Source organism: Pseudotabrizicola alkalilacus (assembly GCF_003443995.1).
GTDB lineage: Bacteria > Pseudomonadota > Alphaproteobacteria > Rhodobacterales > Rhodobacteraceae > Pseudotabrizicola > Pseudotabrizicola alkalilacus.
Genome location: NZ_QWEY01000013.1, coordinates 1 through 55,312, shown reverse-complemented (window position 1 = coordinate 55,312; position 55,312 = coordinate 1). Strand labels below are relative to the sequence as shown.

Here is a 55,312-nt window from a genome sequence, read left to right as displayed (position 1 = left end):
TGCTGGGCGCGCTGGGCATCCATTTTGCCTACAAGCTGACCATGGCCCTCGCGTATGAGCGGGCGGCGTTTACCGTGGTCTATCCGGTGGTGCGGGGCACCGGGCCGCTGGCGACCCTTGCCTTTGCGGCGATCTTTCTTGGCGAAGGCTATGGCGCGTTGCAATGGCTGGGGGTGGCGATCCTGTCGGGGTCGATCCTAGCACTGGCGGCGCTGAACCTGCGCGGCGGGGTGGTGGCGCAGGCGGCGCTGCGCGCGGGCCTCGCCTGGGCCTTTGCGGGCGGGCTGTTGGTGGCGGTCTACACCACCTATGATGCCTGGGGCATCCGGCTGACGCCGGATCCGTTCACCTTTCTGGCGTGGTTTTTCCTGATCACCGCCATCGACTTTCCGGTGCTGGTCGCGTACCGCCAGTGGCGCGGGATCGGCGCACCCCTGCCGCCCGCCGGGCCCTTGGTGCTGCGCGGGATGATCGGGGCCTTGGTGGCATTTGTCAGTTTTGGCGGGGTCATGCTGGCGACACGGCTGGGCAAGGTCGGCGAGGTTGCAGCTTTGCGCGAAACCTCTACGGTCTTTGCCGGGCTGATCGGCTGGGCGATTCTGGGCGAAAAGGTCGGCGTGATGCGGGCGCTGTTGATGGCGGGCGTGGCGGGCGGAGCAATCATGGTGCAGGCAGGATAAATGGCAGAGCGCAAGATCAACGGTGTGGTGAAACAGGTGCTGGAGCTGGGGCCGACGGTCGCGTTTTTCCTGATCTATCTGCGGATCAAGGAAGACACCTTTACCATCGCGGGCACCGAATATTCCGGCTTCATCATCTCGGCGCTGGTGTTTGTGCCGATCCTGCTGGCGGCGATGGCGATCTTGTGGTGGCTGACCGGGGCGATCAGCCGGATGCAGGTGTTTACCGCCTTCATGGTGATCTTCTTTGGCGGGCTGACCGCATGGTTCAATGACGAGCGGTTTTTCAAGATGAAGACCAGCATCGTTTACGGCTGTCTGGCGGCCTTGCTGGGCATCGGGTTGCTGCGCGGCCAAAGCTGGCTGGAATATGTCATGGGCGAGGTCTTGCCGATGCGGCGCGAGGGTTGGATGATCCTGACCCGGCGGCTGTGTGCGATGTTCGTGGCACTGGCCTTGGCGAATGAATTCATCTGGCGCACGATGTCGACCGATACCTGGGTCAAGCTGGAGACCTTTGCGATGCCGGCGGCACTGATGCTGTTCCTGTGGTGGCAGATCTTTGCGCTGCAGCGGTTCCTGATCGAACCGGAGGAGGCGGGCGAAAAGGGCGAGTAGCGCTTTTGTCTGCATGGTTGCGCGGGTGGGGGGTGCGGGAGCGCTCCGCGCGGGAGTATTTCCAAAGCAGCAATCCGCAGGCGTGCGGGCTTTGTGACAGCGCGCGCAAGGGCGTTGACCGCTTGCTGTCAAAGGCGTATGCCGCGTTTTGTGGTGCTTTGTTACCGGATTGCGGGCCACGTTAAACATTCCGCTAAAAGGTCTTGGGGTCAGGCCCCGAAACCTTTGCCGGTTTCGGGGTTTTCTTTTTGCCGAGAGGTGACGGCATGTCTGAGACTTGGAACACGCGCACAAAACTGGTGCATGAGGGCAGCCGCCGCAGCCAGTATGGCGAGATGGCCGAGGCGATTTTCCTGACCCAGGGGTTTGTCTATCCGACCGCCGAGGCGGCGGAGGCGCGCTTTGTGCAGGCGGGGGCGGATGAGTTCATCTACGCCCGCTACGGCAACCCGACCACGCGGATGTTCGAAGAGCGGATTGCGGCGCTGGAAGGCACCGAGGATGCCTTTGCCACCGCCAGCGGCATGGCAGCGGTGTCGGGCGCGCTGACGTCGATGCTGCGGGCGGGGGATCATGTGGTGAGCGCGCGGGCGCTGTTTGGCTCGTGTCTCTATGTGCTGGAAGAGGTTCTGGCGCGGTTCGGGGTCAAGGTCACTTTCGTTGACGGCGCCGATCTGGAGCAATGGCGCGCGGCGGTGACGCCGGGGACCAAGGCGGTGTTTTTCGAGTCGATGTCGAACCCGACGCTGGAGCTGGTCGATATCCGTGCCGTGTCAGAGATTGCCCATGCTGCGGGGGCGCTGGTGGTGGTGGACAATGTGTTTGCCACGCCGATCTTTTCGCGCGCAGTTGATCAGGGCGCGGATGTGATCGTCTATTCCACCACCAAGCATATTGACGGGCAGGGCCGGGCTTTGGGCGGGGTAGTCTGCGGCACGCAGGCGTTTGTCCGCAAGGTTCTGGAACCCTACATGAAGCACACCGGCGGCAGCATGTCGCCGTTCACCAGCTGGATCATGCTGAACGGCATGGCGACGCTGGATCTGCGCTGCCGGGCGATGGCGGAGTCGGCCAAGAGCATTGCGCAGGCGTTGCAGGGGCATGACAAGCTGGGGCGGGTGATTTATCCGGGGCTGGACAGCCACCCGCAACACGCGCTGTGCATGGAGCAGATGGGGTCGGGCGGGACTTTGGTGACGTTTGACATTGCGGAGGGCAAGGAGGCGGCGTTCCGCTTTCTGAACGCGCTGGAAATTGCCAAGATTTCCAACAATCTGGGCGATGCCAAGACCATTGCGACCCATCCCGCCACCACCACCCACCAGCGCCTGCCGCAGGATCAGAAGGACAGTCTGGGCATCACGCCGGGGCTGATCCGGCTGTCGGTCGGGCTGGAGGATGCGGGCGATCTGATTGCCGATCTGATGGGCGCGCTGGAGCGCGCCTGAACCTTCTGCGCCCCGAGCCTTGTGCGGCGGGGCGCGGTGATTATATTCGGGGTCCGGTCCCCCATGGGGTGCAAATGTCGCACCCCGCCGCGCCGGGAGACTGATCCGACGCCGGCCTGCCTGCGTATACCTGTTGACATTGACGGTCTGGCGCACGCGCCCGGCCTGAACCGGAAGGACCGATCCCCATGAACATTCATACCCCCGATATCGACCGCAAGCCGAGCCGGGATGAGGCCGAGGCGGCGCTGGCGCTGCTGCGCCAATGGGCGCGCAGCTCTTCGGATGACGAGATTGCGACGCTGGAGCCATCGGTGGGCTATCTGCTGCCGGGGCAGGCCGCCCCTGCGCTGAGCCGCACCTATCCGCAGGATTTCAGCGTGAGTGCGGCCTATAAGGACAGCCTGCCCGACCTGCAGAACGGCCCGGCGAGCCTGATCCGGGGCGAGCGGCAGCGGATTCAGCATGTGGGGATTTCGAACTTCCGCCTGCCGATCCGCTATCAGACCCGCGATGCGGCGCCCGTGCTGCTGGAAACCAGCGTGACCGGGACGGTCAGTCTGGAGGCCGGGAAAAAGGGCATCAACATGAGCCGCATCATGCGGTCCTTCTATGCCCATGCCGGGCGCACCTTTGGCTTTGCGGTGATCGAGGCGGCGCTGGAGGATTACAAGGCCGATCTGGGCAGCTTTGATGCGCGCATCCAGATGCGGTTTTCCTATCCGATGCAGGTGTCGTCGCTGCGCTCGGGTCTGACCGGCTGGCAATATTACGAGGTGGCGTTCGAGCTGGTCGAGGCGGCAGGCGTGCGCAAGAAGCTGGTGCATCTGGATTATGTCTATTCCAGCACTTGCCCGTGCTCGCTTGAGCTGTCGGAACACGCCCGCAACACGCGCGGGCAGCTGGCCACACCGCATTCACAACGTTCGGTCGCGCGGATTTCGGTCGAGGTGCTGGATGACACGCTGACGGTCGAGGATCTGGTCGAGATCGCGCGGGCCGGGGTGGTCACGGAAACGCAGGTGATGGTCAAGCGCGAGGATGAGCAGGCCTTTGCCGAGCTGAACGCGGCCAACCCGATTTTCGTCGAGGATGCGGCGCGGCTGTTCTGCGCGGTGCTGAAACGCGATCCGCGCATCGGCGATTTCCGGGTGCTGGCCAGCCATCAGGAAAGCCTGCACAGCCATGACGCGGTCAGCCTTCTGACCGAGGGGCCGACATTCGCACAGGATAGCCTTGACCCGCGGCTGTTTCAGTCGCTGTTCCATGTTGGCTGAGCCCTGATCGCTGGCAATTGACGGCCCTGTGGGGCAGGCGTAGAAGCCGTGCATCATGGTCGATGCACGGCCCATTGCGAATGTGATCGGCGCGCTGCTGATCTTTCTGGCCACCATGATGTTGGCTCCGGCTGTGGTCGACTATCTGGCAGGTCTGCCGAACTACAGGGATTTTCTGGAATCGGCACTGATCACCGGCGGCGTCGGGCTGGCGATGAAGATCTCGACCCAGAATGCCGACCTCGCCCGGCTGAACACCCGGCAGGCCTATCTGCTGACGGTGATGGTCTGGGCCGGTCTGCCGTTGTTTGCCTGCCTGCCGTTTATGCTGGGCGCGCCGGGGCTGGGGTTCACCGATGGATATTTCGAGGCGGCCTCGGGGCTGACCACCACCGGATCGACCGTGATCGTCGGGCTGGATGCGCTGCCGCCGGGGATGAACCTGTGGCGCGGCATGCTGAACTGGATCGGCGGTCTTGGCATCGCCTTTGTCGCGATGATCTTTCTGCCGGTGATGCGGGTGGGTGGGATGCAGTTTTTCCGCACCGAAGGCTTTGACACGCTGGGCAAGGCGCTGCCGCGTGCGACCGATATCGCGCGGGCGCTGCTGGGGGTCTATGCCGGGCTGACGGCGCTGTGCATTCTGGTCTATCTGGGTCTGGGCATGACCGCGCTGGACGCGGTGGTGAACGGGGCGGCGACGATTGCAACGGGCGGGTTTTCGCCGTCGGATGCGTCGCTGGGCAAGTATCCGGGCGCGGCGGAATATGCGGGGGCGGCCTTCATGCTGCTGGGCAGCTTTCCCTATATCCTTTACGCCCGCATGGCGGTGGGGCAGCGCGGCGCGATGGTCTGGGATGCGCAGGTCTGGGCGCTGCTGCGCTGGACCGGGTATGCCGTGGCCAGCGTGACGCTGTGGCGGCTGCTGACATCGGACATGGCCGCCGAGCAGGTGTTTCGCGAGACGCTGTTCAATCTGGTGTCGATCATCACCGGCACCGGGTTTTTCAGCGGGTCTTTCGCGGCCTGGGGCGGCTATTCGATGGCGGTGGCGTTGATCGTCGGGCTGATCGGCGGCTGTTCTGGGTCATCCTCAGGCGCGCTGTCGGTGTTCCGGGTGCAGGTGGCCTGGGCGGCGGTGCAAAGCCAGATCGCCCGCATCCAGTCGCCAGAGCGTATCGCGCCGGTCCGCTATGCCGGGCGGCGCGTCGAGGATGAGGTGATCAATGCGCTGATGCTCTACGTGACCGGCTATATCCTGATCCTCGGGGTGCTGACGGTGGCGATGTCGCTGGTGGGGGTCGACATGATCTCGGCGCTGTTCGGTATCTGGACCTCGATCGGCAATATTGGCTATGGCTATGGGCCGATGCTGGGCGATACCGGCACCTTCCGGGATTTCCCGGATGCGGCGAAATGGCTGATGACGCTGACGATGCTGCTGGGGCGGCTGGGGTTGCTGGCGGTGCTGGTTGTGGCTTTGCCGTCGTTCTGGCGGGCGTAATGGCCGCTGCCTGATTGACTTGGGCGCGGGCCTTCGCCAAGGCTCGGGCCATGATAGACGTGCGACCCGTGACCTATGTGATCGGCCTTCTGGTGGCAACCATGGGGGTATTCATGCTGTTCCCGCTGGCGCTGGACCATGCGGCGGGAGATCCGAACTGGGGCGCGTTTCTGCAGGCGTCGATCCTGTGTCTGGTGGCGGGTGGTGCGATGGCGCTGGCCTCGGCCAATGGCGCGGGCGGGTCGATGAGCCTGCAACAGATCTTTTTGCTGACCACCGGGGTCTGGGTGGCGATGCCGGCCTTTGGCGCACTGCCGCTGATTCTGGGTGTGCCGGGCCTGTCGGTCACCGATGCGCTGTTCGAGGCGGTGTCGGGCATGACCACCACCGGCACCACGGTGATTGTCGGCATCGACGCGCTGCCGATGGGGGCCAACCTGTGGCGCGGCATTCTGCAATGGCTGGGCGGCCTTGGCATCGTCATCGTGGCGCTGCTGTTCCTGCCGGTGATGAAGGTGGGGGGGATGCAGTTCTTCCGCTCCGAAGGGTTTGACACGCTGGGCAAGGTGCTGCCGCGCGCGCTGGATATCTCGTCGGCGCTGATCCAGATCTATGTCTGGCTGACGGTGGCTTGTGCGATGACCTATTTCGCGCTGGGGATGAGCGGGTTTGACGCGGTGATGCATGCGCTGACCACGGTGTCGACCGGCGGCATGTCCAGTTATGACGCGTCTTTTGGCATGTTTCAGGGACCGCTGGAATATGCGGCGGTGGCCTTCATGATTCTGGGCAGCCTGCCGTTCATCCGCTTTGTGCAGCTGGCGCAGGGGATGTTCGTGCCGATCTGGCGCGACCCGCAGGTGCGCGCCTATCTGCGCTGGAACCTCTATGCAATTCTGGTGGTGGTACTTTATGAGGTCGCGACCCATGGCATGTCTGTCGGTGTGGCGCTGCGCGAATCGGCGTTCAACATCGTCTCGACCTTTTCCGGCACCGGCTATTCTTCGGTCGACCTGTCGGGCTGGGGTCCGTTTCCCTTTGTCATCCTGATCGTGGTCGGTCTGATCGGCGGCTGCACCTCATCGACCGGCTGTTCGGTCAAGGTGTTCCGCTATCTGATCCTGTTCGAGGCGATCAAGGTGCAGATCAAGCGGCTGCACAACCCGTCCTCGGTCAATCCGCTGCGTTACGACGGGCGCACGGTGGGCGCAGATGTGCTGGATTCGGTGATCGTGTTCTTTACGCTGTTCATGCTGACCTTTGGCCTGCTGGCGGTGGGGCTGTCGCTGACCGGGCTGGAGTTCAAGACGGCGGTGACCGCCGCCTGGACCAGCATCGCCAATGTGGGCCCGGTGTTCGGGCGTGAAGTGGGCCCCACCGGCGCGGTGCATGGCTTTCCCGACTCGGCCAAGTGGATGATGATGGCCGGTATGCTGGTGGGCCGGCTGGAGCTGTTGTCGGTCTATGTGCTGTTCATGCGCCGGTTCTGGCAGAACTGACCCCGCGCGTCACCACCCCCGGCTATTTTCTGTCGACAAATATCCCGGGGGGAGGAGCGAAGCGACGGGGGGCTGGCCCCCCTGCAGCGCCTGACCGGTGCGCTCCCCCTGCCGGTATGCGCCTTATTCCCAGCAGCTGACCAGCACGGTCATGCCGGTCGCCTTGCGGGTCAGGTCTTCGGGGGCCATCGCACCATTGGCCTTGGACTCGGTGGTGGCAATGCCCTGACCGTCCAGCATCTGCCGCAGCACGGCACCAGAGGCCGCGAATTCCACGCCTTCGGGCAGCACCCGGGCCGGATCGGTGGCGCGGGGCAACAGCATGCCCAGCACCGCCCCGGTGCCATCCAGCACCGGCCCGCCGACATCGCCGGGCAGGGTGGTGATGCCCAGCCGTTTCACGCCTTGCTCGCCGTTCAGCCCCTGCACATCCTCCAGCAGGCCAAAGGTGATGACTGGGGCGGGCAGCGCATCTTCATAGGAATAGCCCGCAACGGCCACTTCTGACCCGATACGGTCGGTCTGGGTCTGGAACCCGGCAAAGGCGGGCGGGGCGAGCGGGGTTTTCGGGGTCAGCAGGGCAAGGCCGGTGGCCGCGTCGGTAAAGCTGACCGTCGCCTCGGTCACGCCATCCAGCGTGATGCGGCCACATTGCGCCACAGCGGCGGCAGCGGTCAGCACGCGCCCGGTGGGGTCAACATAGAACCCCGAGCGCGACAGGATCGGGCGGCGCAGTTCCAGCCCCGCCAGCAGGCCGCGGCGGGTGGCGTCACTCATCGGCACCATGCCGGGATCAAGGGCGCGGTTGCCGACCGCGCGGAAGCTGGATTGCATCATCCCCAGCACCCGTCCCGCCTGATCGACCTGATCCGGCGACCAGACCAGAATATAGCCTTTGACCAGCCCGGCGCGGGTTTCGGCAAAGGCATAGCTTTGGCGGGTGGCAGAGCTGCCGTTGATCTCGAACGACCGCTCGCCCCGGCTGCGCTCACCATCGGTGGGGATGAGGGTCAGGCTTTGCAGGATGTCATACAGGCCATAAAGCGCGGCCTTGTCGCCCGGTTGTGAGATCAGGATCACCTTCAGCCCGCCCTCTGCCTTGGGCGCGAAATGCACAAAGGGCGGCTCGTAATGGTCAAACTGCACCAGACCAAGCGGCAGGGTGATCTCGATCCCGGATTCGGTTTCGGACACGGTTTCAAAGCCATACTCGGCGATATCGGCCTGCCAGTTGGCGAACAGAGTGGCGCGCTGGCGGCTGGTCAGGATGCCGGTCGGCTCTGCCCCCATCGCGCTCTGCCAGGCGGCCATCGACGTGCGGGTGCCGGGGCCGAACGCACCGTCGATGCCTGCGGTGTAAAAGCCCTCCCATTGCAGGGCGCGTTGCAGGTCTTCGCGTTCTGGGCGGGTCAGCTCTGCTTCGGAGCGGCGGGCTTCGGCCGGGGTTTCCTCAGCCGGTTCGGCAATGACTTCGGGCATGGGTTCGGGTGCGACCTCAACCGTTGCCTCGGGGGCAAGCGGTGTCACCTCGACCGGCGCATCCGGGGCAAGCGGGGTGGCCAGCGGCGCAAGCGGGGCGGCTGGCTGCGCGCCCACAGGCCAGAACCGGGCGCGGAAGTTGGTGCCATCGGTCACATAGCTGTCGCGCGGGATCAGGTTTTCGCGACGCAGGTCGGCCAGCCGCTGCGCGGCCTGTTCCGGGGTATAGGGGCCAAGGGCGATGCCATACCAGCGCGAGCCCAGCTCATAGCCCTCGACATCGGGAAAGGCAGAGGCATAGGCGCTGGCGCGGACCTCGGCCTCGGCCAGGGTCGGCTGGGCTTCGACCTGCACCCAGGATTGTTGTTGTGCGGCAGCCATCCCGGCCCAAAGCATCACCGCCACCGTCCAAAGCCCAAATCCTGCGCGCAGCATTCCGTTCCTTCCGCTTCCCACACTCCGCCACCCGGACGGCACACCTTTGACTCTGGCACGGGGTTTCCCCACAGCACCGGCCCCCGCACCACCGCCTGCGCCAAACAGGCACGCGGCGGCGCATTGACCCTGCCGAGCCTCTTGCCTATGACAGCCGGGCATTTCAAGGGTTTTACGTGCCCAAAGGGGTCACCATCATGTCAGACAGTCAGCGCGCAGGCGCGGAACCGGCGACGATCACGGCACCACGCTCCTTTCAGGAGATTATCCTGCGGTTGCAGTCCTATTGGGCGGCCAAAGGCTGCGCGATCCTGCAACCCTATGACATGGAGGTGGGGGCGGGCACCTTTCACCCGGCCACCACGCTGCGGTCGCTGGGCACAAAGCCCTGGGCTGCGGCTTACGTTCAGCCCTCACGCCGGCCGACCGACGGGCGCTATGGCGAAAACCCGAACCGGTTGCAGCATTATTACCAGTATCAGGTGATCATCAAACCCTCGCCGCCGGACCTGCAGGAGCTGTATCTGGGCTCGTTGCGCGCCATCGGCCTTGACCCCGCCCTGCATGACATCCGCTTTGTCGAGGATGACTGGGAATCCCCCACGCTGGGTGCCTGGGGTCTGGGCTGGGAAGTGTGGTGCGATGGCATGGAGGTGAGCCAGTTCACCTATTTCCAGCAGGTCGGCGGCCATGACTGCCGCCCGGTCAGCGGAGAGCTGACTTACGGGCTGGAACGTCTGGCGATGTATGTGCTGGGCATCGACCATGTGATGACGATGCCGTTCAACGACCCCGCAGCGCCGATCCCGCTGAGCTATGGCGACATCTTCCGCCAGACCGAAGAGGAATACTCGCGCCACAACTTCGACGGCGCCGACACCGCGCAGCTCTTGCGCCATTTCGAGGATGCCGAGGCGGAATGTGACCGTCTGCTGGCCTTTGCCCCCGACGACCCGAAAACCGGCAAGCGCATCATCATGGCGCATCCGGCCTATGACCAGTGCATCAAGGCCAGCCATCTGTTCAACCTGCTTGACGCGCGCGGCGTGATCTCTGTCACCGAGCGGCAGGCCTATATCGGGCGGGTGCGGGCGCTGGCGAAGAAATGCGCCGATGCCTTCCGCCAGACCGAAGCGGGCGCGGATGCGGCCGAGGCGGTGGCATGAACGGCAAGATAGCAGCGGGGGCGATCGTGATATCAGCAATTTTGGCCGGAGTAGGGGTCTGGTATCAGCAGGAATACGCGTTCTACGCGCCGGTCAGCTTCACCCCGGGGCAGGAAATCACCCTGACCACGATTGAATCCGGTCAGCCCGAGCCGATCCTGGCCGAAGGCGTCACCGGCATTGACGCCGACAGCAGCCCGCTGCGGTTCCGCGCCTGTTTCACCACGCCGATGACGCAGGCGATGTTGTCGGAAACCTATGTCGCCTATGACGGCGCTACACCGTTGGTCGCGCCCGGCTGGTTTGACTGCTTTGACGCTGTGGAAATCGGCACCGCGCTGGAGCGGGGCGAGGCGCTTGCCTTTCTGTCGCAAGCGGGCGTTGCCGCCGATATCGACCGTGTGGTCGCCGTCTTTCCCGATGGCCGGGCCTTTGCCTGGCATCAGTTGAACCCCGCTGCCGAGGATTGATCCGATGTCTGATCTGCTGATCGAGCTGTTTTCCGAGGAAATCCCCGCCCGCATGCAGGCCCGCGCTCGCGTTGACCTGCAAAAACTGGTGACCGATGGTCTGGTCGAGGCGGGGCTGACCTATGCCTCTGCCGGGGCGTTTTCGACCCCGCGCCGGTTGACCCTTGCGGTAGAAGGGCTGAGTGCGGAAAGCCGCGCCGTGCGCGAGGAACGCAAGGGGCCGAATGTCTCCGCTCCTCCGGCGGCGGTGGAGGGGTTTTTGCGCTCCACCGGCCTCACGCTGGATCGCTTAGAAAAGCGCGCCGACAAAAAGGGCGAGGTCTACTTTGCGGTGATCGAGAAACCGGGCCGCAAAGCGCCGGAGATTATCGCCGAAGTGCTGGAAGCCACGATCCGCACTTTCCCGTGGCCAAAGTCGATGCGCTGGGGCAACGGGTCTTTGCGCTGGGTGCGGCCGCTGCATTCCATCCTGTGCCTCATGTCCGATGAGGGTGGCGCCGAGGTGGTGCCATTGACCGTTGACGGCATCGTGTCGGGCAACACCACACGCGGCCACCGCTTCCTGTCGCCGGGGGCGTTTTCTGTAACGTCTTTCGAGGATTACGCGGCAAAGCTCAAGCGCGCCCATGTCATTCTGGACTCTGCCGAACGCGAAGCGGCGATCTGGGCCGAGGCGCAGACCCTGGCCTTTGCCGCCGGGATGGAGCTGGTCGAGGACAAGGGCTTGCTCACGGAAGTGGCGGGGCTGGTCGAATGGCCGGTGCCGCTGATGGGCCGCATTGCCGATGATTTCCTTGGCCTGCCTGCGGAAGTCCTGCAGACCTCGATGAAGGAGCATCAGAAGTTCTTTTCCGTCCGCAACCCGAAGACGGGCCGGATCGAGGGGTTTGTGACCGTCGCCAACACCGTCACCGCCGACCATGGCGAGACGATCCTGAAGGGCAACCAGAAGGTTCTGGCCGCCCGGCTGTCGGATGCGAAATTCTTCTGGGAGAATGACCTGCGCGTTGCGAAGGCGGGGATGGGTGAGTGGGAAGAGGGGCTGAAAGCGGTCACCTTCCACAACAAACTTGGTTCACAGGCCGACCGGATTGCCCGCATCGCGGCACTGGCGCGCGAAATCGCGCCGATGGTCGGGGCCGATGCCGATGTGGCGGAACGCGCGGCCAAGCTGGCAAAGCTCGACCTGCGCTCGGCGATGGTCGGCGAGTTCCCCGAATTGCAGGGGCTGATGGGCATGTACTACGCCCGCGAGGCCGGCGAAGTGGACGCGGTGGCGAACGCCGCCCGCGACCACTATTCGCCGCTGGGGCCGTCAGACGCTGTGCCGACCGACCCGGTCTCGGTCGCGGTCGCACTGGCCGACAAGATCGACACGCTGACCGGCTTCTGGGCGATTGACGAGAAACCCACAGGGTCAAAAGACCCGTTTGCGCTGCGTCGCGCGGCGTTGGGGGTGTTGAGGTTGGTGTTGGGGAATGGGGTACGGGGTGGACTCGCCAACATCTTGGGTGCTCAAATACAGCGTAATCTTTGGGATAAATTCCGAAGTGGAGCGCTTGATAGTACCTTTGATCCGGACAGCCCCATCGACATGAATGCCACGCGCGCATCTTTCGAAAGTGAAAGTGGCGCGATCGCAATGGACCTCCTCGCCTTCTTCCACGACCGCCTCAAAGTCTTCCTCAAAGACCAGGGCATCCGTCACGATGTGATCGACGCATGCCTCGCCATGCCCGGCAATGATGACCTGACCCTGCTGGTCAAGCGCGCCACCGCATTGCAGGCCACGCTGCAGACCGAAGACGGGGCCAACCTCGTGCAGGGCTATAAGCGCGCCAGCAACATTCTGACCCAGGCGGAGCAAAAGGACGGCGTGGAATACTCCTTCGGCGCTGACCCGAAATTCGCCGAGACCGATGAGGAACGCGCGCTGTTCGCGGCCCTCGACGCAGCGGAACAGACCATCTCCCCGGCGATGAAGGCCGAGGACTTTGCGCAGGCCATGCAGGCGATGGCCACCTTGCGCGCGCCGATCGACGCCTTTTTCACCGCGACCCAGATCAACTCTGACAACCAGATCGTGCGCCGTAACCGCTTGAACCTGTTGCACCGGATCCGCACCATCTGCCTGTCGGTGGCCGACCTGACCAAACTCGACGGCTGACATTTTCTGTCGACAAATATCCTCAGGGGGTGAGGAGCGAAGCGACGAGGGGGGCGGAAGCCCCCCTTTTCCACATCGGCACGCCGCGCACCCTTGATCCGAGAGGCGCTTGCCTGACCCCGGAATCGGTGTAGTGTCGGCGCAGAAGAAGGAATGCCGCAGTGCAGAAACTTGATGCCGCCACGATTGCCAGCGACCCCATGGTCGCCTTTGCCGAAGTCACGCCGACCGCCCGCATTGACCGGGCGGCGCATGGCTGGCGGGCAAAGTGTCTGCAACGGCTGGTGCGGCTGGAGCTGCCGGTGCCGCAGACCGTGGCGCTGCCGGCGCTGACGGTGCGGGCGATTGCGGCAGGTACGCCGGTGGATTGTGCGGCGATCCTTGCGCATTTCGGCGCGGCCCCGCTGATCTCGGTCCGGCCTTCGCCTGAAAATCCCGATTGGGGCGGGCCTGCGACCGTGCTCAACATCGGGCTGAACGCGGAGCGGCATCGCGAGCTGGCGGCCCGGCATGGCCAGCAGGCGGCGGATGCGATCTATCTGCGCTTTGTGCAATCCTATGCCACCCATGTCGCGCGGCTGGACCCGGATATGTTTGCCGCAACTGCGCCCTCGCCCGAGGCGGTGACGGCGGCGTTGCAGGTCTATGCCACGGAAATGGATGAGGAATTTCCGCAAGACCCGGCGCGGCAGCTCTCGGAAGTGCTGCGCTCGATGGCCCGCGCCTGGGAGGGCACGACGGCGCGGCTCTTGCGGCAGGCCAAGGGCGCGCCGGTGGATGCGCCGCTGGGGCTGGTGGTGCAGGCGATGGCGCAGGGGCTGGGGCAGGGGATTTCCGGCTCGGGCGTGGTGCAGTTTGTCGATCCGGTGACGGGTGAGCCGCAGGTGACCGGCCGCTATCTGGGCCAAGGGCAGGGCCGTGATGCGCTGAAAGCGCCCCAGGCGATGTTTCTGACCCATGATGCGCGCGGCCCCTCGCTGGAGGATATCGCGCCCGGTCTGGTCGCCGATCTGATCCGCCACGGCACCGCTTGCCGGGCGCGCCTGCGTGAGGAAATGCAGATCGAGTTCACCATCGAGGATGGCCGTCTGGCGGTGCTGGATGCGGTGCGGGTTCAACGCTCGGCCCGCGCGGGGCTGCGCATTGCGGTGGCGCTGGCGACCGACGGGGTGATTCCGCGTGAAGAGGCGGTGCTGCGGGTGGAACCGCGCGCCTTGACGGAACTGCTGCACCCGCAGGTCGATCCGCGCGGCACCCGCGATGTGATTGCGCGCGGCATTGCCGCCAGTCCGGGGGCGGCGGTGGGGCGGATCGTGTTTTCCAGCCATGCGGCACAGGCCAGTGCGGCGCGGGGCGAGCCTTGCATTCTGGTGCGGCGCGAGACCGCGCCCGAAGACATCCGCGGCATGCATTCGGCGGCGGGCGTGCTGACCGAACGCGGCGGCGTGACCAGCCATGCGGCGGTGATTGCACGCGGGTTGGGGCTGCCTTGCGTGGTCGGGGCCGATCTTCGCTTAGATGCCAAGAACAAGCGCGTTCAGGCCAATGGCCGCAGCTTTGGCGAAGGCGATGTGATCACGGTCGATGGCACCACCGGGCAGGTGCTGGCCGGTGCGGTCGATATGCTGGCCCCGGCGCTGGACAGCCATTTCCAGACCCTGTTGGGCTGGGCCGATGAGTTCCGCGATATTGGCGTGCGCGCCAATGCCGACACCCCTGCCGATGCCGCCACCGCGCGGCAGTTTGCGGCGCAGGGCATCGGGCTGTGCCGGACCGAGCACATGTTTTTCGAGGAGGATCGTCTGGTCGCGATGCGCGAGATGATCTTTGCCGATACATCGGAGGACCGCGCGGCCTCGCTGGCGCGTCTGCTCCCGATGCAGCGTGCCGATTTTGTGCAACTGTTTGAAATCATGGCCGGGTTGCCGGTCTGCATCCGTCTGTTCGACCCGCCCTTGCATGAATTCCTGCCGCACAGCCGGGAGGGTCTGCGCGAGCTGGCCGAGGCGCTGGACAAGCCGCTGTCAGAGGTGACGCGGCGGGCCGAGGCGCTGACCGAGTTCAACCCGATGCTGGGCATGCGCGGCGTGCGGCTGGGGGTGGTCCTGCCCGAGATCTACGACATGCAGGCGCAGGCGATCTTTGAGGCCACGGTCGAGGTGGCGCGGCGTGGCGCGGCTGTGGTGCCGGAGATCATGATCCCGCTGGTCAGCGCCCGGCGCGAGGTGGAGCTGGTGAAAACCCGCGTTGATGCTGTCGCGGCGGCGGTGCGGGTCAAGGCGGGGCGGGATTTTGCCTATAAACTGGGGGTGATGGTGGAAACCCCGCGCGCCGCGCTGCGTGCGGGCGAGATCGCACAACATGCGGCATTCTTGTCCTTCGGCACCAATGACCTGACCCAGATGACCTATGGCCTGTCGCGCGACGATGCCGGGCGGTTCATGAACACCTATGTGCAGCAGGGCGTGTTCCCCGAAGATCCGTTCCACATTCTGGATGTGGATGGCGTGGGGGAATTGCTGCTTATCGGGGCAGAGCGCGGGCGCAAGACGCGGGCAGATCTGACGGTTTCGATCTGTGGTGAACATGGCGGCAACCCCGAATCAATCGCCTTTTGCCGCAAGGCCGGGTTCGATTATGTGTCCTGTTCACCGTATCGTGTTCCCCTGGCACGGTTGGCGGCGGCCCATCTGGCACTCAAGGATCGTTGTGGATAAACGGAAAAAAGACACAATATCATGTGGCTGCGCGGCTTTCCTCATCTGATCTCTTAAGTTGTGCGCGAAATTCCGCCGATAAGTGACGCGAAAGCGTTGCATTTTTGATACATAGGTAGACTCAACCCCGTTCTCTGCTTTATGCCCGGCGGCTGTTGCACGGTTCCGTGATGTTCACGGGGGCGTGCAGCTTCAGGCAACAGAACGGAACACAAGACAATGCGCTTGCGACAAATCTTGGCCTCGGCTGCGGTGGCAGTCAGTGCCACGGGTGGAGCGGCCTTCGCCGATGTGACGGTGAGCCAGTCCAACAGCCCGGATCTGGGCATGGCTGAACAGATCGCCTCTCTCATGGGGGCAGAACATGCGACGGTGGGCGCGGTGCCGCAGGATCGTCTGGCGGCGCTGGCGACCGGACCGGCAAAGCCGGTGAAGCAGACGGGCGCTGCGGCCAAGTCGGTCGAACCCGCGCAGCCCGTGCTGATCCGCTATGAAGACTCTTTCCTTGCCGCGCAGCCGGCCCCCAAAGGCGATGCGCAATGGCAATGCCTGCAGCAGGCGCTGTATTTCGAGGCGCGCGGCGAAAGCCTGAAAGGCCAGTTCGCCGTGGCCGAGGTGATCCTGAACCGGGTCGAAAGCCGCGAATATCCCAGTTCGGTCTGTGGTGTGGTGCAGCAAGGCGGCGGCGGCGGATGCCAGTTCAGCTATGTCTGCGACGGCAACAGCGATGTGATGCGCGACCGTCAGGCCGCCGACAAAGCCGGCCGGATTGCGGCGATCATGCTGAACGGCGCACCGCGCGGGCTGACCGCCGGGGCCACGCATTTTCACACCCGCGCGGTGAACCCGCGTTGGGCGCACCGCTTTCCGCGCACGGCGGCCATCGGGGCCCATCTGTTCTACCGCCAGCCCGGTGCCTGAGCTGACACCATGTCGCGGGCCTTGCGCCTGATGTCGGCATAGGGCTATCGGATGCGGGGGTAGGGTGTAACCTGCCCCCGATCCTTTTGGGCCATTGGGGGGCCATATGACCAGCGACATCCGCCTCGCCTTTGCCCATCCGGAAGAGCGCAGCCAGGCCTCGGCCAGTGCCGACCCGCGTGACCGGATTTCGCTGCGCGATCATGTGGTCGAGGTGGATATCGGCGCGTTCCAGCAGGAACGCGGCCACAAACAGCGCGTCATGTTCAACGTGGTGGTTGAGGTGGCCCCGGTCAGCGCACCGCTGAATGATGATGTGGACCGGATCCTGTCCTATGACCGGATCACCTGGGCCATCGCGCATGAACTGGCGGCCGAACGGCTGAACCTGCTGGAAACGCTTGCCGAACGGGTGGCAGAGCGGATTCTGGCCGAGCCGCAGGCGATGCGGGCGTTTGTGCGGATCGAAAAGCTGGATATTGGCCCCTACAAGCTGGGGGTCGAGATTGTGCGCAGCCGCGCCGAGGTGCCGCTGCGGGTGGTGGGACAGGACGGGCTGGAATCAGCGGTGCATCCGCTGGTGGTGCATCTGGACAATGCCACACTGGCGACGGGCGATCTGTCAGCGCGGCTGGACGGATTGCTCGCGCGCGGTGCGCCGCTGATCGTGACCGTGGGCCTGCCCGATGGCCCACGCCCGCAGACCGGGCACCGCCCGACGCAGCGCCGGATTGACCTGCTGGCGATCGAGCAAAACGCCTGGACCCTTGCCGCGCGCGACCCGCGCTGTGTGGTGGTGGCGACGCGGACCGAGATCGACTGGGCCATCAAGCGGGGGCAGACCGTGGTCTGGGCCCCGTCAAAGATGGTGCTGGATGCGGTGGACGGCCCGAAATCGGCAGACGCCGTGGCGCTGGCGCTGTGGCTTGCCGAAGAGATGGCGGCACGGGCGCTGGTCGTTCACGGGAATGTTGCACTTCCGGCGGGAAGCCGCGTTCCGGTCGAGCAGGGCTGACCGATGTGCTTGCCAAACCGGCAGTTTGGGGCCTAATCCGGGCGCATGACATACCTTCGCCCGATCCCGCTGCAGGATGCCGCCCGCCCGAGTGATGCCCTGACCCTTGCCGGGGGCTGGTGCCGCTTTACCCATGTGGAAATTCTGGAGCGGGGCCGCGCGCCCGTGGTGCTGCCCGCAGCGGAGGCGCCGCCCAGCCTGCTGTCGCCGCTGCTTTCTCCGCGCGCCGATTTTGCCGGGCTCAGCCTTGATCGGCCTCGGCTCATGGGCATTCTGAACGTCACGCCCGACAGTTTTTCGGATGGCGGTCTGTTTCTGAAGCCCGAGGCCGCGATGATGCAGGCCCGCGCGATGGCGGCACAGGCCGATATTCTGGATGTCGGCGGCGAGAGCACCCGGCCCGGCGCGGTTGAGGTCTCGGTCGAGGAGGAAACCGCGCGCACGGCTCCGGTGATTGCGGCGCTGCGCGCGGCGGGGATCGAGCGGGCGGTGTCGATTGACACGCGCAAGGCGGCGGTGGCACGCGCCGCGTTGAAAGCCGGGGCGGGGATCGTCAATGACGTGACCGCGCTGCAGTTTGATGCGGATATGGCGGGGCTGGTGGCAAATGCTGGGGTGCCGGTGATCCTGATGCATTCGATCCTGACTCCCGACCGGATGCAGGATGCGCCCGAATATGACGATGTGCTGCTCGATGTGTATGACGCGCTGGCCGCCCGCGTGGCCGAGGCCGAGGCGGCGGGCATTGCCCGCGACCGGATCGCGATTGACCCCGGCATCGGCTTTGGCAAGACGCTTCCTCATAACCTTGCGCTGCTGGCGCGGCTGAGCCTGTTTCACAGTCTTGGCCTGCCGGTCCTGCTGGGGGCCAGCCGCAAGCGGTTCATCGGCACGCTGAGCGGCGAAGACGACGCGGCAAAGCGGATGCCGGGCAGCATCGCCGTCGCGCTGGCGGGCGTGGCGCAGGGGGTGCAGATGATCCGCGTGCATGACGTGGCCGAGACGCGGGCGGCGCTGACGCTGTGGCAGGCCGTCACCCAGACAACACCAGACGCAAAACAGGGGGAAAACCCATGACGCGCAAGCTTTTCGGAACCGACGGCGTGCGGGGCCGCGCCAATACCTATCCGATGACCGCCGAAATGGCCTTGAGGCTGGGTGCTGCGGCGGGCCGGTTCTTTCGCCGCGATGGCGGCTCGGCGCACCGGGTGGTCATTGGCAAGGACACCCGGCTGTCGGGCTACATGCTGGAAAACGCGCTGACGGCGGGGCTGACCAGCACCGGCATGAATGTGCTGCTGCTCGGTCCCGTGCCGACCCCGGCGGTCGGTTTTCTGACCCGCAGCATGCGCGCCGATCTGGGGGTGATGATTTCCGCCAGCCACAACCCGCATCAGGACAATGGCATCAAGTTCTTTGGCCCGGACGGGTTCAAACTGTCGGATGAGGCGGAGGCCGAGATCGAGGCGCTGCTGGAGGGCGAGATTCAGCTGGCGCAGGCCGCCAACATCGGCCGCGCCCGGCGGATCGAGGATGGGCGCGGGCGCTATCAGGAATTCGTCAAGACCACCTTTCCCGCCGGGCTGCGGCTGGATGGGCTGAAAGTGGTGATCGACTGCGCCAACGGGGCGGCCTACCGCGCCGCGCCAGAGGTGCTGTGGGAGTTGGGGGCGACGGTGGTGCCGGTGGGTGTCAGCCCGAACGGCACCAATATCAACGACCGCTGCGGCTCCACCCACACCCAGACCGCCGCCGAGGCGGTGGTGGCGCATGGGGCGGATGTGGGGATCTGTCTGGATGGCGACGCCGACCGGGTGATGATCCTGGACGAAGCGGGCCGGGTTGCCGATGGTGATCAGATCATGGCCATGATGGCCTCCCGCTGGGCGATGGATGGCAAGCTGCGCGGCGGGGCGCTGGTGGCCACGGTGATGTCGAACCTTGGGCTGGAGCGGTTTCTGACCGGGCAGGGCATCGGGCTGGAGCGGACGGCGGTGGGCGACCGCTATGTGGTCGAGCGGATGCGGGCCGGCGGCTTCAATCTGGGCGGCGAGCAGTCGGGGCATATCGTGATGACCGACTATGCCACCACCGGCGACGGGCTGATCGCGGGCCTGCAGTTTCTGGCCGAGATGGCCCGCACTGGCCACAAGGCGAGCGCGCTGGTGCGGCAGTTCGACACCGTGCCGCAGATGCTGAAAAACGTGCGCTTTGCGGCGGGCAAGACGCCGCTGGAGCAGGCCTCGGTTCAGGCGGTGATCGCGGCCAATACCGCCCGGATTGCGGGCAAGGGCCGGATTCTGATCCGCAAATCCGGGACCGAGCCGCTGATCCGGGTCATGGCCGAATGCGAGGACGAGGGGATGCTGGTGCAGGTGGTGGATGAGATTGTCGGCGCGGTCGAGGCGGTGGTATAGGGGGCTTCCCCCTGTGTTACACTTGGCAGAGTGCAATATTATCAATGGGTTGACCGTCACCTTTTAGGATATTCTTAACGATTTCCCACAGCGGCCAGTGACAAAGCGGGAGGGGTGGCCATGGCCATGATCACCGAAATTGAGGATTTTTTCACCAAGGGCTGCGGGCGCTGTGCGCGGTTTGGCACTACCGATTGTTCGGCGCTGCTGTGGCGCGCGGGGCTGGAGCAGTTGCGCGCCCTGCTGCGCGGCGCTGGTCTGGTCGAGACGGTGAAATGGGGCCACCCGTGTTATCTGCATGCCGGGCGCAATCTGGCGATTATCGGCGCATTCCGGCAGGATTTCCGGCTGACCTTCTTTCACGCCGCGCTGATGAAAGACCCCGAGGGGGTGCTGGAGCGGCAGGGGGAAAACACCAGACATGCCGATATGATCCGGTTTACCGATGCGGCACAGGTGGCGGCGCTGGCCCCGGTGATCAGTTCCTATGTGGCCGAGGCGATGGGCTATGCTGAGGCGGGTATCGTGCCGCCGAAAGAACAGGCCGGGCTTGACCTGCCGGAGGCGCTGGTCACCGCGCTGGACGCGGACCCCGACTATGCCGAGGCGTTTCATCGCCTGACGCCGGGGCGGCAGCGCAGCTATGCGATTGCGCTGTCTTCGGCCAAGACCGAAGCCACGCGGGTGGCACGGGTGGCAAAGTTCCGCGACAAGGTTCTGGCGGGCAAGGGCGCGACCGAACGTTAAGGGACTGGTGCTTCAGGATTTTTGCGCGCGGCCGGTCTGGCTGACCGCCAGCCCCGCAAGGATCAGCGCGAGGGCAGCGAAAAAGGTGCCGGGCAGGCTTTCACCCAGAAACACCACGCCAAAACCCATTGACCACAGCGGCACCTGATAGTTTGTCAGCGTCATGAAGCCCGACCCCGCGCTGCGGATCACATTTACACGCAGCAGGGCGGCAAAGGCCGTGGGCACCAGCCCGAGGAAGATGATCGCGACACCCGGCACCAAGCCTTGCCATGCGGGCAGGCCTTCGGTCAGCAGCATGGCGGGGATCAGCACGACCGCGCCGACCAGCAGCGTGGCGGCGGCGAGGGCCATCGGATCGACCGGCGGGCAGCGGCGGGTCAGGATCGACGACACCGCATAAGAAAGCGCAGCGGCAAGGCAGGCCAGCCGCGCAAGGGTTGCGGCGTCGCCCTGAACCGCAGCAGGGCCAAGCAGCGCCAGCACCCCGGCAAAGCCGAGGGCAAAGCCGATGGTGCGGCGCCGGGTCAGCGGTTCGTCAGAATAGCGATGGGCGAGGGGCAGCACGAACAGCGGCACCGCAGCCATCGACAGCCCAGCAAAGGCCGAGGGTACCGACTGCTGCCCCCAGGACAGCAGGAAAAACGGCAGCGCAGTGGAGAGCAGGCCAATCGGCACCGCGCTGCGCCAGACGGCGGCGGATGTCGGCAAGTGCCGGCCGGTCAGCCGCAACAGGGCAAGCACCGTCAGCGCGCCAAAGGTGGTGCGGGCGCAGGCAACCGTGACCGGACCATAGCCACGCAGGGCAAAGGCGATGACCATGAATGTGCCGCCCCAGATCAGGCCAAGCGCAAAGATCGACAGCCAGTCGGCGGGGGTGGGCGAGGGCGGATTGGGTGTGGTCATGGGCAGCGGTGTAGCCTGCGGCTCGGGCCGACGCCAGTGGGGCTGTCAGGGGAACCAAAACGGGTGGGCCGCGTTGACGGGGCAGAGCCTTGATTGCCTTGCCTTGACCCCATGCCACGCCGCGGCGCTGCCCGCTGTCTTGCCCGTGGTTGTGGTCTACATTGAAAGGATGACCCCGATGACTGGAGCCCTGATCCCGTTTCTATCGCTGCTGACCATGCTTGCCGTTCTGGTGTTTGCCATGATCAGCAAGGCGCGTGTGGAAGAACGCCGCCACGACCCCAACGCGCCGAAATCGACACTTGCCAAGGATGGCAAATATGGCGGCGTGGCGTTTTTGCTGCCGCTGGCCGAGCGTGAGCGTCGCCGGACGATGCTGCGCTGAGCCGTGTTGGCGCACGCTTTGACCTGACGCGATGGAAAAGGCCGGGGAAAATCCCCGGCCTTTGTGGTGTGTAGGGTGCGCGCTGGCACGCACCTGTCGCTGATCGGGATCAGTTGCGGGCCTTGTCGACCATTTTGCCTTTGGAGATCCAAGGCATCATGGCGCGCAGCTTTTCGCCGACTTTTTCGATCTGGTGTTCGTCGTTGATGCGGCGGGTTGCCTTGAACGACGGCTGGCCGACAGCGTTTTCCTGCATGAAGTCCCGCACGAATTTGCCGGTCTGGATGTCGGTCAGAACCTCTTTCATGCGCTTCTTGGTCTCATCATACGGCAGGATGCGCGGGCCGGAGACGTATTCGCCATACTCTGCCGTGTTCGAGATCGAGTAGTTCATGTTGGCGATGCCGCCTTCATAGATCAGGTCGACGATCAGTTTGACCTCGTGCAGGCACTCGAAATAAGCCATTTCCGGCTCGTATCCGGCTTCGACCAGCGTCTCGAAGCCCATGCGGATCAGTTCGACCAGACCGCCACACAGCACGGCCTGTTCGCCGAACAGGTCGGTTTCGCATTCCTGACGGAAGTTGGTCTCGATGATGCCCGAGCGGCCGCCGCCGATGCCGGAGCAATAGGACAGGCCGATTTCCATCGCCTTGCCGGTCGCGTCATTGTGGACCGCCACGAGGCAGGGCACGCCGCCGCCTTTGGTGTATTCGCCACGCACGGTGTGGCCGGGGCCTTTGGGGGCCATCATGATGATGTCAACGCCGGGTTTCGGCTCGATCAGGCCGAAATGGATGTTCAGACCGTGGGCAAAGGCAATGGCGGCGCCTTCGCGGATGTTGTCGTGGACGTATTTCTTGTAGGTTTCGGCCTGCAGCTCGTCGGGCATGGTGAACATGATTAGGTCGGCCCAGGCGGCGGCTTCGGCGATGCCCATGACTTTCAGGCCTTCGCCTTCGGCTTTCTTGGCGGAGGGCGAGCCTTCGCGGAGCGCGACGACGAGGTTTTTCGCACCCGAGTCGCGCAGGTTCAGCGCGTGGGCATGGCCCTGGCTGCCGTAGCCGAGGATCGCGACTTTTTTGTCTTTGATCAGATTGATGTCGCAGTCACGGTCATAATACACGCGCATGGCGTCTCTCCTTTGATTGATGGGGCGACAATAGCGGGTTTCTGGCGTGAGGCCGTGCATTGTTTGACGCCAGACGAATTTTCTGCGAAAATTCATGCGCTGATCTTGGATATGGTGAATTAATCATGCTTTTGGACGAGGCCGACCGCCGCATCCTGCGCCACTATCTGGCGGAACCTGCGCTGGAGCGGGCGGTGCTGGCCGAGCGCGCCGGAGTGACGCCGGCCACGCTGTGGCGGCGGCTGGAGCGGATGCGGGAGGGCGGGGTGATCAAGGCGGAAGCGGCGGTGATCGACTGGCGCGCGCTGGGGTATGGGGTGGAGGTGTCGTTGCGCTTCACCCTCGACAAGACCAACCCCCGCGCCTTTGACGAATTCATCGCGGCGGCGCGTGAGGTGCCGGAAGTGGTGACGATCGAGACCTTTCTGGGTCGCGTCGATGTGCGCCTGACGGTGATCGCCCGCGACATGGGGCAGTATCAGGAGATCTACCGCCGCCGCATCCTGACCCTGCCGCATATTGCCGAGCTGGAGGCGCTGATGCTGATTGCCACGATCAAGGATGCCGAAGGATTGCCGATATGATGGATCTGGATGATCTGGACCGGGGCATTCTGCGGATTCTGTCGCGCGATGGTATGGTGGGTGCGGGAGAGCTGGGGCGGCTGTTGGGTTTGAGCCAGCCTGCGGCGTGGCGGCGGGTGAAGCGGCTGGAAGAGGCGGGCGTGCTGGCCGGGCGGCGGGTGGAGGTGGACCGCGCGGCACTGGGCTTTGGTGTCACGGTGTTTCTGGGGGTGAAGCTGGCGACGCGCGGCCGGGTGCCGCTGGAAGATTTCGAGCGCGTGGTCAGCGCGATCCCTGAGGTGCAGGTGGTGCAGCATGTGCTGGGCTTGTTCGACTATCGCCTGCGGGTGGTGGCCCGCGACATCGCCGATTTTGAACGGGTGCTGCGGCGGCGGATCATGACCCTGCCCGGCGTGGGCACGGTGGAGGCCAATGTGCTGTTGACCGAAGAGCGCAGGCCGGGGCCGCTCGGCTAGCGGCTGGCCGCCGGGGCTCTGCCCCGGACCCCGGGATATTTCTGGACAGAAAATGGTGGTGGGGGGAGTGCTTTTTGATCGGGGGGGCCTATGCTTGGGGCAAATGGGAGAGAGATTATGGCTGGATTGCTTGCTACGGTGGACCCGGAGGGGTTGGAAGAATTTTCGGTGGTGTTCACCGATCGCAGTCTGAACCACATGTCGGCGCGGTTTCAGGCCGTGATGCGCGATGTGTCAGAGATGCTGCGTGAGGTTTACCACGGCAGCGCCGTGGCGCTGGTGCCGGGCGGCGGCACCTATGCGATGGAGGCGGTGGCGCGGCAGTTCGGGCAGGGCCGCGTGCTGGTGGTGCGCAACGGTTGGTTTTCCTATCGCTGGAGCCAGATTTTTGACGCCGGTGGCTTTGCGCAGGAGGTGAGCGTGGTGATGGCGCGCCAGACCGGCAACGATGCCCGCGCGCCCTATGCCCCGCCGCCTGTCGAGGAAGTGTGCGCGAAGATCCGCGAGACCCGGCCCGAGGCGGTGTTTGCGCCGCATGTCGAAACCAGCGCCGGGATCATCCTGCCAGACGACTACATCCGCGCGGTGGCAGAGGCCGCGCATGAGGTGGGCGCGCTGATGGTGCTCGATTGCATCGCGTCGGGCTGTATCTGGGTGGATATGGAAGCTGTCGGGGTGGATGTGCTGATCTCGGCCCCGCAAAAGGGCTGGTCAGCCTCGCCTTCTGCCGGGGTGGTGGTGATGTCTGCGCGCGCCGAGGCGCGGCTGGCGGAAACCACGTCGAACAGCTTTGCGCTGGATCTGAAAAAGTGGCGGGCGATGATGGCGGCCTATGAGGGCGGCGGCCATGCCTATCATGCCACCATGCCGACCGATGCCATCCTCGGGTTCCGCGATGCGATGGTCGAAACCCGCGAGATGGGCTTTGAGGTGGCGAAAGCGGCGCAATGGGCGCTGGGCGGTGCGGTGCGGGCGCTGCTGGCGGACAAGGGTGTGCGGTCTGTCGCGGCAGAGGGGTTTCAGGCCCCCGGTGTGGTGGTGAGCTATACCGATGACCCGCAGGTGCAGAACGGGGCGAAGTTCCGCGCGCAGGGTCTGCAGATTGCGGCGGGCGTGCCGTTGCAGGTGGGGGAGGGTGAGGCGTTCAAGACCTTCCGCATCGGGCTGTTCGGTCTGGACAAGCTGAAGGACGTGCCGGGCACGGTGGCGCGGCTGGAGCGGGCGGTGGCGGCGGTTCTGTAGCGCCGGGGGCACGATTTTTCTGCGAAAAATCAGCTGTGCGCCGGTTGAGGCGTGGAATTTTCGCAGAAAATTCGGGTCAGCGCAGGCCGAGGCCGGCCTTCATCAGCGTCTTGCGCACCGGGGCGGCGGAGTAAAGCGCATTGAGCGCTGTTGCCCGCAGATCGCGCAAGGGCTGCGCGCTCATCATCGAGGCGCGGTTGAGCGCGTCGATGCCGGTCACCCGGGCCTGTACCTCAAGGTGGCGTTTGCGGTGATAGGCGTCGAGCATCTTTGCCGAACCGATATCGTCGGGCGCGGCCCGGGCCAGATCAAGGAGCACGGTGAGATCGGCGAGGCTCATGTTCAGCCCCTGCGCACCGATCGGCGGCACCACATGCGCGGCCTCGGCCATCAGCGCGCAACGCTCGCCCGCCATCCGTTCGGCAATCTGGGAGATGATCGGCCAGACCGTCAACCGGCTGGCCAGTGTCAGCGGCCCGAGGATCTGGCACGACCGTGTGTTGATCTCGGCCTCGAAATCCGCCACCGGCAGCGCCTGCAACCGGGCAATCTCTGGCCCGGTTTCCATCCAGACCACGGCCGAGCGGGGCAATCCGTCACGGTCGGGCAGCGGCACCAGCGTAAACGGACCACCAGAGCGGTGAATCTCGGTCGAGACATTCTGATGCGGCACCGGATGCGAGACGGCAAAGGCCAGCGCCTTTTGCCCGTAGCGCATGGTTTTCACCGGGATGCCAAGCGCCTGACGCACCACAGAATTGCGCCCGTCTGCCGCGATCACCATGCGCGCGCGGATCTGCGCGCCACCCGTCAGCGTGACCAGCGCCTCGCCGGTGCGGGTCAGCAGCCGGGCAGTGCCGGTGCCGGGGCGGAAATCGACGTTTGGCAGTTCGGCCAGACGCGCCACCATCTCGCGGCGCAGCAGCCAGTTCGGCAGGTTCCAGCCAAAGGGCAGATCACTGAGATCGGCGGCGTCGAAATCCTTGGTCAGACGCGGTTCGGCCACTTCGCCCCCGGCGTCGATGATCCGCATCACCTGCAGGGCGGCGGCATGGGGCTCCAGCCGCGCCCAGAGGCCTGCGGCCTGCAGCACCGGGATCGACGGGTGCAGAAAGGCGGTGGTGCGCAGGTCAGCGCCGTCTTCGGTATCTGATGTAACCGGGGGCGTGGGATCAACGCAGATCACGCTGAACCCGGCTGCGCCAAAGGCGGCGGCGGCGCTCAGCCCGGCGACCCCGCCGCCAGAGATCAGAATATCGGTGCTGGTGCGTGTCATCGGGCTCTCCTGTCCGGGCACAAGATAGCCCCGGCGGCGGCGAAGTCGAAGGGACAAAATGCCCCGATCAGTGCTTTGGCTGCGCGCGGCAGTTTCCGCTCTTTGGCCGCGATCCGCCGTGTCAGACTTTTGGCCGCGACATGCCGGGCCAGCTGATCACCACAAAGAACACAAACATCAGCGGCACCAGCACAAGCGCGGTCAGGGTAAACACCACCGGGCCCCAGAGCAGAAAGCCCAGGATCTCCAGAGTGAGCACCACCACCAGCAGGTAGAACACGTTGTTCACATCCTGCGCGATCTCGCGCGCGATGCGGCCAATCACCGGCGTGCCGTACAACAGACGCTGGCCAAAGGATGGGCGCGTGAAAGAGGGGGTGGTCTGGGTCATCTGCGCATCTCCGGTGTATTGGTCCAGAGATAGGCATCGCGCACGGATCACGCCACGCGCAAAATGACGCATCCGCGACTCAGCTTTCGGTCAGCAGTGCCAGAAAGCCCGACAGATCGGCTGCGTGATGGTGGATATGCGGCGCGGGTTCCGGCTGTGGCGCGATGTGGATCGTGCGCAGCCCCATCGCATGCGGCACCGCCAGATTGCGTGGATCATCCTCGAACATCGCGGCCCGCGCCGGGGTCAAACCGTCAAGGGCAAACACCGTCTCGAACGCCGCCGCCTCGGGTTTGGGCAGGTAGCCCGCGTGCTCGACCCCGTAGACGGCATCAAATAACCCGGCCAATCCGCGCGCCGCCAGCACCTTTTGCGCATAAGGCGCATCGCCATTGGTATAGACGATCCGCCGGCCCGGCAGGGCGGCGATCCGGCGGGCCAGTTGCGGATCGGCCTCCAGCACCGAAAAGTCGATGTCATGCACATCGGCGAGATATCCCACGGGATCAATGGCATGCTCGCGCATCAACCCCGCCAGGGTGGTGCCGTAGAGCTGCCAGTAATGCCCGCGCAGATGGTTGGCGCGGGCCTGATCCACGCCAAGCGCGCGCATCACCCAAGTCGTCATGCGCTGCTCGATCTGGTCGAACAGCCGCATGTGCGGCGGATACAGGGTGTTGTCGAGATCAAACACCCAGGTCTCGACATGGGAAAAGCTGCATCGGTCCATGGTTGAGATTTAGCCCCACAGTCCGCCGCGGGCAAGTCTTCGCATCCCTTGCATTGCTGCTTTTGAAATACTCCCGCCGGAGGCATCCGCCGCCTGATCCGGGTGCGCGGCCATGGCTGCTTGCCAAAGGCTGGCACCGGGCTATAGCTTGCCTGTCACATAGACATAACAAGGACGTGCCGGTGCAGAAGGATGCCTATACGCTGATCCTCGAAGCGATCGAGGCGGGACTCTACAAGCCGGGGGATCGTCTGGTCGAATCGGAACTGGCCGAGCGGCTGGGTGTCAGCCGCACCCCGGTGCGCGAGGCGTTGCAGCGGCTGGAGACACAGGCGATGCTGACGCGCGACGGGCGCAGTCTGATCGTGGCCAGTCTGGACCACAACCAGCTGGCCGAGCTTTATGCGGTGCGCAGCGAGCTGGAGGGGCTGGCCGCAAGGCTGGCGGCGCGGCACGCCACGGATGAGGAAATCCGGGTGCTGCGCGGCATGGTCGAGGATGACAGCCGGTTGCTTTCCGGTGATCCGCGCGCCCTGAGCCGGGCCAACAAGCGGTTTCACCGGCAGATCCATCTGGCCAGCCACAACCGGTTTCTGGTGCAGCAGCTGGATCTTGTGCATCGGTCGATGGCGCTGATGGCGAACACCTCGCTGGCAGCCGAGGGGCGCAGCGAGGTGGCGCTTGCCGAGCATGACCGGATCGTGGCCGCGATCGAGGCGCATGATGGTGAGGCGGCCTATCAGGCGCTGCGCGTGCATATCAGCCGGGCATTCGAGACGCGGCTGCGGGTCGATGCCGGGGAATTGCGGCTGAAGGACTGAGCTTTCTAAGGACTGAGCCTCTCAAAGATTTAGCCTCAGCCGTCGAGCGGGTCGAAATGGCCGTGCGCGGTCTTGTCCCAGTAGAACGGTTTGCGCACCAGCTCCCACCCCGCCTTGTACGAGGCAAGGGCACCCAGCGGGAAATAAAGGTGCATGATCAGCACCCACCAGCGGCTGAACCGGTGGCCTGACAGGTGCAGCGCCGACAGATGAAGCGACAGGTTCACCACTTCGGTCAGCAACAGCACACCGATCAGCCCGATGGTGATCAGCGGCGGCAGGGCGTCGGCAATCGGGTGGGGCAGGCCGAACCATGGCAGCCAGAACGACCACAGCACCGGCACCAGTACGAATTGCGACAGGGTGCAGAGCAGCAGCACCTGAAACCCTGCGAATTTCCACGGCCCCAGCTGCCGCCACAGCAGCACCGGGTCGCGCATATGGGTGGCCCAGGTCATCATATAGCCCTTGAGCCAGCGCGAGCGCTGCTTGATCCAGGGCAGGGTGCGGCAGTTGGCCTCTTCTCCGGTGATGGTGTGAATCAGCTCGGTCCGGTAGCCGTGACGATACAGCCGCATGCCCAGATCGGCGTCTTCGGTGACGTTATGCGCGTCCCATCCGCCCAACTCCTCCAGTGCGGCGCGGCGGAAAAACGGCCTTATGTATCAAACGCACCAACTGAAAACTACACCTAAACGCCTGACTCTGCTAGTCTTTCCGCATGCAAAACACAGTTTCCGGCCTTCTCAAGATGCGCGACGACACCATGGGCGAACTTGTCGCCCTGCGTGAGCGTTCCGCCGAACTCCACAACGATCTGGAAGCCATTGACCGCATCCTGTGCGCCATGGGCTTTGAGGGTGAACTTGAGGGGCGACAGATCAGGCAAAGCCGCTTGGTGATATTCCACCGCAACGAGCTGCGGCAATTCCTCTTGCGTGAGTTGCGCAAGGGCGAACCGCTTTCAAGCCGGGATCTGGCAGAGCGGATATGCGGGGAGGAAGGCAAAGACATACGCGACGTGCGGATGGTGCTGGACGTTACGCGGCGCGTGAGCAAGGCTATGCGGCTGTTGCTGGACCAGAAGGCGGTGAGGGGCGAAAAGGACAGGATGCGACGGTATGTGTGGCGGCTGGCCGGGTGAAGGCCAGCCCACGCAAACCCGATGCCAGCAGCGCTAACCAGCGATATCCTTCTGCTCCGCCTTATCTTGCTGCGCGGCCTCATACTGCATCATGCAGTATTCAAACTCACGATGGTAGTCAGGCAGGAGGTGCCCCAACTTCGGAGTCGGCCTGCCATACATGCAATTAAAGTACTCTGGAGTCCAAGGCCAGATAGCCCTTTGCCCCATGACAAAGCGGGTGTCCTTGCTAAGGCACATGGCGCTCAAATCGGAAGAATTATGGATGTGGAGGTGGGGCCAGCCATAACTTGTTGGCTGGCTGGTGCCGTATGATATTTCACACGAAATAGACCCATCTGCGTCATCCAAGAACACATCGGTCACAATGCAGCGCCGGAGCTTCCACTCATGGGGAGGAGTAGTTTCTGGGTATATTGCCGCCACGATGTCCATCCGGACCGGAGGAACTTTGGTCCATGGCGGCATTTATCTTATCCGAACTGGACGACGCGGCCAGTATCGTTCACGGACCTCAATGTCCGTCCGGCCAAAGCCTTGGCCATACGCTCTTTCACAAGCGCCATCCCCTCTGGGGATACAGTATCATTCACGCCATCTTCGTCTGGCAGGCAGTTCTTAACCGACTTGCCGAACTTAGCGGCTTGGTCATGTTTCTTCTGCGCCATAAATTTCTCCAACTTCATTCATACAGTGCGATCTGGTATGGGTTACCACCTTAGACAACGATTCTGTCGGCTTTGTGTTCCCTTGCGGTGGCACATATCTCGTTTTCTTGCGGCTGTGCCATCGTACGCTGCATTCTCTTTCGCAAGCGTTACTGCGAAAGCCCATTCGAAGCAACGGTTAAAAAGTCGCAGCACGACTAACAGAAACGTTGAGACGCTGCGTCGAGCTTACGTCGCCGCACGTCAAGCCGCCCGCTGCCAGTACCCTTTCCACGCGCGGCTGACAGGGCAACCCATCGCATTCGCCACCAGACCGTGCGCCAGAACGCCGTTGCTTTCGCGGCGCTTGTCTTCCAGCCACGCGGCTTGCGTTGCGTACTGGTGCAGGTAGCGCGGGCTGACGTGGTGGTGCTGGCCCTGCACCATGCGACGCAGGCGCGAGAAGTAGCTTTCAGCCCAGTTGGTGTGCTTGCCGTGGTCGCTGTAAACTTCGCTGTGGTTGACTCGGTCAACTTCCCAACCGGCATGCAGCATGTCCCAGTGCGAGGCTTCATCAGCCGACAGGGTAGCCATGCGGTCAACGTTCTCGTTCACCAGCGCCACGCCTTCGGCTTCTGCCATGGTCACGATAGGCAAGGTGCGGCCAAGACGCTCACGCATCACAACGACAACGCGGCGGCGTCCGTTCTGATGTTCTTTCTTGCGGCGGTCCACGCGGTCAGCCTTTACGTTGGCGGGACGGATATGACCGCCGAAGTAAGCGCCATCAACTTCGACGTGCCCCGTCAGGATTTCGCCCGTGTGGACCTCCAGCGCCATTGCCTCGCGCAGCTTGTGAGCCAGCACGAAAGCGGTCTTGTATTGGCAGTCCAGATCGCGCGAAAGCTGCACCATGGAAACGCCCTTGGCGGCGTTCACGGTGATGATGATCGCGGCCAGCAGGTCAACGAAAGCCATCTTGCGGCTGGCAAAGATCGTGCCGGAAGTCACCGAGAACTGGCGCAGGCAAGCCTTGCACTTGAACTTGCGGCGGGTGGTGATCTTGTAGGTTTCAAAGCAACCGCACTCTGGGCAAACGGCTTCGCCATCAGTTTCCGGCCAGCGCATTTTGCAGAACGTGTCATGGGCCGCAGCTTCACCAGCTTTGTAGATCCCTTTGAGGCTCAGGGTGCGGGCCGCTGCAGAAAGGAGGAAGTGCTGTGCCATTTGTCATCGCCTGCGTTACGTATGTAACGTATATAGTGCGTTGACGTATCGCGCGCAAGGGCATAAGTAACGTATACAGTGCTTTTATTGCCAAGGGTGATGTATGATCGAAAAAACAGACTGGGAAGTCTTCGCCGCAAACATGCTCAAAGCCGAACTCAAGCGTAAAGGCGTGACCTATGCGCAGCTTGCGGACTTGATCGGGGATAAGGAAGTGAATATTCGCAATAAGTTAGCGCGCGGGAAGTTTCCGGCGGCGTTCCTGCTGCAGTGCTTCAGTGCTATCGGGACGCATGAACTAAGGTTCTAATGCTGGATTCGCCACATGAAGTTCTTGTCGTGAGATAGGGATATAGCTTCTTCAAGTTCTCCCCTTTTCAAATACTCACCAAAAACGGCAAGAACCTGAACCAACCCTTGTGGACGCGAGTGCTGCGCGAGGGTAACTATGTGCGGCGGCAAGGAAATTCCAATCTGGTCAAGCAACGCCAAGCACGTCAACGCGCGCGCTCCATATTGTGAGAAAAACTGTGCGCAAGTAACCGCTTCAAAATCTCTATCTGCCTCCCAAGAGTGCATGGAGGTTGTTTCTGCACCCCCGGCGCGTACCTGTTGACGCCTATGGGAATTATCTATCGCTCGCCTCTCCAAGAACCGAAGCATCTCCTGCGCCAAATCAGAGCATTCAGTTCCGGTTTTCTTTATTCGGCTTGGGTCTTTAAGATTTGGACGATCTAAAGGGGCGAGTTGGCGGTAAACAAGAAGCGAAGACGCTGCGCCAAGGACGAACATGGAAGCCAGCCAGAGCCAAAGACTGTTATCGACAACCCAGGCCATCATAGAAGGCCACGCTTTGACGAGCGTATCATCAATGCCTTGTGCCTCAGCCCATTTCTCAACGTTGAGACTTGTGACGATCCAAATCGTCCGACCGACAATTGAGAGAAGAAGAACCCCGGCGAGGCCGACTGTGCCCACGAAGAACTTATCGGCCCAAGTTTTGATTTCTGGCTTCCACATGCGTTAAACGTTGAAGCGATACGCGCGATTCTGGGAGTCATTTCTTTCACATCCACGCGCTTGGTGCGTTTGCTACATAACACCGCGGAAAAACAGCGTGGTGCCGCCCAGCGGGATCGGCAGGCCCAGCCGTTGCAGCCCCGGCAGGACGATGCGGAACCATGTCGCGTATTCGATGGTGAAACAGCGCGACAGCCAGTTGGTGGTGGGGTTGTAGAAATCGAGCATGCCTTGCAGGCAGGCCACATCGGGCCCGCGCTGATAAAACCGCTCCACCACACGGGTGATCTGATCCGGCTCCGGCGCGTCTTCGGCGTCATAGACCCCGATGATCGAGCCCCGGCAATGGTCGATGGCAAAGTTCAGCGCCCGCGGCTTGGTCTTGATCTGGCCATCGGGGACCACGACGATGCGCATCCAGGGCGGCAGATCGGCCCCGGCAAGCGCGTCGCGGGTCAGATGATCCTCGGCCTCGACCACCAGCACGATGTCGAGCAATTCGCGCGGGTAGTCCAGTTTGCCCAGACGGCGCACAAGGCGCGGGGCGATGTCGCTTTCGCCGTAAAGGGCGACGATGACTGAGACGACCGGCATCCGCACGATGATCGGCGGGGCTGGGTCGGGCGGGCGACGCAACGCGGCGGCCAGCCCGGCGGCGGCCTTGAGCAGGGTGGTCAACAGCAGGGTCAGAAAGGTCCAGCCGGTCAGCAGCCACAGCAGGCCCAGCGGCCAGACCAGCACCAGAAGGGCGACAAGACCACCCAGCAGCAGCGCCGGGCCTGTCAGGCCGGCACCGCCCAGCGTGCGGCAGCTTTCGGCATCGGGCACCCGTGTTTCTGCCGCCTGTGCCAACTGCCTGCCGCGCAGGGCCAGCACGGTGTCCTGCACCGCCTGCCGTGAGGTGATGGCCATGGCCACGGGGCCAAACAGCCGGGTCAGGTGGTCGCGGTGGTGCAGAAAATCTTCGGGTTCTGCCGTGGCGATCACGGTCGCGCCGCCTACATCGCGCCACGGCAGCATCGACTTGCGCAGGCAGCCGCTGGCGCCGAGCCGGTCCAGCAGCTGAGTGTCGGGCGGGGTTTTCTCCGGGTCGATGACACAGGTATCCCAATGCGCGGCCAGTGCGGCGTACATCTCATCTGGTGGCAGCGCGGCGCGGGCGAGCAGGATATCGGTGATCCGGCCCCGGCGCTGGGTCTGCAAGGCCAGCGCCTGCACAATCTCGTCGCCCTTGACCAGCCCGTCACGCAGCAGCGCCACACCCAGCGTATCGGCCCGGCTGAGCAGCGGCGCAGCGGGCAGCGCGCCTGCCAAGGGCACGACAACCGGCGCAGAACGGGGGAGCGGTTGAGCGGCGGACATGGAGCCTCGGCTGTTACCGGCCGAGGGTGGCATGAAACTGGTTAATGTGGTGTTAAAGCCGATGCAGCCTCGTGCTGCGGCGCGGGATCACCCGCGCCGGGCAGCGCGGCAGGTCACGCCCGCAGGTCAGGCGGGGCGGCGGGCCTGCATCTCGCGGGCAAATCGCTCGAACAGGTAATAGCTGTCTTGCGGGCCGGGGCTGGCCTCGGGGTGGTATTGCACCGAGAACACCGGCTTGCCGGTCACCGCAATGCCGCAGTTCGAGCCGTCAAACAACGAGACATGGGTTTCATCCACGCCTTTTGGCAGGGTCTGGCTGTCCACGGTAAAGCCGTGGTTCATCGAGGTGATTTCCACCTTGCCGGTGGTCAGATCCTTGACCGGGTGGTTGGCGCCGTGATGGCCGTGGTTCATCTTGACGGTCTTTGCCCCAAGGGCGAGGGCCAGCATCTGGTGGCCAAGGCAGATGCCGAACACTGGAATCTCTTTTGCCAGCACGCCCTGAATCATCGGCACCGCATAGGCCCCGGTGGCCGCCGGATCGCCGGGGCCGTTGGACAGGAACACGCCTTCGGGGTTCAGCGCCAGCACATCCTCGGCGGTGGCAGAGGCGGGCAGGACGGTGACTTCGCAGCCCGCCGAGGCGAGGCAGCGCAGGATATTGCGCTTTGCGCCATAGTCGATGGCGACGACGCGCAGGCCCGCCCCCTCACGCCGCGTATAGCCCTCGGGCCAGGCCCAGCGTTGTTCATCCCAAGCGTAGGATTGGGTGCAGGACACGTCTTTGGCCAGATCAAGGCCGACCAGACCCTTCCACGCGCGGGCGCGGGCGACCAGTGCCTCGATGTCGAAATTGCCGTCGGGGTCATGGGCCAGCGCCACATGCGGCGCGCCCTGCTGGCGGATGGCGCGGGTCAGGCGGCGGGTGTCGATGCCGCCGATGCCGATGCGGCCTTTCTTGAGCAGCCACGCGGTCAACTCACCGGTGGCGCGCCAGTTTGACGGCTCGGTCACATCCCATTTCACCACCATCCCGGCGGCGACGGGTTCGGCGGTTTCGTCATCTTCATCGGTCACGCCGGTATTGCCGATATGGGGGAAGGTGAAGGTGACAACCTGACCCGCATAGCTGGGGTCGGTCATGATTTCCTGATAGCCGGTCATCGCGGTGTTGAACACGAGTTCAGCGACCGTTTCCCCGACCGCGCCGAAGCCATTGCCGTAAAACACCGTGCCATCGGCCAGAGCAAGGCAGGCGGTAGCTTTCTGCTGAGCAGGCATGGCGGCGACTCCTATCAGTAAATTGGGCGGAACCTACGGGGGATAGCGGGCGGGGTCAAGGCTTTGTCACAAATGGAATATGTCAGGATTACAATGGCTTGGCAAAAGCATGGCCAGTTGTCCTCTGGCGCGAACCCCTGTATTATGCGCGCCTTGGTCCCTGATGGAAGGCATCCTCATGTCGCTGCGCGAACGTCTGCAGATTTCTCTGAAAGAAGCGATGAAGGCGAAGGAGGTGGACAGGCTGTCCACCCTGCGGTTGATCAACGCCGCCATCAAGGACCGCGAGATCGCGGTGCGGGGCGAAGGCGGCGAGGTCGAGGTGGGCGAGAGCGATATTCTGGCCATTCTGGGCAAGATGGTGAAGCAACGCCAGGAATCGGCCCGCGCCTATGAAGAGGGCGGGCGGCTGGAACTGGCGGAAAAGGAACTGGCCGAGGTCAAGGTGATCGAGGAATTCCTGCCGCGCCAACTGACCGCCGCCGAGGTCGAGGCCGCTATCGTGGCCGCCGTGGCCGAGGTGGGTGCAGACAGCATCCGTGACATGGGTAAGGTGATGGCGGTGCTCAAGGGCAAATATACCGGCCAGATGGATTTCGGCGCGGTCGGGCCGATGGTCAAGGCGCGGTTGTCCTGAGCTGACGCCAGCCTCCCTCCCCCCTTGTGGGGGAGGGCCGGGGCGGGGGGCGTGCTGGCCAAAGCGCCCCCACCCCCAGCCCCTCCCCACAGAGGGGGAGGGGAGGCGCAGGTTCTGGCTGTGTGGTTTGTGCGACCGCCCCTGATCCGGCCCGCGCGCGCCGGTGCAGCCCATGCCTCCCTCCCCCCTCGTGGGGGAGGGCCGGGGTGGGGGGGCGTGCTGGCCAAAGCGCCCCAGAGGAGGGGGCGGTGATCTTGCCTGTCCCCGCCCCGGCCTCCGGGCACCACCGCGCGGGCGCACCAAAAGTCATGACGTCAGGGGCAATCCTCCCGCTCAGTCCGCCGCGATCAACCGGCCCAGCCGCCGGATGCCTTCGTCAATCGCCGCCTCGTCGGCGCGCGAAAAGCTCAGGCGGATGGTGTTGCCGCCCGAGCCATCGGCAAAGAACGCGCGCCCCGGCACAAAGGCCACCCGCTCGGTCTCCAGCGACCGGGCCAGCAGCGCCGCACCGTCCATGGTTTCGGGCAGGGTGATCCAGACGAACATGCCGCCTTCGGGCCGGGTCCAGCTGACGCCCTTTGGCATCTCGCGCGACAAGGCCGCCAGCATGTGGTCGCGCCGTGCCTTGTAGACCTCACGCAACCCCGCCACATGGCTCTCGAACAGATTGGCGGCGACATCGGCAATCGCCATCTGGTTCAGGGTGCTGGAATGCAGATCGGCGGCCTGTTTCATCAGCACCAGCCGCCCGATCACCGGGCTGGCGGCACAGACCCAGCCCACCCGCAATCCGGGGGCCAGGGTTTTGGAGAACGAGCCGCAATAGATGGTGCGGCAGTCTTCGATGCTGCCCCCGGTCTTGGCCTTGCGCGCGATTTCCAGCGCCAGAATCGGCGGCACAGCCTCGCCGTCAAAGCGCAGGGCCTGATAGGCGGCATCCTCGACGATGGCGGCCCCCAGATCGTCGGCCAGATCCAGCACCCGTTCGCGGTCGGCGCGGGGGATCGTCTCGCCGGTCGGGTTGGCAAAATCGACCGAGAGATAGGCGAATTTCACCCGGCCCCCGGCCTCGGCGGCCTTGGCGGTGTATTCCGCCGCTCCCCGGTTGTCGCGCGGGTCCAGCCGGTCATAGACCGGCTCATAGGCGTTGAAGGCCCCCAAGGCCCCCATATAGGTCGGCCAGTTGACCAGCACGGTATCACCAGTGCCGATCATCAGCTTGCCCAGATAATCCAGCGCCTGCTGCGAGCCCGAGGTGATCAGGATGTTGTCGACGCCGCAGGGGATGCCAAGCCCGGTCATATGCGCGGCCAGCCATTGGCGCAGCGGCAGATAGCCCTCGCTCACCGAATATTGCAGCGCCGCGTCCGCTTTGCCGGGGGCAAGGGCGGCGGTCAGCGCGCCCTGAAACGCGGCGACCGGAAACAGCGCCGGGTCGGGAATGCCGCCGGCAAAGGAGATGATGTCGGGCTGATCCAAGAGCTTGAGCAGTTCGCGGATTTCCGATGCCTTCATCCGCCCCATGCGTGGCGCCAGAACCTGTTCCCATTGCATTGCCGTTTCCTCCCGGTCATTCCTGTGCGGGGCGCTGTCAGCGGCCCGTTTGATGCGCACCCTGCCGCGCCGGTGCAAGCAAGTCAATAATACTGACCCATGACTGCGACATTCGTGCCGCTTGCTCTGTAACAGCATTAAATGCATGCCTAAGGTCACAGCTACAGTCACGCTTGACCTTCGCAAAGGAGCCTTCGATGAAATCCCTGTACGCCGCCGCCCTTGCCCTCTGCGCCGCCCCGGTGTTTGCCGGTGACGCCGCCGTGGGCGAAAAGGAATTTGCCAAATGCAAATCCTGCCATGGCATCACCGCCGCTGACGGCACCACTATCGTCAAGGGCGGCAAAACCGGGCCGGACCTGTTCGGCATTGTGGGCAACCCTGTCGCCTCGGTCGCGGATTTCAAATATGGCGACGGCATTCTGGCTGCAGGCGCCACTGGCGCGGTCTGGGATGAGGCGAGCCTTGCCGCCTATATGACCGATCCTGCCGTGTGGCTGAAAGAAGTGACCGGCGACGCGGCAGCGAAGAGCAAGATGACCTTCAAGCTGCGCGCCAAGGCCGAAGATGTGGCGGCCTATCTGGCCACCCACAACTGAGCGCGGGTTGATTTGCCGCAGATCAGGGGCGCGCCACAACGTCGCGCCCTTTGTCTTGCGCGCCCGCCCCTGGCGGCCGCTTTGGCCGGGCTGAGGGTGCTGGCGGGGGCCAGACCGGAAAATCCGGGGCATTTTTCAACCCCCTGCGACATCTGCACTTGATCCAGATCAAATTCCCCCGTTGCCGCCACCCGTTCTGAAAGCTATTACCAAAGCTGAATATCCGACTCCGCTGGTCGGACGATCGCACATAACAAAAACGGGAGACGCCAATGGCGGACGCAGCCATCCATGGCCACGACCATGATCAGCGAGGGTTCTTTACCCGCTGGTTCATGTCGACCAACCACAAAGACATCGGGATTCTTTACCTGTTCTCCGGCGGTATCGTCGGCCTGATCTCGGTCATCTTCACCGTCTACATGCGGATGGAGCTGATGGAGCCGGGCGTGCAATACATGTGTGCCGAAGGCGCGCGGCTGATTGCCACCACCACCGACCAGTGTACGCCCAACGGCCACCTCTGGAACGTGCTGATCACCGCGCATGGCATCCTGATGATGTTCTTTGTGGTGATCCCGGCGCTGTTCGGGGGATTTGGCAACTACTTCATGCCGCTGCAGATCGGCGCGCCGGATATGGCGTTTCCGCGCCTGAACAACCTCAGTTACTGGCTTTACATCGCAGGTACGGCTCTGGCTGTGGCTTCGGTGCTGACACCTGGCGGCAATGGCCAACTTGGGTCGGGCGTGGGCTGGGTGCTGTACCCGCCGCTCTCGACCAATGAGGGCGGCTATTCGATGGATCTCGCGATCTTCGCGGTTCACCTGTCGGGGGCCTCGTCGATTCTGGGTGCGATCAACATCATCACCACCTTTCTGAACATGCGTGCCCCGGGCATGACCATGCACAAGGTGCCGCTGTTCGCCTGGTCGATCTTTGTCACCGCCTGGCTGATCCTGCTGGCGCTGCCGGTTCTGGCGGGTGCGATCACCATGCTGCTGACCGACCGCAACTTTGGCACCACCTTCTTCCAGCCCGAAGGCGGCGGCGACCCGATCCTGTATCAGCACATCCTGTGGTTCTTTGGCCACCCGGAGGTGTATATCATCGTGCTGCCAGCCTTTGGCATCATCTCTCAGGTCATCGCCACCTTCTCGCGCAAGCCGATCTTTGGCTATCTGCCGATGGTCTATGCGATGGTTGCCATCGGGGTGCTGGGCTTTGTCGTCTGGGCGCACCACATGTACACCGTCGGCATGTCGCTGACGCAGCAGTCGTACTTCATGCTGGCGACCATGGTGATCGCGGTGCCGACCGGCATCAAGATCTTCTCGTGGATCGCGACCATGTGGGGCGGCTCGATCGAGTTCAAGACGCCGATGCTCTGGGCGTTCGGCTTTTTGTTCCTGTTCACCGTCGGTGGTGTGACCGGCATCGTGCTGTCTCAGGCTGGTGTGGACCGGGCCTATCATGACACCTATTACGTCGTGGCCCACTTCCACTATGTGATGAGCCTCGGCGCCGTGTTCGGGATCTTTGCGGGCATCTATTACTGGTTCGGCAAGATGTCGGGCCGGGAATTCCCGGAATGGGCAGGCAAGCTGCACTTCTGGACGATGTTCATCGGCGCTAACCTGACCTTCTTCCCGCAGCACTTCCTGGGCCGTCAGGGCATGCCGCGCCGTTACATCGACTACCCGGAGGCGTTTGCCTACTGGAACTATGTCTCGTCGCTCGGTGCGTTCCTGTCGTTTGCGTCCTTCGTGTTCTTCATCGTCATGATGTTCTATGCGCTGAAATTCGGCCGCCGCGTGACCCAGAACAACTACTGGAACGAATACGCCGACACGCTGGAATGGACCCTGACCTCGCCGCCGCCTGAACACACGTTCGAGCAGCTGCCCAAGCGCGAAGACTGGGACAAACACCCCGCCCACTAAGGCGGATACCACAGCAAAAGGCCCCGGAGCGATCCGGGGCCTTTTTGCATTCAGGCGATCCGGCAAAGGTCAGGATCGCCCGACTTTGACCCCGCGCCCGATCTGCGGGATAGTGTGGCCAGACTGACGCCGCCAAAGGATGCCCCCCGCAATGATCCACCGCCTGCCACTGTTGCTGATTGCCACGCTTGCTGCCTGCGTCCAGCCACCTGCGCCGGATGAGCTGTATATGCCGACCGTAGAGTCAGCGCCGGGATCGACGCTGCACAGCTTTACCATCGACCGGGCGTATACGCTGACCGATACCCGCGAGCTGGCGTTCCGGGATCAGATCGCCGCGGAGGCGCGGCAGCTGTGTGGCTTGGGTGAGTATAGCCTGTATTCCTCGCGTCCCGTGGGGGTGGAGGTGGTGCGGGAGGATTTCCTTTATCGTCAGCATGAGGTGCAGATCACCTGTGACCGTTGATCACAAACGGCCGGGCATGGACATTGCCCCGCGCCGCTCTATTGTCCGGGCCTGAGCAAAAGGACCGCACCGCGCCATGCCCTATCAGTGGCTTCCCCCCGACCTGACCGACAGCGATACCCGGCATCTGCGGCTTTGGCCTTATCGGTCGCTGCCGCGTCAGGGGTTTGTCTGGTTCATCGGCGGCACTTCGGCGCTGATCACCCTGCCGCTGCTGGCGGTGCTGGGCTCGCCGGTGCTGTGGGGGCTGTTGCCGTTTCTGGTGCTGGCGGTGGCCGGGGTCTGGTGGGCGTTGCAGCGGAGTTACCGTGACGCCGAGATTGTCGAAGACCTGACCCTGACGCCGGGGCTTGTTACGCTGACCCGGCAGGGTCCGCGCAAGGCCCATGCCGAATGGCAGGCCAATCCGCATTGGGTGCGGGTCGAGATGCATAAGGTCGGCGGGCCGGTGCCACAGTACCTGACCCTGCACGGCGGCCCGCGCCCGGTCGAGATCGGGTCTTTTCTGTCAGAGGACGAGCGGGTGAGCCTGTCGGCAGAGCTGCGCGCGGCACTGGCCCTGCACAAGGGCTGACCGCTGCCCTTTGGCGGGGCAGGGGGGCGGGGCAGGAGGCGTGGCGTCAGTGTGGCGTCACGCCGCGCAGGCGTTCGGACCGGCGGCGCAGAATTTCCAGCGTGGCCAGCATCCCAATCGAGATCACCACCAGAATCGTCGCCACCGACAGGATCGCTGGGCTGATCTGTTCGCGGATGCCGTTCCACATCTGGCGCGGGATGGTCTGCTGGTCATGCGCGGCGACGAACAGCACCACCACCACCTCGTCAAACGAGGTGACAAAGGCAAACAGCGCGCCCGAGATCACGCCCGGCAGGATCAGCGGCATGGTGACCTTGAAAAACGTGGTGGTCGGCGGCGCGCCAAGGCTGGCCGCCGCCCGGTTCAGCGACTGGTCAAAGCCGATCAGCGTGGCGGTGACGGTGATGATGACAAAGGGAATGCCAAGCGTGGCATGGGCCAGTACAACGCCCAGATAGCTGCCGGTCAGCCGCCCGCAGTGCTGCGCAAGGCCGGTCCAGTTCAGCAGCGCGCAGGGGCTGGAGTAGAAAAAGAACAGCCCCGTCGCGGTGATGATGATCGGAACGATCATCGGTGAGATCAGGATCGCCATGATCAGGCGGCGATTGGGCATCTCGGGCCGCGACAGGCCCAAAGCGGCGATGGTGCCCAGCACCGTGGCCACGATGGTCGAGAAAAACCCGATGATCACCGAATTCTTGGCCGCATTGACCCAGGCGCTGTTCTGCCAGACCAGCGACCACCACGCCGCATCGCGCGGCACATCGGTGGGAACCGAAGGTTGCGTCAGCAACAGGTCGTACCAGCGCAAGGAATAGCCGGTCGGATCAAAGGCCAGCATCTTTTCGGTAAAGGTAAAGTAGGGCTCGGCGTTGAACGACAGTGGTATGACGATCAGGATCGGCGCGATCAGGAACAGAAAGATCAGCGCGCAGATCACCAGTCTGGTGTAATACCAGACCCGCTCCAACGGGGATGCGTAGACGGGAAGGGACATTCAGGTCACCCGAGCTTGAGGTTGTCGATGCCGACCAGCCGGTCGTAGATCCAGTAGAGCACCAGAACCGCGCCCAGCAACAGGGCGGCAAGGGCCGACGCGAGGGACCAGTTCAGGCTGCTTTGCATGTGGAAGGCGATGAGGTTGGAGATCAGCTGACCGCTTGCCCCGCCGACCAGAGCGGGCGTGATGTAATAGCCGACCGCCAGAATGAAGACCAAGAGCGACCCGGCACCTACCCCCGGCAGGGTTTGCGGCAGGTAGACGCGGCGGAACGCGGTCCAGCTGGTGGCGCCCAGCGAGCGCGCGGCGCGCACATAAGAGGGCGGGATCGGGCGCATCACCGAATACAGCGGCAGGATCATGAAGGGCAGCAGGATATGCGTCATCGCAATGATCGTGCCCATCTGGTTGTAGATCATCTGAATCCGCCCATCCTCGCTGATGATCCCCAGGGCCACCATGGTGTTGTTCACCACGCCCTGTTGTTGCAGCAAGACCATCCAGCTGGTGGTGCGCACCAGAAGCGAGGTCCAGAACGGCAGCAGCACCAGAATCATCAGCAGGTTGGACCATTTCATCGGCAGGGTGGCCAGCAGATGCGCAATCGGAAAGCCCAGCAGAAAGCAGGTGAAGGTGATCAGCCCGGCCAGCAGGAAAGTCTTGACGAACAGGCTGACATAGATCTGCCGTTCCTCGGGCATGGGCACGATCTTGCCGTTCACATCGCGCGTCATGTCGATCGCGGCGAGGAAAAAGTTGGCGCTATAGGCATCAGACACTTGCCGCATGGTGCCCCACAGGTTGGGGTCGGCCCATTTTTCATCTGCCGCCAGCAGCGCATCGCGATAGGGCGGCTCGAACCGCGCCGCTCCGCGCGCGGTCGAGGTGAACAGCGACCGGGTGCCAGACATCTCGTAATTGACGCGGGTGCCGACCACGCCGACGCTGCGCGCGGCGGCGGCGTCTTTCAGATCCAGCGCCAGCGCCTCCCATGCGGCGTCGTCCGGTTCGGTGCCGGGCGGGGTTTCGGCAAACCATGCCGTCATGCGCGGCATGTTGGCAGAAAACCCGTCGTTGTAGATCGCCTGATGCATCAGCTGCCCGATGGGCACGATAAAGGTGATGACGATAAAGGCCAGCAGCGGCAGAACCAGCAGGAACGCCCGCCGCTTGGCGCGCTTTTGCGCGGTGGCCAGCGCCGATTTCAGCGGGCGGCCGTCGCTGGTGGTCAACAGACCCCCGGCAGGTGCAGACATGTCAGCCATCAGAAAACCCCCTTTGCAACGGATCGGGGCGGCGGTTGTGCCGCCGCCCCGCGCCTGATCAGATCAGTTCGACGCCAGCCAGGCGTTGAAACGTTCGTTCAGCTCGGTGTCGCGGTCGACCCAGAACTCATACGAGGAGGGCAGCGCATTGGTCAGGTTTTCGGCGGCGGTGGGCATGAAGGGGCCCATCTCGGTCTTGCCATCCATGAACAGGCCGACCAGCGGGCCCGAGGAATGGCGCGCCGGGCCATAGGCGATCCACTTGGCCTGATCGGCCAGCGCCTGGGTGGTGGTGGCATAGGTCAGGAACTGCTTGGCCGCTTCCATGTTGGGCGCACCCTTGGGGATCGCATAGCCGTCATATTCATAGACCTGACCGTCAAACACCTGCTTGAACGGCTTGCCCTCGGTCACTGCCGCCGCAAAGAAGCGACCGTTGTACCCGGTGGTCATCGCGACCTCGCCATCGGCCAGCAGTTGCGGAGGCTGGGCGCCCGCTTCCCACCAGATCATGTCGTTCTTGATGGTGCTCAGCTTGGCAAAGGCGCGGTCCACACCCTCCGGCGTTTCCAGAATGCCGTAAACCTCGTCTGCGGGCACGCCATCGGCCATAAGGGCCATCTCGAGATTGACCTTTGCGCCTTTGCGCATGCCGCGCTTGCCCGGATATTTCGCGGTGTCAAAGAAATCCGCGATGGTGGTCGGCGGGTCCGTGGGGAACTTGCTTTCGTCAAAGGCGTAAAGCGTCGAGAACACGATGGTGGCGACATAGCAGTCGGTCACGGCGCCGGGCAGGAAATCATCCATTGCGGGCGTCCCGTCGGCACCGGGGGCCAGGATGGCAGGGTCCAGCACTTCCAGCAGACCTTCATCACACAGGCGCACGGCATCGGCATATTCCAGATCGACCACGTCTACGGTGACGTTACCCGCTTCGACCTGTGCCTTGATCGGAGCGGCCGGGTTGTCGGCATCGACGTTGACGACGGTGATCCCGGTCTCGGCGGTAAAGGGTTTGTGGTAGGCTTCGATCTGGCTGGTGGCATAAGCGCCACCCCAGGACATGACGGCGATTTCCTGCGCCGAAGCGGCAAAGCCAAGGCCCGAAAGGGCGGTGGACAGGACAAGAAGTTTCTTCATTGGCAAGCTCCCATATTGGTTATCGGTGGTTCTTTTGTCCGCTGTGTGCGGCACTCCCCTTGTGGCCGGGGAATTGGTCAGATCGGGTCGAGCGCACGGGCATCCTGCGGATGCCAGCCGACCTTTATCTGCTCGCCGGGGCTCAGACGGGTCTGCCCCTGCGTATTGCGGCATTTCATCACGAAGTCATCCGACCCCGCGACCCGCAGCCGGGTGCGCAGGATGTCGCCCATATAGATGACCTCCAGCACTTCGGCCCCGATCATGTGCGCGCCGGGCGGCATCATTCCGGTCTTGAATTCCACCCGTTCTGGCCGGATCGAAACCAGCGTCTGCTGCCCTTTCTGGGTGACGTTGACGGGGGTTGCGTCGATCAGCTCGCCGGTGGCCAGCCGCACCAGTGCCTTGTCACCCGACAGCTCTTCGAGTGTGCCGGGCAGCTTGTTGTTCTCGCCGATAAAGCCCGCCACAAAGCTGTTGTCGGGGCGTTCATACAGATCGGCGGGCGGGGCAAGCTGCTGGATGCGGCCATCGTTGAACACGGCAATGCGGTCCGACATGGTCAGCGCTTCGCCCTGATCATGGGTGACATAGACCACGGTGATGCCAAGGCTTTCGTGCAGGTGCTTGATTTCAAACTGCATATGTTCGCGCAGCTGTTTGTCCAGCGCGCCAAGTGGTTCATCCATCAAGACCAGCTTCGGGTCAAACACCAGCGCGCGCGCAAGGGCGATCCGCTGTTGCTGGCCACCGGACAGCTGGGCCGGGCGCCGGTTGGCAAAAGCCCCCATCTGCACCATGTCCAGCGCGCGCGCCACCTTGGCCTCGCGGTCGGATTTGCCCATGCCGCGCACTTCGAGCGGAAAGGACAGGTTTTCGCCCACCGTCATATGCGGAAACAGCGCGTAATTCTGGAACACCATGCCGATGCCGCGCTTGTGCGGCGGCACCATGTTGATGTTGGTGCCATCAAGCCGGATCTCGCCATTGGTGGCGGTCTCGAACCCGGCCAGCATCATCAGGCAGGTGGTCTTGCCCGACCCCGAAGGCCCGAGCATGGTCAGAAACTCCCCCTTGGCGATGTTAAGGTTAAGATCTTTGACGACAAGGCTCACGCCGTCATAGCTTTTCTGTACCCGGTCAAAGGCAACAAAGGCGTCGTTGTGGCTTTCGCTCACCGCGCTGGTCTCCCCATGTGGTCCGGCAGATTTTCTGCACTCGTTAGGATGACTAAAGCCAATGCGGCCCTGCATTGCAACTGGCTTGTCACAATTTAAGGCATGGCATGGCGAATGCGGGAAAATCAGTCATATTGCGCCGCTTTCGCCGTCTGTTGCGGCAGTTGGCGGGCGGAAGCCGGGCGAATTGCCTGCACTTTGGCCGTTCGGGGCCGCGGAAGGCGACGGCGCGGCGCGCAAGGGGGCAAAACGCCAGAAGGCGCCCGGTTCAGGGGCGCCTTCTGATGGAATTCCAGGTCGTGGTGCGGATGAAAAGACTCGAACTTTCACTCCGGTTAAGGAACAGCGACCTCAACGCTGCGCGTCTACCAATTCCGCCACATCCGCAGACACGACCTGGATGGCGGGCTTTTAGCGAAGCCGCGCGGCGAAGGAAAGGGGGATTCTACGCCCCCCGATGCTTTCTCTGATGCGCCCGGTCCACCGTGTGAAAACCGCCGCCAGTCTCAGTTGCCCAGCAGCAGAAACGGCAGCTTTGCCGCCGACATCACCACCCGCGCACCGGCCGAGTCTGCTGCCGGGGCGGTCGGGGTTGCGTCGGCCTGTGCCACAGATTGTGGTGCGACGGGTGCGGCAGCCGGGGCCGCCTCGGGCACCACCGCAAACTGCGGCAGGGTTGCAGGCACCACCGGCACCAGCGCATCGGCGCGGCCTGCTGCGGTATAAGCCGCCTTGCGGATCACTGCGCCCCGGTCACCCAGACCGGGCGCAAACACCGCCTGACCCTGGCCGATGGCGGTCAGCCCCATGTCATACCAGTCCAGCGCCAGCTCGGGCCGGACGGTGGCACCGTAACCCTGGCTCAGGTGATGGCCCAGCAGTTCGGCATAGCCCTGCTCGCCCAACGCGGTCAGCAGCAGCGCTGATCCCACCGCCACATCCATCGCATCGGTGGTATAGCCGACGCCAAGGCAGACCTTGGCCGTGCCCGACAATTGTGCCGGTGACATGCCCGAGCCAAGGATAAAGCCCTGCACCCCGCTGAGCACCGCATCGCGGGGTTTCAGCGACAGCCCGGCCACATGCTCGGCCAGCACCGGGCCAAAGCCCGCGCATTGCTCGGCGATCTGGGTGGGGGTGAATCCTGCAACCTTGCCTGCCAGTTCTTCCCCTGTGGCCATGGCATAGGTCCGCGCCAGACAGAACTGTTCCCCCAGCGCAAAGCCGGGGTCGGTCATGCTGGCCTCGGTCACATAGCCGCCGTTGGTGTTGGTCATCAGGCTGATCTTGTTGCAATGGCTGGCCAGCGAGACCTGCGTGTTGCCTGCGCCCATGAAACTGGGCAGGGCGGGTGCTGCGGCCATCGCCACCGGTGGGGCCTCGGGCATCAGCGCGGGCAGGGCCGGGGCCGCTGCCATCACGCCAGCCGAAGGGGCGACGGGTGCGGCGGGGACAGCCGCCATTGCGGGTGGAATGCCCGCCATCTCGTCGCGCTGCATCAGCAGCAAGCCTTTCATCCCCATCGGATGCGTCGCTGCCGCCTGCGCCACCACCGGCCCGCCCGCAATCGCGCGGTGATAGGCGGTGACCAGCACCGTGCGTTCGTAATCGGTCAGCTGCCCGCTGGGCGGATAGCCCAGCGTGGCCTGATAGCTGGAGATCGCCGCGCGGCTTTTGGGACCGATGGAGCCGTCGGGCGTGCCGACCGGGTAGCCAAAGTGATTGAGCGCGGTCTGCACCTCGCGGTTGGCCTCGCGCTGCGCGCTGGAAATTCCCGGCTGGGTCGATTTGGTTGACCGACGCTGCGTGGTGGCCTGGCGCTTTTGCTGGTCGCGGGCGATGGCATGGCCGAGAATGCCGCCGATCAGCGCGCCCGCAATCGCATCGCCCGCATCGGCGTGAACCGGCTCTGCCGGGGTCAGGCCCAGCCCTGCGATAATCCCGACGGTTGCAATTGCTTTGAACTTCATCACATCTCTCCCCAAATGGCAGACTCACTTTCAATTGGCGAAAAGGCTATCACGATCCCGCGAGCTGCCTAGTCCTCTTTTCCTTACCCACAGGCCCCCCATGCCCGAATGGCTGAACCTTCCCGGTCTTTCCCCCTATGCCGAAACGCTGGCCGCGATGGAGTCGCGGGCCGAGGCCATCGCGCGCGGCGAGGCGCCCGAGGCGATCTGGCTGCTGGAACATCCACCGCTCTATACCGCTGGCACCAGCGCACGCGACGCCGATCTGACCGACCCGGACCGTTTCCCGGTGCATGCCGTGGGGCGGGGCGGGCAATACACCTATCACGGGCCGGGGCAGCGGGTGGTCTATGTGATGCTGGATGTCGGCGCGCGGGGCCGCGATGTGCGCTGCTTTGTGCGGGCAATGGAAAACTGGGTGATCGCGGCGCTGGCCGAATTCAACGTGACCGGCGAGGTGCGCCCGGGCCGGGTCGGCGTCTGGGTGCCGCGCCCTGAACGGGCCGGGCCGGAGGGACAGCCCGCTGAGGACAAGATCGCGGCGATTGGCGTCAAGCTGCGGCGCTGGGTCAGCTTTCACGGCATTTCCATCAATGTGGAGCCGGATCTGTCACATTTCTCGGGCATCGTGCCCTGCGGCATCCGTGATCATGGCGTGACATCGCTGGTCGATCTGGGTCTGCCGGTCACGATGGACGATCTGGACCTGGCGCTGAAAACCACCTTTCCGCGGTTTTTCCCCGAGGGCGGGTTGCGGCCCGACGGGGTCAGCCCCCCGGCCTGCGCGGGCTGATCGTCAGCGTGGCGTAGCCCCCACCCCCATCCCCTCCCCACAAAGGGGGAGGGGAGGCGCAGGCTTTCCGGCGTTGCGTCCGCGCCCGCCGGATGCGTGAACCTGCCCGGCACAGGTGCCTCCCTCCCCCCTTGTGGGGGAGGGCTGGGGTGGGGGGCGTGGGGACCAAGGCACCAAAGCCGCAGTTTTGCGCGCGGGTCAGGGCAGGATCGCCAGCCACATCCAGACCGAGCCGATCGACAGCGCCGTGGCGATCAGCACGGCCGAGGCGTTCACCCGCTTGCCCACGCCATACATATGCGCGAACAGATAGGCGTTGACGCCGGGGGCCATTGCCGCCGTCACCACCGCCGAGCGCAGCGCGGCAGTCTCAAGCGCAAACACTTGCGTGGCCAGCAACCATGTCACCCCCGGATGCACGATCAGCGATGCGGCGCAGACCATGGCGATGGTGGCGCGGTCGCCCTCTGGCTTATAGCGCAGCAGCACGCCGCCAAGGCCGAACAGCGCCGCAGGAATCGCGGCGCGGGTCATCAGATCCACCCCTGACCAGAACGCCCCCGGCAACGGCAGTCCTGACAGGTTGACGGCAAAGCCCAGCGTGATGCCGATGACCAAGGGCTGCGAAAACACCGCCCGCCCGATCTGGCGCGACAAGGCTGCCGCCGACAACCCCTGTCCGCGCGTACGCGCCCATTCCATCAGCCCGATGCCAAAGCCGTACAGCATGGGGGAGTGGATCGAGATGATGGCAAAATTGCCCTGCAGCGCATCAACCCCGTAAGCCCGCTCGGTGATCGGCAGGCCCAGCAGCAGCGAGTTGGAAAACAGGCCGGCAAAGCCGATGGCGACGGAATCGGTCAGCGGCCGGTTGAACAACCAGCGCGCCCCGGCAAAGCAGACAGCAAAGCCGCTGAACGCCCCGGCATAGAACGACACCAGCAGCCCGGTCTCATAGGCCCCCGACAGGTCCAGCGTGGCGATAGAGCGGAACAACAGGCAGGGCACCGCGAAATTCTGCGCAAACCGCATCAGCCCGTCGACGGCAGTGTCAGAAAACAACCCGAAGCGGGCGGCCGCGTAGCCAAAGGCGATGACCATGAAGACCGGCAGGATCACGTCCAGCAGGGCAGTCATGCCGCAATCTCGATCACCATGCCATCAAACGCGGGGCGGACATGGGCGGGCAGCTCGGTCAGCAGCACGGCATAATCCAGATCATTGTGCATGTTGGTCAGCACCGCACGGGCGGGTTGCGCACGGTCAATCCAGCCCAAAGTCATGTCCAGATGGGCATGGGTCGGGTGCGGCTTGCGGCGCAGCGCATCGACCACCCAGACCTCCAGCCCGGTCAGCAGCGGCCAGTGCGTCTCGGGGATCGCCACCGCGTCGGGCAGATAGGCCAGCCCGCCGATGCGAAAGCCCAGGGCATCCATGCTGCCATGTTCGCACAGAAACGGGGTCAGCGTCAGATCGCCGCCAGCCCCGGTCACCGAAAACGGCGTGTCATCGGTGATGGTGTTCAGATCCAGGATCGGCGGGTAGGGGCTGCCCGCAGGCTGCACAAAGGCATAGCCAAAGCGCGAGATCAGCGCATCCTGTGTCGGGCCGTCGGCCCAGACCGGCAGACGGCGGCGGATGTTGAACACCACCTGCCGCAGGTCGTCGATGCCATGGGTATGATCGGCATGGGCATGGGTAAAGGCCACTGCATCCAGCACCCCCACCTGAGCCGCCAGCAGTTGCGCATGCATGTCGGGCGAGGTGTCGATCAGCACCCGGGTTGTGCCGCCAGCGCCGATCCGCTCTGCCAGCAGCGAACAGCGGGTGCGGCGGTTCTTTGGGTTGGCAGGGTCGCAATCGCCCCAGTCCGGCGCTTTCATCCCAAGCCGTGGCACCCCGCCAGAGGAACCGCAGCCAAGGATGGTAAAGCGCAGCCGGTCGGTCATGCTGCACTGTCCGGCAGGCGGGCACGGGTGAACAGCCGGTCAAAATTCGCGGTGGTCTGTGCCGCAAAGGCTGCTTCCGAAATGCCGAACAAAGCCGCCCCGGCCTTGCCGGTATAGGTGGTATAGGCCGGTTCGTTGCGCCGCCCGCGATAGGGCGGCGGGGCCAGATAGGGGCTGTCGGTTTCCAGCAGAATGCGGTCCACCGGGCAGGCGGCAAAGATGTCGCGCAGCTCTTGCGAGCGCGGAAACGCCGCGATGCCCGACATCGACAGGTAAAACCCCAGCTCCAGCGCCGCTTTTGCCAACCCCTCGCCACTGGAAAAGCAGTGCATCACGCAGGAATAGGGCCGGTCGCGATAGCCTTCGGTCAGGATCGCCGCCATATCCTCATCGGCCCCGCGCGCATGGATGATCAGTGGCAGGCCGGTTTCCTGTGCGGCGGTGATGTGCAGGCGCAGGCTTTGCTGCTGCACGTCCTTGGTCTCGGCGGTGTAGTGGTAATCCAGCCCCGTCTCGCCGATGCCGACGAATTTCGGGTGCTGCGCCAGCGCCACCAGCTGATCGACCGTCGCCATCGGCTCTTCCGCCGCGCTCATCGGATGGGTGCCTGCGGCGTAGAACACCGAAGCATGCGCCTCGGCAATTGCGCGCACGACCGGTTCGTTGCGCAGACGGGTGCAGATTGTCACCATCCGCCGCACCCCTGCGGCATGGGCGCGGGCGATGATCTGATCCAGTTCGCCCGCGAAATCCGGAAAATCAAGGTGGCAGTGGCTGTCAACGATGTCAGGGGGCTGTCGGAGGGGCATGCAACGCTCATTTCTGGGCGAGCTGTCCCGCCGTCTCGTCAATTTTGAGCAAGCTATCCATCAGAAGCGCGGCAGGGTCAAGGTTGACCGCCTTGCCCCGGCGCGCCCGCAGCGACAAGGTTTGCGCAAGGTCGGCCCAGCCCCGCGCGGCCTGTTCCGTGGGCACCAGCCGGGCAAACAGATCGCCCTCACCGCGCGCCGCCTCGGGCGGCAACTGGCGCAGGGTGCCAGCGCGGGCCAGCCGCGCCAGAAACAGATCGAGCAGCGTCACGATCAGGTCAAAACGCTCTTCCGACCCCTTGCCCGCGCCGGTTTCGGCCAGTGTCAGCGCACGCGAGCGGTCCAGCCGGGGCAGGGTGGTGAACAGCTGGATCAGACCGGCATAGGTTTTCAAGCCGTCCAGATTGGTCAGCCGGAATGCCTCGCCGACCGAGCCACCGGCCAGCTCGCCAAGCGCCTGCACATCATCCGGGTCGACCGCGCCGCCCGCCTGTTCCAGCGCCCGCGCAAGGGGTTCGGGCGGCAGCGCGGTCAGCCGAAGCTCGCGGCAACGTGACCGGATCGTGGGCAACAGCCGGTGCGGCTGGTGCGCGACGACAAGGAAAGTCACATCGGCGGGCGGTTCTTCGAGCAGTTTCAGCAGCGCATTCGCCGCCCCGGTGTTCAGATCATCCGCCGCGTCGATGATCGCCACCCGGCGGCCGCCATCCGCTGCCGACAGCGCAAAGAACGATTTCATCTTGCGCACCTCATCCACCCGGATATCGGCAGAGAGCGCGGTTTCCTTGTCATTGGCCCCGCGTCGCAGCAGGAACAAGCGCGGTTCGGCCAGTTGCAGCATCCGGCGCGCCACGGGGGCATCGGTGGGAATGTCCATCGACTCGGGCGGCGGGGCGGCAAACATGCCGCCATCATCGGGGGGCGTCGCCAGCAGGAACCGCGCGATGCGCCAGGCAAGCGTCGCCTTGCCCACGCCCTTTGGCCCGGTGATCAGCCAGCCATGATGCAAGCGGCCCGAGGTAAAGGCATTGAGAAACGCACTCTCCGCCGCGTCATGGCCAAACAGTCGCCGGGTTTCGCGCGGATGCGGCGCGCCTTCGATCCGGTCAGGTTCGGGCAGGTCGGCGGCGGCCATCAGCGCGCCCCGATCACGGTCAGCGCCTGCGTCAACACATCGGCGGCCACCGCATCCGGGCTGCGCGCGCCGTCGATCACGCGAAAACGGGCGTGGCGGGCGGCCAATGCCAGAAACCCGGCCCGCGCGCGGGTCTGAAACGCCAGCCCCATATCTTCGAACCGCATCTCGGCTCCGGCGCGGGCGGTGGCGCGGGCCAGTCCCTGCACCGGGTCCAGATCAACCAGCAGGGTCAGGTCAGGTTCGACGCCGATCATCAGATCATGCAGCGTATCGACCGTAGCCGACAGATCGCCCCGCGTGATGCCCTGAAAAATCCGGGTGGAGTCGGCAAACCGGTCGGTAATCACGACATCGCCCCGCGCCAATGCCGGGCGGATGGTTTTCTCCACATGGTCGCGGCGGGCGGCGGTGAACAGCAGGATCTCGGTCTCGGCCGACCAGCGGTCGGTCGCTCCCTCCAGCACCAGACGGCGGATTTCCTCGGCCCCGGCGCTGCCGCCCGGCTCGCGGGTCAGGGTCACGCCGTGGCCGGATGCGCGCAAGGCATCGGCCAAAAGGCGCGCCTGCGTTGACTTGCCAGAGCCGTCAATGCCTTCAAAACTGATGAAAATCCCGGTCATGGCCCCGCCTATCAGGAGGCGGGCTGCTCGTCGAGGTAGCGCGCGCGCAACACATCCACCGCCGTCAGCAACCGCTTGCCAAAGCCGCCCTTGGCGACATCGGCCTCGACCACCAGCGGCACGCGGGCATCGGGCAGGTCGGGGATATGGATGATCATCTCGCCCACCTGTGTTCCGGCCGTCAGCGGTGCCCTGAGCGGGCCGGTGTAGACGACTTCGGCGGTGGCGTTTTCCTGCACCAGTGCGGGCACCAGCAGCCGCACATCTGCCGCTGGCACCAGGCCGACCGTATTTGCCGCTCCCATCCAGACCGGCGCCTCAGCCACACGCTGCCCGGCCTTGACCAGCGTTTTCTCGGCAAACTGGCGGAAGGCCCAGGACACGATCCGCTCTGCCTCTTCGGCGCGTTCGCGTTCTGTGGCCAGCCCGGTGATCACAAAGATCACCCGCCGGTTGCCCTGCGCCGCCGATCCGGCAAGGCCAAAACCCGCCTCGGACGTGTGGCCGGTCTTCAGCCCGTCAGCGCCGACCCCCAGCGCCAACAGCGGGTTGCGGTTGTTGGCATTGGCCGGGGCGCGGTCCTTGTAATCAAAGGTCGTCTCGGCAAAGATCGGGTAGAATTCGGGGAAATCGACGATCAGCCGCTTGGACAGAATGCCCAGATCGCGCATCGACATCACATGCCCCACCGCAGGCCAGCCGGAGGCGTTGCGGAACACCGAATGCTGCATCCCCAAGGCGCGCGCGCGCGCAGTCATCTGATCGGCAAACGCCTCCTCAGTCCCCGCCAGCCCTTCGGCCACAGCCACACAGGCGTCATTTCCCGAGTTGACGATCATGCCGTGGATCAGATCGCTGACTGTGGGGCGGTCCGATTCCTGCAAGAACATGGTCGAGCCGCCCATCGCCGCCGCGCGGGACGACACCGGAAAGGCGGTGTCCATCGTGACGCGGCCATCGCGCAGTGCCTCGAACAGCATGTTGATGGTCATCAGCTTGGACATGCTGGCGGGCGGCAGGGCCAGATCGGCGTTCTTGTCCATCAGCACCGTTTCCGTGCTCACGTCATAAACCCAGGCGGCCGTGGCCCGTGTCTCGAACGCCTGCGCCATCGGCGCTGCGAGCAACAGAATCACGGTCAAGACCGGGCGGAACAGGGTTCGAAACTGGGGGCGCATCGGATCTCCGGCAGCTTATCGTTTCAGGAAATAGGCATCGGGAAAGCCAAGTCCCTTGACCTTTGTCATCGTCGCCGCATCGCCGCGCGTGGTCACTGACCACAGCGCCTTGCCCTGGCTTTCCTCACGCCGCACGGTGCCGGTCAGCCCAGCCTTTTTCAGCGTTTCCGCCGCACGGGTGGCATTCGCCTCAACCGAGAAGATCCCGATCTGAATGGTGCGTCCGCCAGCTGCGGCTGCTGGGACTGCAGGTTTTGGCACCGCTGCCGGGGCAGGGGCCGCGGCGGCGCCACTGACCACAGGGGCCAAGGCTGTCGGTGATACCGGCTTGCCATCGGCCCGGTCCAGCGCCGCCGCGGCACCCGCAATCGGATCAAGCGACTGGGTTTCCACCGTTTCCGACGAATCAAGGATCGGCTTTGTCGCGTCGGTGGTGATCTGCTCTTCCTCGCGACGCAGCGCGATCACGCTGACATCGGCAGGCGCGCCGGCCAGAATGCCCAGTGCCGCCGCCGCATCGGACGAGATCTGTAGCTTGGGCCCCGGATTTTCGATCTCGCGCCGGAACAGCGCGCCAATCACGAATTTCCCATTGCCGGTGTTGCGGATGATCACCCGCTCGGGGTCTTTGGCATCGGGCGAGGCGACCCAGACACCTCCCAGCGACGGACGGCCATCCCACAGCGCCTTGTCGAGGGTCTGAAACACCTCGGGCGCTTCGACATCGCGGTCGACCAGCCGGGTCGAGGTAGAAGCCGAAGGTCGCGTCTGCGCGCCATCGGCGGTGTCACCGCGTTTGAACGGGTTCCCGCCATCCACACAAGCGGCCAGAGCCGTGCTTGCGACTGTCATCAGGATAAGCGACCTGATCCGTGCCTGTGCCATTCCTTGCCCCCGATGGGCGCAGGTTCATCCTGCGCTTTTTTCCCGTGTCCGCCCCTTGCCGGTGCGGCCTTTGCCCGATGCATAGCGTGATTTGTGGCTGCATCATACCGTTGTGCGCCCCGCGTGGAAAGGGCGCGCGCAACGATCGGCACAGATCGACACGCACAGTTGACCAATCCGCACCACACCGCTTGAATTCGCCGCCAAGCCCGGATAATCGGTGCCAGCTGGAAGTGTGGCCGAGTGGTTTAAGGCTCTAGTCTTGAAAACTAGCGTGCGGGGAACCGTACCGTGGGTTCGAATCCCACCGCTTCCGCCACCTAGGCTCTGGACCCATTAATTTTCTTGCGGGTCGGACAACTCACTGATTCACTTGCGGCACCACAGGGGGTGCTGCCATGAGCGAGATGATCCTGCTTTCCGAAGCCCAGATGGCGCGGATATCGCC

Annotated in this window: 52 protein-coding genes, 2 tRNA genes, 1 pseudogene and 1 riboswitch (1 of these 56 cut by a window edge); of the genes and pseudogenes, 29 read left to right on the top strand and 26 right to left on the bottom strand. The window is 64.3% G+C overall.

Annotated features, from left to right (window positions below):
* The 6 genes from D1012_RS18865 to D1012_RS18840 form a co-directional block, all read left to right on the top strand.
* Positions 1-680, top strand: the 3' portion of a protein-coding gene (locus D1012_RS18865; protein WP_118155687.1) for an EamA family transporter. It extends 226 nt beyond the left edge of the window; 680 of the gene's 906 nt are visible here — the last part of the coding sequence; its start codon lies off the left edge, out of view; it ends in the stop codon at positions 678-680.
* Complete coding sequence (locus tag D1012_RS18860; RefSeq protein WP_118155686.1) at positions 681-1,298, top strand: inner membrane-spanning protein YciB; 618 nt, start codon at positions 681-683, stop codon at positions 1,296-1,298.
* Positions 1,299-1,438: 140 nt separating this feature from the next.
* Positions 1,439-1,515: riboswitch (SAM riboswitch) on the top strand.
* Between the two features lie 49 nt (positions 1,516-1,564).
* Positions 1,565-2,746: an O-succinylhomoserine sulfhydrylase gene (metZ, locus tag D1012_RS18855; RefSeq protein ID WP_118155685.1), complete on the top strand. Its 1,182-nt coding sequence runs from the start codon at positions 1,565-1,567 to the stop codon at positions 2,744-2,746.
* Between the two features lie 188 nt (positions 2,747-2,934).
* The gene (gene folE2 / locus D1012_RS18850) at positions 2,935-4,023 is read left to right on the top strand and encodes a GTP cyclohydrolase FolE2 (RefSeq protein ID WP_118155684.1); all 1,089 of its coding nucleotides are present in this window, start codon (positions 2,935-2,937) and stop codon (positions 4,021-4,023) included.
* Between the two features lie 55 nt (positions 4,024-4,078).
* Positions 4,079-5,527 (top strand): TrkH family potassium uptake protein, encoded by a 1,449-nt coding sequence (locus D1012_RS18845; RefSeq protein WP_118155683.1) that lies wholly within the window; start codon positions 4,079-4,081, stop codon positions 5,525-5,527.
* A gap of 50 nt (positions 5,528-5,577) precedes the next feature.
* The gene (locus D1012_RS18840; RefSeq protein WP_118155682.1) at positions 5,578-7,026 is read left to right on the top strand and encodes a TrkH family potassium uptake protein; all 1,449 of its coding nucleotides are present in this window, start codon (positions 5,578-5,580) and stop codon (positions 7,024-7,026) included.
* Between the two features lie 123 nt (positions 7,027-7,149).
* Here the strand turns inward: D1012_RS18840 and D1012_RS18835 are convergent, their stop codons facing one another.
* Positions 7,150-8,940 (bottom strand): serine protease, encoded by a 1,791-nt coding sequence (locus tag D1012_RS18835; protein ID WP_118155681.1) that lies wholly within the window; start codon positions 8,938-8,940, stop codon positions 7,150-7,152.
* A 197-nt stretch (positions 8,941-9,137) separates the two neighbouring features.
* On the opposite strand from D1012_RS18835, the gene D1012_RS18830 reads away from it, so the two are divergent.
* The 9 genes from D1012_RS18830 to D1012_RS18790 all read left to right on the top strand — a co-directional run bounded on the left by D1012_RS18830 (position 9,138) and on the right by D1012_RS18790 (position 20,560).
* Entirely contained in the window at positions 9,138-10,106 is a 969-nt protein-coding gene (locus tag D1012_RS18830; protein ID WP_118155680.1) for a glycine--tRNA ligase subunit alpha, read from the top strand.
* A complete protein-coding gene (locus D1012_RS18825; protein ID WP_118155679.1) occupies positions 10,103-10,576 on the top strand; it encodes a DUF6446 family protein in 474 nt (157 codons plus the stop codon). Before D1012_RS18830 ends, D1012_RS18825 begins: the two co-directional genes overlap by 4 nt.
* Before the next feature lie 4 nt (positions 10,577-10,580).
* On the top strand, positions 10,581-12,743 hold the full coding sequence (gene glyS / locus D1012_RS18820) for a glycine--tRNA ligase subunit beta (RefSeq protein ID WP_118155678.1): 2,163 nt from the start codon (positions 10,581-10,583) through the stop codon (positions 12,741-12,743).
* Between the two features lie 200 nt (positions 12,744-12,943).
* Complete coding sequence (locus D1012_RS18815) at positions 12,944-15,460, top strand: putative PEP-binding protein (protein ID WP_118155729.1); 2,517 nt, start codon at positions 12,944-12,946, stop codon at positions 15,458-15,460.
* 219 nt (positions 15,461-15,679) lie between these two features.
* Complete coding sequence (locus D1012_RS18810; RefSeq protein WP_118155677.1) at positions 15,680-16,381, top strand: cell wall hydrolase; 702 nt, start codon at positions 15,680-15,682, stop codon at positions 16,379-16,381.
* 106 nt (positions 16,382-16,487) lie between these two features.
* A complete protein-coding gene (locus D1012_RS18805) occupies positions 16,488-17,396 on the top strand; it encodes a dihydroneopterin aldolase (protein ID WP_118155676.1) in 909 nt (302 codons plus the stop codon).
* A gap of 45 nt (positions 17,397-17,441) precedes the next feature.
* Positions 17,442-18,473, top strand: coding sequence for a dihydropteroate synthase (gene folP, locus D1012_RS18800; protein ID WP_118155675.1), 1,032 nt, complete (start codon positions 17,442-17,444; stop codon positions 18,471-18,473).
* Positions 18,470-19,813, top strand: a complete 1,344-nt coding sequence (gene glmM, locus D1012_RS18795; RefSeq protein WP_118155674.1) for a phosphoglucosamine mutase — start codon at positions 18,470-18,472, stop codon at positions 19,811-19,813. Before folP ends, glmM begins: the two co-directional genes overlap by 4 nt.
* Positions 19,814-19,933: 120 nt before the next feature.
* The gene (locus D1012_RS18790; RefSeq protein WP_199489564.1) at positions 19,934-20,560 is read left to right on the top strand and encodes a YdeI/OmpD-associated family protein; all 627 of its coding nucleotides are present in this window, start codon (positions 19,934-19,936) and stop codon (positions 20,558-20,560) included.
* Positions 20,561-20,572: 12 nt separating this feature from the next.
* Here the strand turns inward: D1012_RS18790 and D1012_RS18785 are convergent, their stop codons facing one another.
* Entirely contained in the window at positions 20,573-21,466 is an 894-nt protein-coding gene (locus D1012_RS18785; RefSeq protein ID WP_118155673.1) for a DMT family transporter, read from the bottom strand.
* A 178-nt stretch (positions 21,467-21,644) separates the two neighbouring features.
* Here D1012_RS18785 and D1012_RS18780 point away from each other — a divergent pair, with 178 nt between their 5' ends.
* Positions 21,645-21,851, top strand: coding sequence for a hypothetical protein (locus tag D1012_RS18780; protein ID WP_118155727.1), 207 nt, complete (start codon positions 21,645-21,647; stop codon positions 21,849-21,851).
* Positions 21,852-21,960: 109 nt separating this feature from the next.
* Here the strand turns inward: D1012_RS18780 and ilvC are convergent, their stop codons facing one another.
* Complete coding sequence (ilvC, locus tag D1012_RS18775; protein ID WP_103334079.1) at positions 21,961-22,983, bottom strand: ketol-acid reductoisomerase; 1,023 nt, start codon at positions 22,981-22,983, stop codon at positions 21,961-21,963.
* A gap of 125 nt (positions 22,984-23,108) precedes the next feature.
* Between ilvC and D1012_RS18770 the strand changes: the two genes are divergently transcribed.
* From D1012_RS18770 to D1012_RS18760, 3 genes are all read left to right on the top strand, one after another.
* On the top strand, positions 23,109-23,567 hold the full coding sequence (locus D1012_RS18770) for an Lrp/AsnC family transcriptional regulator (protein ID WP_118155672.1): 459 nt from the start codon (positions 23,109-23,111) through the stop codon (positions 23,565-23,567).
* Entirely contained in the window at positions 23,564-24,022 is a 459-nt protein-coding gene (locus D1012_RS18765) for an Lrp/AsnC family transcriptional regulator (RefSeq protein ID WP_118155671.1), read from the top strand. Before D1012_RS18770 ends, D1012_RS18765 begins: the two co-directional genes overlap by 4 nt.
* Before the next feature lie 117 nt (positions 24,023-24,139).
* Positions 24,140-25,264 (top strand): aminotransferase class V-fold PLP-dependent enzyme, encoded by a 1,125-nt coding sequence (locus D1012_RS18760; protein WP_118155670.1) that lies wholly within the window; start codon positions 24,140-24,142, stop codon positions 25,262-25,264.
* Positions 25,265-25,340: 76 nt separating this feature from the next.
* On the opposite strand, the gene D1012_RS18755 is transcribed toward D1012_RS18760, so the two are convergent.
* The 3 genes from D1012_RS18755 to D1012_RS18745 form a co-directional block, all read right to left on the bottom strand.
* Positions 25,341-26,540 carry a UbiH/UbiF family hydroxylase gene (locus tag D1012_RS18755; RefSeq protein ID WP_118155669.1) on the bottom strand — a complete coding sequence of 400 codons (1,200 nt, stop codon included), beginning with the start codon at positions 26,538-26,540 and terminating at the stop codon, positions 25,341-25,343.
* A gap of 121 nt (positions 26,541-26,661) precedes the next feature.
* The gene (locus D1012_RS18750; protein ID WP_147335746.1) at positions 26,662-26,931 is read right to left on the bottom strand and encodes a hypothetical protein; all 270 of its coding nucleotides are present in this window, start codon (positions 26,929-26,931) and stop codon (positions 26,662-26,664) included.
* A gap of 79 nt (positions 26,932-27,010) precedes the next feature.
* Complete coding sequence (locus tag D1012_RS18745) at positions 27,011-27,661, bottom strand: pyrimidine 5'-nucleotidase (protein WP_118155667.1); 651 nt, start codon at positions 27,659-27,661, stop codon at positions 27,011-27,013.
* Between the two features lie 182 nt (positions 27,662-27,843).
* On the opposite strand from D1012_RS18745, the gene D1012_RS18740 reads away from it, so the two are divergent.
* Complete coding sequence (locus D1012_RS18740; protein WP_118155726.1) at positions 27,844-28,482, top strand: GntR family transcriptional regulator; 639 nt, start codon at positions 27,844-27,846, stop codon at positions 28,480-28,482.
* A 35-nt stretch (positions 28,483-28,517) separates the two neighbouring features.
* Here D1012_RS18740 and D1012_RS18735 read toward each other — a convergent pair.
* Positions 28,518-29,135, bottom strand: a pseudogene (locus D1012_RS18735) (glycosyltransferase family 2 protein); the annotation flags it as partial.
* A 98-nt stretch (positions 29,136-29,233) separates the two neighbouring features.
* Between D1012_RS18735 and D1012_RS18730 the strand changes: the two are divergent.
* Complete coding sequence (locus D1012_RS18730; RefSeq protein WP_147335745.1) at positions 29,234-29,626, top strand: hypothetical protein; 393 nt, start codon at positions 29,234-29,236, stop codon at positions 29,624-29,626.
* A 473-nt stretch (positions 29,627-30,099) separates the two neighbouring features.
* Here D1012_RS18730 and D1012_RS18720 read toward each other — a convergent pair whose 3' ends face one another.
* Positions 30,100-30,294, bottom strand: a complete 195-nt coding sequence (locus D1012_RS18720) for a hypothetical protein (RefSeq protein ID WP_158569396.1) — start codon at positions 30,292-30,294, stop codon at positions 30,100-30,102.
* 243 nt (positions 30,295-30,537) lie between these two features.
* A complete protein-coding gene (locus D1012_RS18715) occupies positions 30,538-31,500 on the bottom strand; it encodes an IS1595 family transposase (protein ID WP_118155662.1) in 963 nt (320 codons plus the stop codon).
* 103 nt (positions 31,501-31,603) lie between these two features.
* Here D1012_RS18715 and D1012_RS18710 point away from each other — a divergent pair, with 103 nt between their 5' ends.
* The gene (locus D1012_RS18710) at positions 31,604-31,810 is read left to right on the top strand and encodes a DUF6471 domain-containing protein (protein WP_118155661.1); all 207 of its coding nucleotides are present in this window, start codon (positions 31,604-31,606) and stop codon (positions 31,808-31,810) included.
* Here D1012_RS18710 and D1012_RS18705 read toward each other — a convergent pair.
* The 3 genes from D1012_RS18705 to carA form a co-directional block, all read right to left on the bottom strand.
* Positions 31,807-32,520: a hypothetical protein gene (locus D1012_RS18705; RefSeq protein WP_118155660.1), complete on the bottom strand. Its 714-nt coding sequence runs from the start codon at positions 32,518-32,520 to the stop codon at positions 31,807-31,809. The two genes, D1012_RS18710 and D1012_RS18705, sit on opposite strands and share 4 nt — an antisense overlap.
* Before the next feature lie 72 nt (positions 32,521-32,592).
* A complete protein-coding gene (locus D1012_RS18700) occupies positions 32,593-33,882 on the bottom strand; it encodes a glycosyltransferase (RefSeq protein ID WP_233517183.1) in 1,290 nt (429 codons plus the stop codon).
* A gap of 126 nt (positions 33,883-34,008) precedes the next feature.
* Positions 34,009-35,163, bottom strand: a complete 1,155-nt coding sequence (gene carA / locus D1012_RS18695; protein ID WP_118155658.1) for a glutamine-hydrolyzing carbamoyl-phosphate synthase small subunit — start codon at positions 35,161-35,163, stop codon at positions 34,009-34,011.
* A gap of 178 nt (positions 35,164-35,341) precedes the next feature.
* Here carA and D1012_RS18690 point away from each other — a divergent pair, with 178 nt between their 5' ends.
* Positions 35,342-35,800 (top strand): GatB/YqeY domain-containing protein, encoded by a 459-nt coding sequence (locus D1012_RS18690; protein ID WP_118155725.1) that lies wholly within the window; start codon positions 35,342-35,344, stop codon positions 35,798-35,800.
* A gap of 333 nt (positions 35,801-36,133) precedes the next feature.
* Here D1012_RS18690 and D1012_RS18685 read toward each other — a convergent pair whose 3' ends face one another.
* Positions 36,134-37,354 carry an aminotransferase-like domain-containing protein gene (locus tag D1012_RS18685; RefSeq protein ID WP_118155724.1) on the bottom strand — a complete coding sequence of 407 codons (1,221 nt, stop codon included), beginning with the start codon at positions 37,352-37,354 and terminating at the stop codon, positions 36,134-36,136.
* Between the two features lie 197 nt (positions 37,355-37,551).
* On the opposite strand from D1012_RS18685, the gene D1012_RS18680 reads away from it, so the two are divergent.
* The 4 genes from D1012_RS18680 to D1012_RS18665 all read left to right on the top strand — a co-directional run bounded on the left by D1012_RS18680 (position 37,552) and on the right by D1012_RS18665 (position 40,936).
* Positions 37,552-37,953, top strand: coding sequence for a c-type cytochrome (locus tag D1012_RS18680; RefSeq protein WP_118155657.1), 402 nt, complete (start codon positions 37,552-37,554; stop codon positions 37,951-37,953).
* A gap of 272 nt (positions 37,954-38,225) precedes the next feature.
* Positions 38,226-39,896 (top strand): cytochrome c oxidase subunit I, encoded by a 1,671-nt coding sequence (gene ctaD, locus D1012_RS18675; RefSeq protein ID WP_118155656.1) that lies wholly within the window; start codon positions 38,226-38,228, stop codon positions 39,894-39,896.
* Between the two features lie 151 nt (positions 39,897-40,047).
* Positions 40,048-40,362, top strand: a complete 315-nt coding sequence (locus D1012_RS18670; protein ID WP_118155655.1) for a hypothetical protein — start codon at positions 40,048-40,050, stop codon at positions 40,360-40,362.
* A gap of 76 nt (positions 40,363-40,438) precedes the next feature.
* On the top strand, positions 40,439-40,936 hold the full coding sequence (locus tag D1012_RS18665) for a DUF2244 domain-containing protein (RefSeq protein ID WP_118155654.1): 498 nt from the start codon (positions 40,439-40,441) through the stop codon (positions 40,934-40,936).
* 46 nt (positions 40,937-40,982) lie between these two features.
* Here D1012_RS18665 and D1012_RS18660 read toward each other — a convergent pair whose 3' ends face one another.
* The 6 genes from D1012_RS18660 to D1012_RS18635 form a co-directional block, all read right to left on the bottom strand.
* Complete coding sequence (locus D1012_RS18660; protein WP_118155653.1) at positions 40,983-41,936, bottom strand: ABC transporter permease; 954 nt, start codon at positions 41,934-41,936, stop codon at positions 40,983-40,985.
* Between the two features lie 5 nt (positions 41,937-41,941).
* The gene (locus tag D1012_RS18655) at positions 41,942-43,204 is read right to left on the bottom strand and encodes an ABC transporter permease (RefSeq protein ID WP_118155652.1); all 1,263 of its coding nucleotides are present in this window, start codon (positions 43,202-43,204) and stop codon (positions 41,942-41,944) included.
* 63 nt (positions 43,205-43,267) lie between these two features.
* Positions 43,268-44,344: an ABC transporter substrate-binding protein gene (locus tag D1012_RS18650; protein ID WP_118155651.1), complete on the bottom strand. Its 1,077-nt coding sequence runs from the start codon at positions 44,342-44,344 to the stop codon at positions 43,268-43,270.
* A gap of 77 nt (positions 44,345-44,421) precedes the next feature.
* Positions 44,422-45,522, bottom strand: coding sequence for an ABC transporter ATP-binding protein (locus tag D1012_RS18645; RefSeq protein WP_233517182.1), 1,101 nt, complete (start codon positions 45,520-45,522; stop codon positions 44,422-44,424).
* 300 nt (positions 45,523-45,822) lie between these two features.
* Positions 45,823-45,909: transfer RNA gene (locus D1012_RS18640), tRNA-Leu, on the bottom strand.
* 119 nt (positions 45,910-46,028) lie between these two features.
* Positions 46,029-47,492 carry a peptidoglycan-binding domain-containing protein gene (locus D1012_RS18635; RefSeq protein WP_118155649.1) on the bottom strand — a complete coding sequence of 488 codons (1,464 nt, stop codon included), beginning with the start codon at positions 47,490-47,492 and terminating at the stop codon, positions 46,029-46,031.
* Positions 47,493-47,592: 100 nt separating this feature from the next.
* On the opposite strand from D1012_RS18635, the gene lipB reads away from it, so the two are divergent.
* Positions 47,593-48,285, top strand: a complete 693-nt coding sequence (gene lipB / locus D1012_RS18630; protein WP_118155648.1) for a lipoyl(octanoyl) transferase LipB — start codon at positions 47,593-47,595, stop codon at positions 48,283-48,285.
* 198 nt (positions 48,286-48,483) lie between these two features.
* On the opposite strand, the gene D1012_RS18625 is transcribed toward lipB, so the two are convergent.
* The 7 genes from D1012_RS18625 to D1012_RS18595 are packed head-to-tail and all read right to left on the bottom strand — an operon-like array spanning position 48,484 to position 54,831.
* Positions 48,484-49,422 (bottom strand): AEC family transporter, encoded by a 939-nt coding sequence (locus D1012_RS18625; RefSeq protein WP_118155647.1) that lies wholly within the window; start codon positions 49,420-49,422, stop codon positions 48,484-48,486.
* Positions 49,419-50,234, bottom strand: coding sequence for an MBL fold metallo-hydrolase (locus tag D1012_RS18620; protein ID WP_118155646.1), 816 nt, complete (start codon positions 50,232-50,234; stop codon positions 49,419-49,421). The genes D1012_RS18625 and D1012_RS18620 overlap by 4 nt, the downstream gene beginning before the upstream one ends.
* A complete protein-coding gene (locus D1012_RS18615; protein ID WP_118155645.1) occupies positions 50,231-51,043 on the bottom strand; it encodes a TatD family hydrolase in 813 nt (270 codons plus the stop codon). Before D1012_RS18615 ends, D1012_RS18620 begins: the two co-directional genes overlap by 4 nt.
* A 7-nt stretch (positions 51,044-51,050) precedes the next feature.
* The gene (locus D1012_RS18610) at positions 51,051-52,178 is read right to left on the bottom strand and encodes a DNA polymerase III subunit delta' (RefSeq protein WP_118155644.1); all 1,128 of its coding nucleotides are present in this window, start codon (positions 52,176-52,178) and stop codon (positions 51,051-51,053) included.
* Positions 52,178-52,801 (bottom strand): dTMP kinase, encoded by a 624-nt coding sequence (gene tmk / locus D1012_RS18605; protein ID WP_118155643.1) that lies wholly within the window; start codon positions 52,799-52,801, stop codon positions 52,178-52,180. Before tmk ends, D1012_RS18610 begins: the two co-directional genes overlap by 1 nt.
* Positions 52,802-52,812: 11 nt before the next feature.
* Positions 52,813-53,979 carry a D-alanyl-D-alanine carboxypeptidase family protein gene (locus tag D1012_RS18600; protein ID WP_118155642.1) on the bottom strand — a complete coding sequence of 389 codons (1,167 nt, stop codon included), beginning with the start codon at positions 53,977-53,979 and terminating at the stop codon, positions 52,813-52,815.
* 15 nt (positions 53,980-53,994) lie between these two features.
* Positions 53,995-54,831 (bottom strand): SPOR domain-containing protein, encoded by an 837-nt coding sequence (locus D1012_RS18595; RefSeq protein WP_233517181.1) that lies wholly within the window; start codon positions 54,829-54,831, stop codon positions 53,995-53,997.
* Positions 54,832-55,093: 262 nt separating this feature from the next.
* On the opposite strand from D1012_RS18595, the gene D1012_RS18590 reads away from it, so the two are divergent.
* Positions 55,094-55,183 (top strand) — tRNA-Ser (locus D1012_RS18590).
* Positions 55,184-55,312: the final 129 nt, after the last annotated feature.

What these genes read in the sequence shown, in the direction of transcription:
- D1012_RS18860 (WP_118155686.1), top strand. Translation starts at nt 681, where the DNA reads ATGGCAGAGCGCAAGATCAACGGTGTGGTGAAACAGGTGCTGGAGCTG.
- metZ (WP_118155685.1), top strand. Translation starts at nt 1,565, where the DNA reads ATGTCTGAGACTTGGAACACGCGCACAAAACTGGTGCATGAGGGCAGC.
- folE2 (WP_118155684.1), top strand. Translation starts at nt 2,935, where the DNA reads ATGAACATTCATACCCCCGATATCGACCGCAAGCCGAGCCGGGATGAG.
- D1012_RS18845 (WP_118155683.1), top strand. Translation starts at nt 4,079, where the DNA reads ATGGTCGATGCACGGCCCATTGCGAATGTGATCGGCGCGCTGCTGATC.
- D1012_RS18840 (WP_118155682.1), top strand. Translation starts at nt 5,578, where the DNA reads ATGATAGACGTGCGACCCGTGACCTATGTGATCGGCCTTCTGGTGGCA.
- D1012_RS18835 (WP_118155681.1), bottom strand. Translation starts at nt 8,940, where the DNA reads ATGCTGCGCGCAGGATTTGGGCTTTGGACGGTGGCGGTGATGCTTTGG.
- D1012_RS18830 (WP_118155680.1), top strand. Translation starts at nt 9,138, where the DNA reads ATGTCAGACAGTCAGCGCGCAGGCGCGGAACCGGCGACGATCACGGCA.
- D1012_RS18825 (WP_118155679.1), top strand. Translation starts at nt 10,103, where the DNA reads ATGAACGGCAAGATAGCAGCGGGGGCGATCGTGATATCAGCAATTTTG.
- glyS (WP_118155678.1), top strand. Translation starts at nt 10,581, where the DNA reads ATGTCTGATCTGCTGATCGAGCTGTTTTCCGAGGAAATCCCCGCCCGC.
- D1012_RS18815 (WP_118155729.1), top strand. Translation starts at nt 12,944, where the DNA reads ATGGTCGCCTTTGCCGAAGTCACGCCGACCGCCCGCATTGACCGGGCG.
- D1012_RS18810 (WP_118155677.1), top strand. Translation starts at nt 15,680, where the DNA reads ATGCGCTTGCGACAAATCTTGGCCTCGGCTGCGGTGGCAGTCAGTGCC.
- D1012_RS18805 (WP_118155676.1), top strand. Translation starts at nt 16,488, where the DNA reads ATGACCAGCGACATCCGCCTCGCCTTTGCCCATCCGGAAGAGCGCAGC.
- folP (WP_118155675.1), top strand. Translation starts at nt 17,442, where the DNA reads ATGACATACCTTCGCCCGATCCCGCTGCAGGATGCCGCCCGCCCGAGT.
- glmM (WP_118155674.1), top strand. Translation starts at nt 18,470, where the DNA reads ATGACGCGCAAGCTTTTCGGAACCGACGGCGTGCGGGGCCGCGCCAAT.
- D1012_RS18790 (WP_199489564.1), top strand. Translation starts at nt 19,934, where the DNA reads ATGGCCATGATCACCGAAATTGAGGATTTTTTCACCAAGGGCTGCGGG.
- D1012_RS18785 (WP_118155673.1), bottom strand. Translation starts at nt 21,466, where the DNA reads ATGACCACACCCAATCCGCCCTCGCCCACCCCCGCCGACTGGCTGTCG.
- D1012_RS18780 (WP_118155727.1), top strand. Translation starts at nt 21,645, where the DNA reads ATGACTGGAGCCCTGATCCCGTTTCTATCGCTGCTGACCATGCTTGCC.
- ilvC (WP_103334079.1), bottom strand. Translation starts at nt 22,983, where the DNA reads ATGCGCGTGTATTATGACCGTGACTGCGACATCAATCTGATCAAAGAC.
- D1012_RS18770 (WP_118155672.1), top strand. Translation starts at nt 23,109, where the DNA reads ATGCTTTTGGACGAGGCCGACCGCCGCATCCTGCGCCACTATCTGGCG.
- D1012_RS18765 (WP_118155671.1), top strand. Translation starts at nt 23,564, where the DNA reads ATGATGGATCTGGATGATCTGGACCGGGGCATTCTGCGGATTCTGTCG.
- D1012_RS18760 (WP_118155670.1), top strand. Translation starts at nt 24,140, where the DNA reads ATGGCTGGATTGCTTGCTACGGTGGACCCGGAGGGGTTGGAAGAATTT.
- D1012_RS18755 (WP_118155669.1), bottom strand. Translation starts at nt 26,540, where the DNA reads ATGACACGCACCAGCACCGATATTCTGATCTCTGGCGGCGGGGTCGCC.
- D1012_RS18750 (WP_147335746.1), bottom strand. Translation starts at nt 26,931, where the DNA reads ATGACCCAGACCACCCCCTCTTTCACGCGCCCATCCTTTGGCCAGCGT.
- D1012_RS18745 (WP_118155667.1), bottom strand. Translation starts at nt 27,661, where the DNA reads ATGGACCGATGCAGCTTTTCCCATGTCGAGACCTGGGTGTTTGATCTC.
- D1012_RS18730 (WP_147335745.1), top strand. Translation starts at nt 29,234, where the DNA reads ATGCGCGACGACACCATGGGCGAACTTGTCGCCCTGCGTGAGCGTTCC.
- D1012_RS18720 (WP_158569396.1), bottom strand. Translation starts at nt 30,294, where the DNA reads ATGGCGCAGAAGAAACATGACCAAGCCGCTAAGTTCGGCAAGTCGGTT.
- D1012_RS18715 (WP_118155662.1), bottom strand. Translation starts at nt 31,500, where the DNA reads ATGGCACAGCACTTCCTCCTTTCTGCAGCGGCCCGCACCCTGAGCCTC.
- D1012_RS18710 (WP_118155661.1), top strand. Translation starts at nt 31,604, where the DNA reads ATGATCGAAAAAACAGACTGGGAAGTCTTCGCCGCAAACATGCTCAAA.
- D1012_RS18705 (WP_118155660.1), bottom strand. Translation starts at nt 32,520, where the DNA reads ATGTGGAAGCCAGAAATCAAAACTTGGGCCGATAAGTTCTTCGTGGGC.
- D1012_RS18700 (WP_233517183.1), bottom strand. Translation starts at nt 33,882, where the DNA reads ATGTCCGCCGCTCAACCGCTCCCCCGTTCTGCGCCGGTTGTCGTGCCC.
- carA (WP_118155658.1), bottom strand. Translation starts at nt 35,163, where the DNA reads ATGCCTGCTCAGCAGAAAGCTACCGCCTGCCTTGCTCTGGCCGATGGC.
- D1012_RS18690 (WP_118155725.1), top strand. Translation starts at nt 35,342, where the DNA reads ATGTCGCTGCGCGAACGTCTGCAGATTTCTCTGAAAGAAGCGATGAAG.
- D1012_RS18685 (WP_118155724.1), bottom strand. Translation starts at nt 37,354, where the DNA reads ATGCAATGGGAACAGGTTCTGGCGCCACGCATGGGGCGGATGAAGGCA.
- D1012_RS18680 (WP_118155657.1), top strand. Translation starts at nt 37,552, where the DNA reads ATGAAATCCCTGTACGCCGCCGCCCTTGCCCTCTGCGCCGCCCCGGTG.
- ctaD (WP_118155656.1), top strand. Translation starts at nt 38,226, where the DNA reads ATGGCGGACGCAGCCATCCATGGCCACGACCATGATCAGCGAGGGTTC.
- D1012_RS18670 (WP_118155655.1), top strand. Translation starts at nt 40,048, where the DNA reads ATGATCCACCGCCTGCCACTGTTGCTGATTGCCACGCTTGCTGCCTGC.
- D1012_RS18665 (WP_118155654.1), top strand. Translation starts at nt 40,439, where the DNA reads ATGCCCTATCAGTGGCTTCCCCCCGACCTGACCGACAGCGATACCCGG.
- D1012_RS18660 (WP_118155653.1), bottom strand. Translation starts at nt 41,936, where the DNA reads ATGTCCCTTCCCGTCTACGCATCCCCGTTGGAGCGGGTCTGGTATTAC.
- D1012_RS18655 (WP_118155652.1), bottom strand. Translation starts at nt 43,204, where the DNA reads ATGGCTGACATGTCTGCACCTGCCGGGGGTCTGTTGACCACCAGCGAC.
- D1012_RS18650 (WP_118155651.1), bottom strand. Translation starts at nt 44,344, where the DNA reads ATGAAGAAACTTCTTGTCCTGTCCACCGCCCTTTCGGGCCTTGGCTTT.
- D1012_RS18635 (WP_118155649.1), bottom strand. Translation starts at nt 47,492, where the DNA reads ATGAAGTTCAAAGCAATTGCAACCGTCGGGATTATCGCAGGGCTGGGC.
- lipB (WP_118155648.1), top strand. Translation starts at nt 47,593, where the DNA reads ATGCCCGAATGGCTGAACCTTCCCGGTCTTTCCCCCTATGCCGAAACG.
- D1012_RS18625 (WP_118155647.1), bottom strand. Translation starts at nt 49,422, where the DNA reads ATGACTGCCCTGCTGGACGTGATCCTGCCGGTCTTCATGGTCATCGCC.
- D1012_RS18620 (WP_118155646.1), bottom strand. Translation starts at nt 50,234, where the DNA reads ATGACCGACCGGCTGCGCTTTACCATCCTTGGCTGCGGTTCCTCTGGC.
- D1012_RS18615 (WP_118155645.1), bottom strand. Translation starts at nt 51,043, where the DNA reads ATGCCCCTCCGACAGCCCCCTGACATCGTTGACAGCCACTGCCACCTT.
- D1012_RS18610 (WP_118155644.1), bottom strand. Translation starts at nt 52,178, where the DNA reads ATGGCCGCCGCCGACCTGCCCGAACCTGACCGGATCGAAGGCGCGCCG.
- tmk (WP_118155643.1), bottom strand. Translation starts at nt 52,801, where the DNA reads ATGACCGGGATTTTCATCAGTTTTGAAGGCATTGACGGCTCTGGCAAG.
- D1012_RS18600 (WP_118155642.1), bottom strand. Translation starts at nt 53,979, where the DNA reads ATGCGCCCCCAGTTTCGAACCCTGTTCCGCCCGGTCTTGACCGTGATT.
- D1012_RS18595 (WP_233517181.1), bottom strand. Translation starts at nt 54,831, where the DNA reads ATGACAGTCGCAAGCACGGCTCTGGCCGCTTGTGTGGATGGCGGGAAC.